Raw genomic sequence first — 57,671 nt, forward strand, 5'->3', positions numbered from 1 at the left:
TGCCGCCATTCGGAATATATCCGCATCCAGGGGTGGAAGTTATCTTTGCAAATTTTGCAAAAACGCTTCGACCTCCGCTTGGCATGCCCATTTATATGATGGGTGTCCGGCTCGTATATATGCTAACACGCCGGTTAAAAATATTCAATTCCCTTTGTAAGAGTAACTTCCGGTTTGACCAATGTTTGTAAAACTTACTTCCGGCCTTGCGGGGAGGACCGTGTTTTTACGGAATTTAGTCTTGCAAGAACTTTGGAGAACTGGAAGTAAGTCATGCAAACTGGAAGTTACTTTTGCAATTTACCCCAAAAACACTCCATCTCGTTGGTTTCGGCATTATTATATCACATGCAACACGAATTTTCAAGAATATCTCACGAGATCGTGAATATTACTTTTGAAGAAATGAGAATACCGCCCGCAGGATTTCTCCCACGGGCGGCGAGCGGTCAGCTATCCAAATGCTTGTATTCGGTTACGGTTCTCAGATAGGTCTCGGGATTGCCATTGAGTATCAGCTCGGCGTATGCCACCGGGTCATTGTAGATCAGATAGTCCAGTTCTGACCGCTGATACATATTGTCGGTCACTTCATTCTCCACGGCGATTGTATCAATCGCTATCATGCTACCGTCATCGAATTTCAGCTCAACGCAGGCGGTATCCATGTTGAACGCACAGGATAGGATTCTCATTGTTCTTGCCGCCTTAATCTTTCGGTGTTTTTCTTTGCCAGTTCGCTGGCAGCTTTGCGGCGGCTTTCGTCATAGGGGGCTGTCAGCTTGAAACCGAATCGCCCTTTACTGACCTCAAAGGTTAGACAGCCGTTTCCGTCATCGTCGATCAACCGACACTCAGAGGGATATTTCCCGGCGTACTCGGCGAGCCTGTTTTTGAGTGCGGTATTGTAGGTACAGACCTCAATTATACTGTCTGCTTCGTTAAAATAGATGTTGGTTGATTTCTGTTTCTTGGAAAGACCTGTTCTCATAAAACCTCCTGTTTTTCACGAATTTTTCTCAGCTCATCACCTGTAAAAGTGAGCTGACTTTTGGATAGGGAGCGCCCAAACGACGTGCGGTACGATTTGAACGCTCCCATTTGATAATTTGCGATTTTTCCAGCTCTACACGGGAATCAACGGACATCGTCCCTTGTGGGCGTTTTCTCTCTGTGTCGGGAGAAGTAAGGCCACAGATTGTTGTGTGAAATCACTTCCTCATAGGTGCGAAGTCTGCTGCGGAGCCGGTCATTTTCCTGCTCCAGATCCGCTGTGCGGAGCTTACCACGGATGGGCTTGTATTGAGCCAGCTCTGCCTTGACCGCAGAGAGTTCCGTTACCAGCGATTCGATTTTTGCCTTCAGATCGGCAATGGTTTTCTTCGCATCATTTAGGAGCTTTTTCAGCTTGCCTTCATGTTTTTCCTGTGCGTAGTATTTCTTTGCAGCGGCAGCCAGCGTTTCATACTCGGTTTTTTCAAGTGATACTCTCGACGGGGAGAGCATGACAGGCCTGGCTTCGATTTTATCAATACTCTCAATGTCAACTTTCCTCTGTCTGGTCTTTTCAATTTTCTTATCCAAAGCCGCAGCTTCTGCTTCTTTCTGCTGTGTCTGCTCAGTGAGGTCTGCAAGGCGTTCCTGCTCACGCTCCACTTTGAATTGTGTAACTGTCAGATGTTCCTCGGAGCTGCCACGCTCACCACGTTCGATGTCAGTATATCCAGCAGTTCTCATGTGAATAAAGAAATCGTCTTGCAACACAGAATAGGATTTTTTCAGAACGGGCTTGCCGGACTTCGTGCGAAGCTCCTGCCCATCCTCGTCAAGTGCCGGCTTGGAATCCCACTTTTTGCTCATACTGACCTGCATGATACGCTCCTTGACGGTGCCACGGAGTGATTCGTCCTTGCATCGTTTCGACCAGCGGATTTCTTTCTCCACAACGGGGATATAGACCACGTGAAGATGGTAGTGGTACACATCCTCTCCTAACGCTTCAGACATTGCCCGATTGCGTTCATCGGCGTGCATCACAGCCGAGAGGATATATTGCTCGCCGCCCACAATTTCGATTGCGCTTTTGTAGGCTTCGGCGTAGAATTGTTTTGCAAAGTCATAGCCGCCGTGATTGTAAAAGTATGCGGAGTTTACATCGAAGATCAGCTCACCGAATTTCTCTGCATCGGCCTTTAGACCACGGGTGGAGATTGTCCCGTCTGCCACCATCTGATCGAACATTGCGATGTAGTCGGCGGTGGGTGTTTTGAAATGGACATTCATGCTTTGTCGTTCCGGCACAATGTCCTGGTTGACATAGCTTTCTTTTTCACGCTCATTATGACCTTGAGCGTTGGAAACTTTATCCGTTGTCATTCTCATATTTCTTGCGCTGGTACGGTGAATACCGTCGCCTCTTGCCATAGGCATTTCCTCCTGTAATTTTGGTTGGTGGTACGGGATAGCGTTTTTGGGAAACACTTCTGCGGAAGTGTAATAACCCACTATGATACTTTCATCCTGCGGCTGCAAAGTATCGTGGGCTCTCCGAGGGGGTATGCGGCATCTGAGGATGCCTTGCCGCCTTTTTCGGCTTGTGAGTAGTACCCACATCCTCAAACGCAGTGTGACCGTCAGCCTTTCCGCAACTGAATTTGCTCCAATGCCGCCGCCCACAAGCAGAGCAGATTATGAAAATCTACTCTGCCATCCATCTCAAAATCTGCGGATTTTTCGATGGGGACGGGGGATGCGCCAGGGCTGTGTCAGCCAATGTTTTGCCTTGTCTGCCGAGCACAGGAGCGTGGCACGCTCCTGTCATAGCTCCCAAGGAGGAGTTGTCCAGCGGTAGCTCTGCGGCACTCCACGGCGGTCAAGATATTCCTGCCTTGCCTGTTCACGCTGTTCCTCGGTGGGGGCTGTCTTATATTGCGAATAGAGCTGGCGGTTGAGCATGGCATCCAACTTTTGCTCCAACCCTCGCCGGATGTCCTCGTCAAAATCGTCCTCGCCGTTCAGGTGGTAAAGTACCAGATCGACGAACAGCTCATAGGGTATCTGTACAGATTTCATTCAGTTCGTTTCCTTTCTGGCAAGTTCCCAATTTGGGAACTTGCCACATTGTCCGCAACGATAGCGACGATAGCGACGGTGGTTTTTGTGGTATCATTATCATCGTTGCAACCGTCGCAACCGTCGCACTTCGGTTTACCGAGATGATTCTAAGGGCAACAAGATCAGCGTAACCCTGCGCCCCGAGTGTCTGGCTTTGTTCTCATAACTGATGCTGTATTCGTCTTTGAGCCTGCCACATTTGACATTCAGATACTTGGTCAGAGCATTTGCCGCCATGCCCGTATTGACCGCTTCTGCAAGTTCTGAGGGAGAACCCGTCCATTCCCTCTGCTCTGTCGAAACGAGCCTTGCAACGGCTTCCAACACCTTGTCAGGCGGCTCCCGGTGCAGTTCTGTTTCCGTCCGTTCCAGGTTCCATATCTGTGTGTTTGGGTCTTTGCTCAGATAGAGAATCTGGTCTTGCTGGTCACGCCCCACCACATCAACGGTCGCTTCCAGTGCAGTGCGCTTTTTCTTCTGCATCAGCAGAGCCCCATCGGCACAGCCCAGCAATCCTGTTGTGCCGGAAATCATCTCAAAGCTATCTCCGGCGGGTTGCTTTCTTGTGTGATGGACGATCAGAACGCAGATACCGTACTTGTCGGCAAACTGTTTGAGTTTGCCGATGATTTCATAATCACTGGCGTAGCTGTAGGCTTCGCCGCCAATCTCACGAATTTTCTGCATGGTGTCGATAATGATGAGCTTGGTGTCGGGATGCTCTCTCACGAAAAATTCAAGCTGTTCATCCAGCCCGTTTCCAATCTTATTTGCTGCCGTAGCAAAGTGAAGCTTGTCGCTGTCCTCGACTCCGTACATCATAAACATACGCCTTTGAATACGCTGGTAATCATCCTCCAAGGCGAGGTAAAGCACCGTTCCTTGATGGACTTCAAACTCCCACAGCTTTTCTCCTGTGCTGACATGATAGGCGATCTGAGCCACCAGAAAGGACTTGCCGATCTTCGGCGCACCGGCGAGAATATATGCCCCGCCGTAGAGCAAACCGTCGATGATCGGCGGTCTGCTCTTGTAGGTGGTCTGATACAGCTCGGTCATGGAAACCGTATGCAGATAGTACGGACTTGCCATGCGCTGCATCTGACGATAAAGTTCTTCCAGATTTTCCGAAGAGTTTTCGTCAGGGTAATTGATTTCTGTGTTGGAAATGGGTATACTACTATCAGACTTTGTTTGAAATGACTGCCCTTCCTCTGCGCCAACAGAGGGAACCGGGGCAGTCTTTTCTTTCTTGTCAATTCCCATAGGCACTGTCCTCCTTCATTCCGTCCATAATGTCTGCAATCAGATTGATGGCGTCCAGCAGCTCGTCATTCACGCCATCGCCGGCCTCAATGCGCCGAAGCTCATCCAGAACAGCACCAAGTTGATCTCTAAGCGCCTTGAATACTCTCGGATTTCCCTGTACCACCACATCTTTGCAGAGAAGTCTGCGGGTGATATAGTCCTGTTTGGTAAGCCCTGTGAGCTTTACAGCGAGGTCGATCTGTGCGTTTTCCTCGTCCGATACTCGGAACGCCACCGTCCTGTTTCTCCATCGGTTGTGATTGTCCATGTTCTTTGCTGACATAATCATGCTCTCCTTTCCATATTCAATTTGTCTGCCATCTCCGTCTGCTTGGACGGGAACAGATGAGCATAGTTGTAAGTGATGTCGATACTCTCATGCCCCACACGGTCAGCAATAGCCGTAGCGGAGAATCCCATATCAATCAAGTGTGAAACATGGCTGTGACGGATATCGTGGATTCTGATACGCTTTACCCCAGCTTCCTTTGCGCCCCTGTCCATTTCCCTGTGCAGACCGCTCTTGGTCACAAGGAACATTCGATCGTTTTCACCAATGTCATAGAGCTGCTTCAAGTAATCATGAATTTCCTCAATGAGAAACTGCGGCATGGTAATGACACGGTTGCTCTTTTCTGTTTTGGGAGTGGTGATAACATCCTGCCCGTTCAAACGCTGATAGGACTTGTTGATGCTCACCATTCCTTTCTTGAGATCGAAATCTGCCGGGGTGAGTGCCAACAGCTCACCCTCACGGATACCGCACCAGTAGAGCATTTCAAATGCGTAGTAGAACTGGGGCTTGTCCATCATCACTTCTGCGAATTTCAGATATTCCTCTTTCGTCCAGAACAACATTTCACGGTTTTTCTTCTTGCCCATGCTGCCAGCTTTCTTACAGGGATTTTCCCGGAGGTTATAGAACTTTACCGCATGGTTGAAGATGGCGCTGAGCTGATTGTGGACGGTTTTGAGATATACCGGGGAGTAAGACTTGCCTTTTTCATCCTTGTAGTTCAGAAGATCGTTCTGCCATGTGATGATCTGCTGGGCAGTGATATTACACATCTTGAGCTTTCCAAAGTACGGCAGCAGTTTGGAGCGGATGATATGCTCCTTGGTTGCCCAGGTGTTTTCCTTGATACGGGTCTGCATATCTGCCGTGTACTGCTCCACGAAACTCTTGAAGGTCATATCCAGATCGGAGGTTGCCTTGCGGAGTTGTTCACGCTCCCAAGCCTGTGCTTCTCGTTTGGTTTGAAATCCTCGCTTCTGCGTCTGCTTCTTTTCGCCTGTCCAATCGGTATAGCGGTAGATCACTCGCCAAGTACCGGTCTTTTCTTCCTTATAAACAGCCATAGGATTACTTCCTTTCTGTTCCGCTGTAGCAGAACTTTTCCATAAAGTATTTGCGGTTGACCCTCCCCGCAATGGTCATATAACCTTTTTCTTTCAGCTCCCTGTTGAGCTGCTGCATGATCTTGTAGGCATGGGAGACGGATATACCCAGTTCCTGTGCCACATCATTGACTTTCATAAAGCTGTTCTCGTTCAATAGACGTACCTCCTGTGTTTTACTGTCCTGCCGCTGCTATTCGGTTGTGTTCATTCTGCTTTGTGCATCGCCTCCTTGTGATTTTTGATTCCTGACATAATAATTCTTATTTCGTGTCGGATACTTTCTTGTCGCCTCCGATTTGCCCGAGCGAGTATTATCATGCCATATTCAGTTGACTAAGCAAAATAGCTTAGCTTTGCTATCATTATACTAAGCATTTCTGTTAATGTTAAGTGGTTTGCAGGGAGAATATTAAACAAAATTATTTAGATTCATATTGACTGTCCTAAACATTTCTGCTATACTGTGCATATCATAAGATACATACAGGAGATGGCTGTTATGGCGATTGGTGAAAGAATTCACTTTTTCCGCAATATGCGTGGTATGACACAGAAATACCTTGGACAATTGTTGGGCTTTCCGGAGAAGTCCGCTGATGTTCGTCTGGCACAGTATGAAACAGGGGCAAGAACCCCGAAAGCAGACTTGACCGCATCTCTGGCCAATGCCTTGGATGTCTCTCCGCAGGCGTTGGCCGTGCCGGATATAGACTCCTATATTGGACTGATGCACACGCTGTTTACGCTGGAGGACAGATACGGCCTCAAGATCGACGAGGCAGATGGGGAAGTCTGCTTGAAGGTCGACATTCGCAAAAACAAGGATGCTGCCCGTCTGCACGAAATGCTGTGCGCCTGGCGTCAGACTGCTGCCATGCTGAAAGTGGGCGAGATCACGCAGGAGGAATATGACCGTTGGCGGTACCGCTATCCCGAGTTCGATACCACACAGCGTTGGGTGAAAGTTCCTTCACAGGAACTTAGCGATCTGCTCGTTGAAGCCTTGAAAAGGCCTGACAATTAAATAAATAGCAAATCAAAAAGAGCTAACTGACTTAATCAAAATCAGTTAGCTCTTTCTCTTTGAATAATGAAATTATGTTGCCATTTCGTTGCCACGAAAGGCTCTAATCCTCGAAAAGTCCAGTGTTCACTGGGCTTTTTCGACCTCTGAGATTATTCCCACTCAATGGTGGCCGGGGGCTTGCTGGTGATATCGTACACAATGCGGTTGATGCCGCTCACCTCGTTGATGATGCGATTTGAAACCTTCGCCAGAACATCGTAGGGGATTCTGGCCCAGTCCGCCGTCATAAAGTCAGTGGTGGTCACACCGCGCAGCGCGACGGTAAAGTCGTAGGTACGGCCGTCGCCCATCACGCCAACACTCTGCATACCGGTGAGCACCGCAAAGTACTGGTTGATCTGTCTGTCAAGACCAGCTGTGGCAATCTCCTCACGGAAAATTGCGTCGGCCTCTCGCAGAAGGTCAAGTTTCGCCTCGGTAATATCGCCGAGTACGCGGATCGCAAGGCCCGGGCCTGGGAACGGCTGGCGGAAGACGAGGAACTCGGGAATGCCAAGCTCCAGGCCGACGCGGCGAACCTCGTCCTTGAACAGGTCACGCAGCGGCTCAACAAGGCCGGTAAAGCCGATGTCCTCCGGCAGACCGCCCACGTTGTGGTGGCTCTTAATGACCGCCGCTTCGCCCACGCCGCTTTCGACCACGTCCGGGTAAATCGTGCCCTGGCACAGATAATCCATATGGCCAAGCCTTTTGGCCTCTTCCTCAAAGACGCGGATGAACTCCTCGCCAATGATCTTGCGCTTCGCTTCCGGCTCAGATACCCCCGCCAAACGCGACAGAAAACGCTCCTGCGCGTTCACGCGGATCAGGTTCATGTCAAACTGCCTGCGGAACACCTGCTCCACCTGATCGCCCTCGTCCTTGCGCAGAAGGCCGTGGTCGACGAAGATGCAGGTCAGGTTCTTGCCGATGGCCTTGTGCACCAGCACCGCGGCCACGGAGGAATCCACGCCGCCGGAGAGCGCGCAAAGCACCTTCTTGTCGCCGACGCGCTCCTTGATCTGGCGGACGGTTTCCGCCGCGAAGGCATCCATCCGCCAGTCGCCGGAGCAGCCGCAGACACGGTACAAAAAGTTTTTCAGGTATTCGTTGCCCTGCACGGTATGCTCCACCTCGGGGTGAAACTGCACGCCGTACAGGCGCTTCTCCGCATTTTCCATTGCCGCCACAGGGCAGGCGCGGCTGTGAGCGCGCGCCGTGAATCCCTCGGGCAGCGCGACGATTTTATCGGTATGGCTCATCCAGCACACGCTGGTTTGCTCCACCCCGTGAAACAGCCCGGAGGAAAGATCAAACTCCACCGGGGTCTTTCCGTACTCCTTCACGGTAGAGGGCTCCACCCTGCCGCCCAGCTTATAGGCCATCAGCTGCGCGCCGTAGCAAATTCCCAGAATCGGAACCCCGAGCTCGAAAATTTCTTTATCGCAGCCGGGTGCTCCGGGAGCATAGGCGCTGTTGGGGCCGCCGGTAAAAATAATCCCTTTATAGCCCGCCTTCTGAATCTCCTCAACCGACGTTTTGTACGATTTGATTTCGCAGTACACATTCAGGTCACGCACACGGCGCGCGATCAGCTGGCTGTACTGTCCGCCGAAATCCAAAATTAAAACAGCCTCGTTATGAATCGTCATAAAATTCCCCTATTCCTCAGTTATTCCACAGTCACGGATTTTGCCAGATTGCGCGGCTTATCAATATCGCAGCCCTTCATGGACGCCACGTAGTACGCAAACAGCTGCAGCGGTATCACCGCGAGGGACGGCCGCATGATTTCGCAGGCCGTCGGCACTGAGAACAGGAAATCCATGTCCTTTCCGATCTCCTGCGCGTTGTCTTCGGTGGTCAGGCCCAGCACCAGCGCGCCGCGGCTTCTCACCTCAATCACGTTGCTCATCATTTTCTCGAGCAGCTGCTGGTGCGTGGCGACCGCCACAACCAGCGTTCCCTCCTCCATCAGAGAGATCGTTCCGTGCTTCAGCTCGCCAGCGGCGTAGGCTTCGGAATGAATGTACGAAATTTCCTTCAGCTTCAAAGAGCCTTCCAGAGAAATGGCGTAGTCCAGATTGCGGCCGATGAAGAAAATATCCTTCGCGCTGAAATGCTTCGACGCAAAATACTGAATATTCTCTTTGTTTTCTAACGTCTTTTCCACCTTATCCGGCAGCTCCTGCAGCTCCTTGACGTAATCCGCGTATTCTTCGGGGGTCAGGCGGCCGAGCAGATCCGCCATATAAATGGCCAGCAGATACACAACCGCCAGCTGTGTGCTGTACGCCTTTGTCGTGGCCACCGCGATTTCGGGGCCCGCCCAGGTATACAGAACATCATCGGAATCGTTAGCGATGGAACTGCCCACCACGTTCACGATCGAAATGATGCGCGCGCCAAGGCGCTTGGCTTCGCGAAGAGCCGCCAGCGTATCTGCCGTTTCGCCGGACTGGCTGATGACAATCACCAGAGAGTTTTTATCGAGAATCGGCTGGCGGTAACGGAATTCGGAGGCAACATCCACTTCCACCGGGATGCGGGTCAGCTTTTCGATCACGTATTTTGCCACCACGCCCACATGGTACGCGGAGCCGCAGGCCACGATGCTGATGCGGTTGAACTTGTGGAGCTGCTCCGCCGTGAGGGTCACGTTGTCAAGCGTGATGCGGCCGTCTTTCACACGGGGAGAGATCGTGTCGCGCAGCGCTTTGGGCTGCTCCATGATCTCCTTGAACATAAAGTGCTCGTAGCCGCCCTTTTCCGCAGCGGAAAGATCCCAGTCGATGTGAACCAGCTCTTTTTCGATGGGCTCCTTCTCCATATTGAAGATCCGCACGCTGTCGCGGGTCAGCTCAACGATCTCGTTGTCCTTCAGGCGGTAAAAATTGCGGGTGCGGTTCAGGATGGAGGGAATGTCGGAAGCAACATAGTTTTCGTGCTCGCCAAGGCCGACCACCAGCGGGCTGTCTTTGCGCACCGCGTACAGCTTATCGGGATCATCCACGCACAGGATGCCGAGCGCATAAGAGCCCTGCAGGCGCGAAATCACGCGAATGAACGCATCAAGAATATCGCCGTCGTAATAGTATTCCAGCAGCTGGGCCACAACCTCAGTATCTGTTTCCGATACGAAGCTGACGCCCTTCTTGATCAGCTTTTCTTTGAGCTCCTGATAATTTTCGATGATGCCGTTATGCACCACCGCGAATTTTCCGGAATTGCTCACCTGCGGATGGGAGTTGACGTCGGAGGGCTTGCCATGGGTCGCCCAGCGGGTATGGCCGATGCCGACCGTACCCTGCAGCGACTTTCCGCCGTCCACCAGGTCGCTGAGCACCTGCAAGCGCCCCTTGCTTTTCACAACGCGCAGCGCATCCCCCGTATATACTGCCATACCTGCGGAATCATACCCGCGGTATTCCAGCTTTTCCAAACCGTTTAACAAAATGGGTGCCGCCTGATCACCGCCGATGTAACCAACGATTCCACACATGATAAATGCCACCTTTCTTTCCCTGTGATAGTATGAATACAATTTCAAAAGGCTGTCGATTTCTTCCCTGCCTTTGGCGGAGGAAGGACCTGCTGTTTTCACGCAAAATCACTTCTTCGGTGAATGCGCCGTAAAGGAATTAAAAATAGGAAGAAGCGCCAACCGTTTTTTCAAGTTGACGCTTTTGTTTACGAAATTTGCCATGCGGAATTTGTGGTATTCCGCCTTAAAAAATCCCTGCTTTCTCTCCCTGCACACTGCGGGGAGAGAAAGCGCTGTTCTGCAATCGAACGACACACCGTTACCGATAGATAATATCGCTGCGGGACGGCCCGTTCGACACGATTTTTACCGGAACACCGATCTGCTCCTCCGCAAACTCAATGTAGCGGCGCGCGTTTTCGGGAAGATCCTCGTAGCGGGTGATGCCGCGCAGATCGCAGCACCAGCCGGGCATCGTCTTCAGCACCGGCTTGCACCGGCGCAGCTGAGAGGCTGGCGGGAAATAATCGATCTGCTTGCCGTCGAGCTCATACGCCACGCAAACGGGAATCTCCTTGAGGTAGCCGAGCACGTCGATCACGGTGAGCGCCACGCTGGTAGCGCCCTGCACCGCGCAGCCGTAGCGCGAGGCCACGAGATCGAGCCAGCCCATTCTGCGGGGGCGGCCCGTTGTGGCGCCGTACTCGCCTCCGTCGCCGCCGCGGCGGCGCAGCTCGTCGGCCTCTTCACCGAAGATTTCGCTGACAAACTCGCCCGCGCCCACGGCGCTGGAATATGCCTTTACCACGGCGATGATCTCCTTGATCTCATACGGCGGCACACCGGCGCCGACAGCGCCGTAGCCGGCCAGAGTGGAGGAAGAGGTCACCATGGGGTAAATGCCAAAATCCGGGTCTTTGAGTGCGCCGAGCTGGCCTTCGAGCAAAATGGTTTTGCCCTCCTTGACCGCCCGATGCAGGAACGTGAAGGTGTCGGCCACATAGGGCTCGATCATCTGACGGTATTCCATCAGTTTTTCATAAACGGCGTCCACCGTCAGCGGCTCTTTGTGGTACAGGTGCTGGTACAGCGAATTTTTCACGTCCAGAACCCGCTGAATCTTCTCTTTCAGCTGCGCCTCGTCGTCGTACAGCTCGCTGACCTGAAAGCCGATTTTCGCATATTTATCCGAATAAAACGGCGCGATGCCGGATTTGGTGGAGCCAAAGGACTTGGAGGACAAACGCGCTTCCTCCATCGCATCCATTTCAACATGGTAAGGCATTACAATCTGCACGCGGTCAGAAACCATCAGCTTCGGCTCCGGAACTCCGCGCTGACGCAGGGAATCCATCTCCTTGATGAGGTTTTCCACACTCAGCGCAACGCCATTGCCGATGATGTTGGTCGTGTGATTGTAAAATACGCCCGAGGGGAGCTGGTGCAGCGCGAACTTGCCATATTCGTTGATAATGGTATGGCCCGCATTGCTGCCGCCCTGGTACCGGATCACGATGTCGGACTGCGCCGCCATGACGTCGGTAATTTTCCCTTTTCCTTCATCGCCCCAATTGGCGCCTACTATCGCTTTTACCATTAGTACTGCTCACTCTCCGCCGGTGCCGCACCAGCCAATATTTTCCGCCGCCCACGGCTTTTCATTCGGCAGCGGATCAATTTGTAATCTTATACCGCCGACGCAGAGCGCCGAGGGCATCTTTTGAATCAGGGTGTCCCGACCGCTTATCGCTTAGATGGGTCGATTGGCAATCTCCCACCGTTTCGGCCATACTGCCGCGGGCACAACGTGCCGCTGCGGTGTTTTTTTAAAATTGCGCTTTAAAACGCCCGTGATTATCATACCACAAAACACCCCAAAAGCCTACGGTTTTCTTTGGATTGTCCGCGGATTTTACGTTTTGTTTACAAATGAATTTCCACTTTTTTTATCTCTATGGAATCATATTCCTTCAAGACGGGATTTACCACTCCGCTCACAAATTCCTGCGTTTGTTCCGCGGCACAGCCCGTATACTGCGACGGATCCACCAGGCCGGAAAGCTCCTCGCGCGTAACGCCGAACACCGGGTCCGCTGCGATGCGGTCCAGCAGGTCGTTTTCGCCACCCTGCTCTTTGACGACCCTGGCCGCCTCCATGGAATGCACGCGGATCTGCTCGTGAAGCTGCTGGCGATCCGCCCCGCGCTTGACCGCGTCCATCATGATATTCTCGGTGGCCATAAAGGGCAGCTCGCGCAGCAGGTGCTGCTCGATTACCTTGGGGTACACCACAAGGCCGTCGGCCACGTTGCTGTACAGATCCAGAATGCCGTCCACCGCCAGAAACGCCTCGGGAACGCTCAGGCGCTTGTTCGCGGAATCGTCGAGCGTGCGCTCAAACCACTGGGTGGCGGCTGTGATGGCGGGATTCAGGCTGTCCACGATCACATAACGCGCCAGAGAGGCGATGCGCTCACTGCGCATCGGGTTGCGCTTGTACGCCATGGCGGAGGAACCGATCTGCCCTTTCTCAAAGGGCTCCTCGATCTCCTTCATGTGCTGCAGAAGGCGGATGTCGTTCGAGAACTTGGTAGCGCTCTGCGCGATTCCGCTCAGAATGGAAAGAATCTGGCTGTCGAGCTTTCTCGAATACGTCTGGCCGGAAACGGCAAAGCAGGAGGAATACCCCATCTTCTCCGCAATCTTGCGGTCGAGCGCCTTTACCTTCTCATAATCGCCGTCAAACAACTCCAAAAAGCTGGCCTGTGTGCCGGTAGTACCCTTCGAGCCGAGGAGCTTTGCCTTGCCGAGCTGGTATTCGACGTCCTCCAAATCCATCAGAAGATCCTGAATCCAGAGCGTGGCGCGCTTGCCCACGGTGGTGGGCTGCGCGGGCTGATAATGCGTAAACGCCAAAGTCGGCAGGTCTTTGTACTCCACCGCGAAACGCGACAGAATGCGGATGACGCCGACGAGCTTGTCGCGCAGCAGGCGCAAAGCCTCCGTCATGACGATCATATCGGTGTTGTCCCCCACATAGCAGGAGGTGGCTCCCAGATGAATGATCGGGCGCGCCTTCGGGCACTGCTCGCCGTAGGCATACACATGGGCCATTACGTCGTGGCGCACGATCTTCTCGCGCTCCTCGGCAACCTCGTAATTGATGTCGTCGGCAAAGCGGCGCATTTCATCGATCTGCTCCTGCGTAATGGGCAGGCCCAGCTCCATTTCCGACTCCGCCAGGGCGATCCAAAGGCGGCGCCAGGTACGGAACTTTTTGTCCGGCGAAAATAAAAACTTCATTTCGGCGCTGGCGTACCGCGCCGAAAGAGGGGATTCGTACGTGTTTTTCAATACTGCAACCTCCAAGCGTATTTTGGGGCATGTTTCAAATCTTTTCGCTTTCAAAGGGCGCCGGCTTCCTGCCCGCCCGCGGCAAAACAGGAGTGCGGCTTTGCGCAAAGCCGCTTTGAAAAGCAAAGGGAGCCTGTTACAGCCGCTGAATCGGCATACAGTAGTTCTGCGGCCTGTGCTCGATCATCTCCTGCGGAATCTCGGTGGGGTAATTCCCGGAGAAGCACGCGTCGCAGTAGCCGGAACACTTGCCTCGGAGCATGCCGGGCAGGCTGTCCAGCGACAGGAACGCCAGTGAATCCGCAAAATTCATCCTGGCGATTTCCTCCACGCTGTGCTGAACGGCAATCAGCTCATCCCTGGTGGGAATGTCCGTACCGTAGTAGCAGGGCCACAAAAACGGCGGCGAGCTGATGCGCAGGTGAACCTCTTTGGCGCCGGCGTCCTTCAGCATCGACACAATGCGCCCGCTGGTCGTGCCGCGCACGATGGAATCGTCGAGCAGAACCACGCGCTTGCCGCGCACCTCGCTCTCCAGCGCGTTGAGCTTAATGCGCACACTGCGCTCGCGCTCGGACTGCGTGGGCTTAATAAAGGTGCGGCCAATGTAGGAATTCTTGACGATGCCCTTCTGGTATGGGATGCCGGATTCCTCGCTGTACCCGATGGCGGCGTCGATGCCGGATTCCGGCACACCGATGACCACGTCGGCCTCCACGGGGCTTTGGCGCGCCAGCAGACGGCCCGCTTCTTTGCGGGACTCGTACACGCCGAGCCCGTCGATTTTGCTGTCGGTACGGGCAAAGTAAATATACTCGAACACACACAGCGAGCGCCGGGCCGGAACCTTGTTGTACAGGTATTTCAGCCCGCTGGGGCCTGCGGCGATCAGCTCGCCCGGCTCCACGTCGCGCACAAATTCCGCGCCCGCCGCGTCGAGCGCGCAGCTTTCGGACGCAAAGACGATATCCTCGCCGATCTTGCCCATGCAAAGCGGGCGGAACCCGTTGGGGTCACGCACCGCGATCAGCTTCTGAGGGCTCATAACCAGAAGAGAGAACGAGCCCTCGATCTTCTGCATGGCGCGGAACACGGCCTCCTCAATGGAGGCTGCGCCGATCCGCTCCCGGGCGATCATATACGCGATCACCTCGGAATCGATTGTGGTTTGAAAAATACAGCCGTTTTTCTCAAGCTCGCGGCGCAGCTCGTGGGCGTTGGTCAGGTTGCCGTTGTGGGCGATCGCCAGCGTGCCCTTGATATAGCGCATCACAAGCGGCTGGGCGTTTTCACGCACACTGTCGCCCGAGGTCGAGTACCGCACGTGAGAAAGGGCGATTTGCCCGTTCAAACGATTCAGAATCGAGTCGCTGAACACCTCGGACACCAAGCCCATGTCTTTGAAATAAGAAATCACCCCACGGTCGTTCACCGCGATGCCGCAGCTCTCCTGCCCGCGGTGCTGCAGCGCCAGAAGGCCGTTATAGCACGCGAAAGCAGGCGGAATCTCTTTTCCGGCTTTGCTGTAAATCCCAAATACCCCGCATTCCTCGCGGGGCTTCCAGGAGGACTCTTCAAAATCCGTCAACAAATTCAACTCCTCATCAGTCTTGGCACAGGCATATCATCATGCCCTTTCAAAAAGGCTGTCGATCTCTTGCTCCGCCTTCGGCAGGGCAAGAGATCGCTGTTTTCCTGTAACGCTATTTTCAAAGGGAAACGGCTGCCAAATTCATTACAGGCCAATGCGCTTCATCACTTCGGCATAAGCCTCCTCCACGCCGCCAAGGTCGCGGCGGAAACGGTCTTTGTCGAGCTTTTCATGGGTGTTGATGTCCCAGAAGCGGCAGGTATCGGGGGAAATCTCGTCAGCCAGAATGATCTTGCCGCCGCAGCGGCCGAACTCGAGCTTGAAATCGATCAGCTCAATGTTGACCGAGCGGAAGAATTCGCACATCAGCTCATTGATGCGCAGCGCCATCTTGCTGATGATATCGATCTCTTCCTTTGTGGCGAAGCCGGCGGCAAGAATGTGGTACTCGTTCACCATCGGGTCGCCGAGATCGTCGTTTTTATAACAGAATTCCAGCACCGGGGTGCGCATGGGGGTGCCTTCCTCCAGGCCAAGTCGTTTGGCAAGGCTGCCGGCCGCCTTATTGCGGACAATCACCTCAAGCGGAACAATCTCTACCTTTTTCACCAGCGTTTCGCGGTCGCTCAGCTCTTTGACAAAGTGAGTGGGGATGCCGTCTTTTTCCAGCATTTGGAACATGAAATTGGACATGCGGTTATTCACGACGCCCTTGCCGACAATGGTTCCCTTTTTCAGGCCATTGAACGCGGTGGCGTCGTCCTTATAATCCACAATGTAGCAAGCGGGATCCTCAGTAGCGTAAACTTTCTTTGCTTTTCCCTCGTACAGTAAATTTCCTTTTTGCATGATTCTTTCCCCCTGTTTTTGTTTCCATCGGCGGGCCTTAAAAGAAGGCCCGCGCTGCTTCGATGCGGCAGATCCGCCGGCAGGCTGCCCGCGGGCGATTTATGAAAGAACCTCATGCCGTTACCGGCGGCAACGCCGCCGACGGCTGAGAGAGCTTTGAAGAACAAACGCTTTTTGTTATAAGAATACCAGAAAGGACGAAACCTTTGTGATATCCACTACGGAAAGGTTCGTGTCCTCCACGTGCTGCACGCAGCGCAGGAACGCGTTTGCGGTGTCGAGCGAGGTCAGGCATGGAATGCCGGCCTCCACCGTGTTGCGGCGGATCAAAAATCCGTCGCGGCGGTGCTCCGCGCCCTTCGACGGCGTGTTGATGACAAGGTCGATGGTGCCGGAGAGGATCACGTCCAGAATGTCGGGCGCGTCGCCGCCCACCTTGTTCAGGCGGACATTCGGTATGCCGTTCTCTTTGAGATAGTTCGAGGTTCCCTCGGTGGAATAAATCGTCCAGCCGAGGTCGCACAGCCCTTTGGCGATGGGCAGAACCTCTTCCTTATCCTGATCCTTTACGGTGATGATCACATTGCCGTTGGTCAGAAGGTGCATGCCCGCGCCCTGGAACGCCTTGATCATGGCTTCCTCAAAGCTTCTGGCGATGCCGAGCACCTCGCCGGTGGATTTCATCTCCGGCCCGAGGTTGACGTCCGCCCCGTACAGCTTTTCAAACGAGAACACCGGCATCTTGATGGCAATGAGCGACTTGCTCGGCTGCAGGCCGTACTGGTAGCCCATTTCCGGCAGCGTTTCACCGAAGAAGGTGCGCACCGCAAGGTGAACGATCGGGATGTCCGTAATCTTGCTGATATACGGCACCGTTCGGGAGGAACGGGGATTCGCCTCAATGATATACACCTGCTCATCCTTGACGATGAACTGAATATTCAAAAGGCCCCTCACTCTGAGTGCCAGCGCCAGCTTTCTGGTGTAGTCCACAATCGTGTCCTCTACCTGCTTTGAAAGGCTCTGCGCCGGGTAGACCGAGATGCTGTCGCCGGAGTGAACGCCCGCGCGCTCCACGTGTTGCATGATGCCGGGGATTACGGTGTCGACGCCGTCGCAGACCGCGTCCACCTCCACCTCGGTACCCATCAGGTACTTATCCACCAGAATGGGGTGCTCCTGCGCGATGGTGTTGATAATACCGATCTGCTCGCGGATATCGTCGTCGCTGTAAGCAATGTCCATGCCCTGGCCGCCCAAAACATAAGACGGACGCACCAGCACGGGGTAGCCCAGCTCGTGAGCCGCCTGCAAGGCCTCTTCGCAGGTAAACACCATGCGGCCCGCGGCATGCGGAATGCCGCACTGTGCCAGAATTGCGTCGAACCGCTCACGATCCTCCGCCTCGTCAATGCTGTCAAAGCTGGTACCGAGCAGCGGAATCCCCATTTTCTCAATGGCGCCCGCCAGCTTGATGGCGGTTTGGCCGCCAAACTGAACCACAGCGCCGTCGGGTTTTTCTAGTTCTACAATATGCCAAACGTCCTCCGGAGTCAAGGGTTCAAAGTAGAGTTTATCGGCAATATCAAAATCCGTGCTGACGGTTTCGGGGTTATTGTTCACAATAATGGTCTCAAAGCCCAGCTTTTTCAGCGCCCACACACTGTGAACGGAGCAGAAGTCGAACTCGATGCCCTGACCGATGCGGATGGGGCCGGAGCCGATGACCATGATCTTTTTGCGGCTGCGTTCGGGGCGCGATTCATTCTCGTCGCCATAGCTCGAATAATAGTAAGGCGTTTCCGCCTCAAACTCCGCGGCGCAGGTATCGACCATTTTATATACGGGGCGAATGGCCCATTTCTCTTTCAGCCCGCGGATCTCCTCAATGCTGATGCCGGAGAATTTCGCGACGGTTTCGTCCAGAAAGCCGAACGATTTGGCTTTCTGGAGCAGCTCTTTGCTCATCGGCTCGTTGGCAAGGCGCTTTTCCACCGCGATGATGGACTGCAGCTTTTGCAAAAACCAGCGGTCGATCTTTGTGACGCTATGGATTTTCTCCATCGCGAAGCCGCGGCGCAGCGCTTCCGCCACCGCGAACAGGCGGCGGTCGTCCACTGCGTGAATGCGCTCGGAAACGTCAAGATCCGAAAGGCCGTCGAGCTCCGCGTCGGTCAGATCAAACATGTTCTGCTCCAGGCAGCGGATGGCCTTCATCAGGGCAGCCTCAAAGGTGGGAGCAATGCCCATCACCTCGCCGGTGGCCTTCATCTGCGTGCCGAGGCTGCGGCGGGCGTGGACAAATTTATCAAACGGCCACTTCGGGATTTTCACGACGCAGTAGTCGAGCGTCGGCTCAAAGCAGGCGTAGGTTTTTTTGGTGATCTCGTTCTCAATCTCGTCGAGCGTATAGCCCAGCGCGATTTTGGAGGCGACCTTCGCAATCGGGTAGCCTGTCGCCTTGGAGGCCAACGCGGAGGAACGGCTGACGCGGGGGTTTACCTCGATGACGCAGTACTCAAAGCTTTCGGGGTTCAGCGCAAACTGCACATTGCAGCCGCCCTCCACTTTCAGCTCGTTGATGATCGCGATCGACGCGCTGCGCAGCATCTGGATTTCCTTATCCGCCAGCGTCTGGCAGGGTGCCACGACGATGGAATCGCCAGTGTGAACGCCCACGGGGTCGAAGTTTTCCATATTGCAGACGGTGATGCAGTTGCCGTTGCCGTCGCGGATCACCTCGTACTCGATTTCCTTCCAGCCGGAGATGCAGCGCTCGATGAGCACCTGATTCACACGGCTGCGGTGCAGGCCCATGGAGGCGATGGCATGGAGCTGTTCCTCCGTGTAGGCGATGCCGCCGCCGCTGCCGCCGAGCGTGTACGCGGGGCGCACCACCACGGGGTAGCCGATGCGCTTTGCGATGAGCAGGCTGTCCTCCACCGTTTCGGCGATCTCGCTTTCGGCGCAGGGCTGGGAAATGCGGGCCATTGCCTCCTTGAACAGCTCGCGGTCCTCCGCCATGCGGATGGTATCGGCGTTCGTGCCGATCATGCGGACGTTATGCTCCGCCAGAAAGCCGGATTCCTCCAGCTCCACCGCGAGGTTTAAGGCGTTCTGGCCGCCGAGGGTGGGCAGGACGCTGTCGGGCCGCTCCTTCAGGATCACCTTTTTCAGCGTGTCGATCGTCAGCGGTTCAATATACACCTTGTCGGCGATCTCGCCGTCCGTCATGATCGTCGCGGGGTTGGAGTTGACGAGGATGACCTCCACGCCCTCCTCGCGCAGCGCGCGGCAGGCCTGCGTGCCCGCGTAGTCAAACTCGGCGGCCTGGCCGATCACGATCGGGCCGGAGCCGATGATTAATACCTTCTGAATGCTGCTGATTTTGCTCATACGCGGCCCCCTCCCATCAAGTCCATAAATCTGTCGAACAAAAAGCCCGTGTCGAGCGGGCCGGAGCAGGCCTCCGGATGGAACTGTACGGAGAACACACGGCCGTTTTTATAATCGAGGCCCTCTACGCTCCGGTCGTTCATGCTGATATAGCTGACCTCTGCAACAGAAGAGTCGATGGTGCCCGCATCCACCACATAGCCGTGGTTCTGCGAGGTAATGTACACGCGGTTGCTTTTCAGCTCTTTCACCGGGTGATTGATTCCGCGGTGGCCGTACTTGAGCTTGTACGTGTTCGCGCCCTGCGAGAGCGCCATAAGCTGGTGCCCCATACAGATGGCGAAGGTGGGGATGCCGCTCTCGTAAACGCGTTTGAGCTCCGCGATCTCTTTCACGCAGGCCTGCGGATCCCCGGGGCCGTTCGAGAGCATCACGCCGTCCGGGTTCCATGCCTTGATCTCCTCAAACGGCGTGTCGTTCGGGAAGCGACGCACCGTGCAGCCGCGGCGGGTAAGCGAGCGAATGATGTTCTCTTTGGTGCCGTAATCGAGCAGCGCCACCTTGACCGAACCGTTGCCGTAATCGCGCGGCTTGCGGATGCTGACCTGCGAAACGCCGTTCGGCACAACGTGCGCGGCGATTTTGCGCTTCATTTCGTCGCGGTCGACCTGATCGCCGAAGCAGAGCATGCCGCGCATTGTGCCGCTCTCCCGCAGGCAGCGGGTGAGCGCACGGGTGTCGATCCCGCTGATTCCGGGGATCCGGTTGCTTTTCAGGTATCCGTCCAGGTCGATATCACAGCGAAAATTGCTGGCGATCCCGGAAACGGAGTGAACGATAAACGCTTCCACCCAGGGGTGACCGGCTTCCGCGTCCTCATAACAGATTCCGTAGTTTCCGATCATGGGGTAAGTCATCACAACGCCCTGGCCCGCATAGCTGGGGTCTGTAAGCAGCTCGGTGTACCCGCACATGGCGCTGTTGAACACTACCTCGCACAGCACGTCGCGGGGCTCGCCAAAGCCCTGACCCTCAAAGGCCATTCCGTTTTCCAACAGTAATAATGCTTTCACGCTAAAACCACCATTTCTTCGCGCCGCTGATTTACGGTCACTGCGGCAGCGCGCGACATGCCGCAGCACGGGGAATGGTCCCGGCTTGTTGTCGGCGGCCAAACCCCGCCGGTAAGCCCTGCTGCCGGAGCCTGCTCTTCGGCTGCCTGGCAGACGCAAGATCGGGCGGGTCCGGCGGCAGGGCCGCTGTTTCGTTAATTGGAAAATTCAGGCTGCATCAGGCTTTGAAAGACTCGATGATTCTTGCCACAGCCTTTTCCGTATTCTCTTTGGTATTAAACGAGGTCAGGCGGAAATACCCCTCCCCGGCAAGGCCGAAGCCGGAGCCCGGAGTGCCGACCACGCCGGTTTTTTGCAGCAGCAGGTCGAAGAATTCCCAAGCGGTGAGCCCGCCCGGCGTCTTGAGCCAGATGTACGGGGAATCCACCCCGCCGTATACCTCAAAGCCGGCGGCAGCCAAGCCATTGCGGATGATCTTCGCGTTGTTTTGGTAATAGGCGATATTCTCGCGGATCTGCTTTGCGCCCTCTTCGGAATACACCGCCTCCGCCGCGCGCTGAATCACATAGGGAACGCCGTTCATCTTGGTGGACTGGCGGCGGCTCCACAGGCGGTTGAGGGATACGCCGTCAAACTCGAGCTGCTTCGGCACCACGGTAAACGCGCAGCGGGTGCCGGTAAAGCCCGCGGTCTTGGAGAAGCTGCGGAATTCGATCGCGCAGGTCTTTGCGCCCTCGATCTCATAAATGCTGTGCGGCATACCGGGGGTGGTAATGAACGCCTCATACGCGGCGTCGAAGAGGATGAGCGACTTGTTTTCGTTGGCGTAATCCACCCACTTTTTCAGCTCATCCTTGCTGATGCCTACGCCAGACGGGTTATTCGGGAAGCACAGGTAGATCAAATCCACCGGTTCCTTGGGCAGGTCGGGCAGAAAATTCTTCTCCTTTACGCAGGGCATGTACACGATGCGGCTCCAGCCCTTGCCCTCCACGTATTCCCCGGCGCGGCCGGCCATCACGTTGGTATCCACATACACCGGGTACACGGGGTCGCACACGGCCACAACGTTGTCCTGGCCGAAAATGTCGCCGATGTTGCCGGTGTCGCACTTCGCGCCGTCGCTGACGAAAATCTCGTCGATGCCGATATCGACGCCGCGCTTTTTGAAGTCGTTGTCGGCAATGGCCTGGCGCAGAAATTCATAGCCGCACTCCGGGCCATAGCCGCGGAAGGTTTCCATCTTGCCCATCTCGTCGGCGGCCTTCTTCATGGCGTTCACCACCGCCTGCGGCAGCGGCAGCGTCACATCGCCGATACCAAGGCGGATGATCGGGCGGTCGGGATTGTTCTTCACAAACTCATTTACTCTCTTCGCAATATCCACAAAAAGATAACTGGGGGGAAGCTTGACAAAATTTGAATTGACCTTCAGCATAATACAATCTCCTTATTTTCTCTATCTACAATCAGGGGCAGTCTCAATCGATCTGCCCGTCGAATACAAATTCCGCGGGGCCCTGCATAAAGACCTCGTCGGTCTCCTCGTCCCAGCGGATGAAGAGGTCGCCGCCCTTGAGGTGCACAAGCACCTGCCGGCCGGTTTTGCCGCCCAGCGCGCAGGCAACCGCCACGGCGCAGGCGCCGGTGCCGCAGGCCCAGGTTTCGCCGGAGCCGCGCTCCCAAACGCGCATTTTTACCTCGTTCTCACCGATCATCTGCACAAACTCCGTGTTGACGCGCTGCGGGAACATGTGGTGAAACTCGAACGAAGGGCCGATGGAAGAGAGCGGAAGGGCGTCCACGTCCTCCACAAAAACAACGCAGTGGGGGTTGCCCATCGAAACGCAGGTAACGTGGTATTCCTTACCCGCGATCTCCACCGGATGATCGATCACCCGCTCGGTTTCAAACAGCGTGGGGATTTTCGGTGCGGAAAGCTCCGGCCTGCCCATGTTGACCGTAACGCTGGTTACGCGGTCGTTTTCGTCCACCGTTAAAAACAGCGTCTTTATCCCGCTCTGCGTATCCACCGTAAGGGTCTTTTTCTTCGCGATGCCCCGCTCGTAGGCATACTTGCCCACACAGCGGATGCCGTTGCCGCACATCATGGCGCGGGAACCGTCCGCGTTGTAAATATCCATGGAGCAGTCCGCTTTCTCGCTGGGGCCGATCAGAATGATCCCGTCGGAGCCCACTCCAAAATGCCTGTCGCTGAGCCGAACCGACAGCGCGGCCGGGTCTGTTACAGGCTCTTCAAAACAATTAAAATACAAATAGTCGTTGCCGATGCCGTGCATCTTTGTAAACTTCAATCTTTACTCCCCCTTCAGGAACGATGAACTCATAGCATTTTTCCGCTGGCTGGCAGAACAATTTGTTCCGCCGGCTTGTCGGAAATTTATATTTTATTTTACCAAATTCTAACATAAGGTATGCACTAAAACAGTTCCAGTACAATGGCCGCGATTTCGATCAGGCGTTTGCCCGTATCCATGCTTTTCTTTTGCAGAAAACGGTGCGCCTGTGCCTCCGTAAAATAGTTGCGCTCCATCAAAAGCTGCTTGGCGCGCTGAAGAAGCTCCTTTTGCTCCTCCTCAAAATTTCTGCGGGCCGGAATCCCCGGTTCCGCCAGGTTGAGGAGCATGTTGACCGACGAGGTCAAATCCGGCTTGTTCAGCGGCGTCATCAGGCAGGCCGAATTCAGGTTCGCAGCCATTTCCGCCTGATGGGGCTTTACGATAAACAAAAAATCATAATTGGGGGCCATCTGCGGAAGATCCCACGCCGTAACGTCCTGTAAGTCCAGAGTACACACCACAACACCGCCGCGGTAGTGGTAGCTGGTCATTTCCAGCAGCTGCGCGCCGGTGGTGCACAGGCCGTACACCAGCACGCCGCCGGTTTTCAGCACCGTGCCGATCCGCCGGGCAGAATCCTTATTTGAATTTGCAACGATCACACTGCCCATCCATGGTCACACCCCCGTCGCAGAATCAGAGCCCTTTGCCGATCCTCAGAATTTTTCGAGATACTCCTCCAGCTCCCATTGCGTTACGGTGCTGTTAAAGCGGTTCCATTCCTGTTCCTTGGCCTCGATGTATTTCTGATACACATGGCTGCCCAGAACCTCACGCAAAAACGGATCCTGTTTCAGCTCCTGCACAGCTTCCATCAGGTTGGAGGGAAGGCTGTCGATTTCACGCTCCTGCCGCTCGTCGGGCGACATGGCATAAATATTGGAGCCAACCGGTGCGGGCGGCATCAGCTCCTCGCGGATTCCCTCCAACCCCGCGGCCAGCAGCACCGCCATTTGCAGGTACGGGTTCGCCGCAAGATCGGGGTTTCTCAGCTCTACGCGGGTACCAACGCCCCGGGCGCTCGGCACGCGCACCAGCGCGCTGCGGTTGCCGGTCGTCCACGCGATGTAGCGGGGCGCCTCGTAGCCGGTCACCAGGCGTTTATACGAGTTCACCAGCGGATTGGTAAACGGGCAGATTCCCTTGATATGGCGGATCACACCGGCGATAAAGTGGTACGCAAGCCGACTCAGCCCGGTTTCGCTCTCCGGGTCGTAAAACACGTTTTCCCCGCCCCGGAACAGTGAGATGTTCGTGTGCAGGCCTGAGCCCGCCTGCCCGGAAAGGGGCTTCGGCATAAACGACGCGCACAGGCCGTGGGCGTTCGCCACATTTTTGACGACCATCTTAAACGTCATCATCTGGTCGGCGGAGCGCAGCGCCTCCTGGTATTTAAAGTCGATCTCATGCTGCGCCGTGGCGAGCTCATGGTGAGAGGCCTCTACCCCGCAGCCCAGCTCCTCCATCGTCATGCAGATGTCGCGGCGGGCGCTTTCGCCCAAATCCGCGGGGCCAAGGTCAAAATACCCGGCGGTGTCGTGCGTTACGGTGGTAGGGTGACCAAATTCATCTGTGTTGAACAGGAAGAACTCGCACTCGAACCCCACATTCAGGACAAAGCCCATCCCGGCGGCATCCTTCAGCGCCCGTTTCAGAATATAGCGGGGATCCCCTTCAAACGGGGTGCCGTCCGGCTTGTAAACGTCGCAGATCAGCCGGGCGGTTTTTCCGCCGATCTGCCGGCTCCAGGGCAGAATCAGGAAGGTATCCAGATCCGGGTGGAGATACATGTCGGACTCCTCGATGCGGACAAACCCCTCGATAGAGGAACCATCGAACATACACTGGTTATCCAGAGCTTCTTCAATTTTCCCGCTGGTGATGACCACGTTTTTGATCGCGCCGAACATATCGGTAAACTGCAAACGGATAAAGCGGACGTTATTCTGCTGAATCAGTTCCAGAATATCCGCTTTGGTATACCTGCTCAAACACCTCTACCTCCTTAAAAATAAAAACAGCAAGGCCGCTCCTTGTCAGAACCTCCTTGCTGTCGTAGAATTTATGAATAATATCGTATATATTGTAACTATTTATACGTTGCTTGTCAATCATTTTCCGACTACTTCTCTGAATTTATGGTAATGCACAAATTTCCCCCGGAACCGGATTCATTTCCTGACTTTCTCACAGGGCGCAGCGAAAACGGTGCCCTGTGCCAAACTGCCCTATAGATAGGAAGAATGAACAGACGGCGGAGAATTTCTGCACAAATTGCCGGGTGCAAAGGGTGTTTATTGATTATTATGCAGGAAATCAGTGAAAAAAATGCAAACCCGGGCGGTCACCCGCAGCAGCCGCCCCAAGGGCGCAAAGCGCGGCCACGGGACGCGGCCCAAAGCGCCTTTGCCGGCAGGGCTGCCGCCCGCCGCTTTCCCGGCGGATACCGCCCGTTACCCGCGCGATGGAACAAAAACGGTGAAAAAGCTCCTTTTTGCGGGATTTTCCGTCGCTTTTCAATCGCTTTCGGGGGATTTTCCGGAATAAATTTCCGCCGGGACTCCCTGCGAAACCAGCCAAAATCCAATGAATAATTATTCAGCAAAACAACTCCGGATTCGGTATAAAAAGCTGACAAACGCCACGAGACCCCTCAAAAAAGGCGGTGAAAAAGATGCCGAACGACATCTTCTTCACCGCTTTGGCGGCTCCGCCGGGTCAGCGGCAGAGGAATGATTTACTTGCAGTCGTAGCAGCCCTTGCCGGGATAGCGGGCGGATTTGCCCAAATCCTCTTCAATGCGGAGCAGCTGGTTGTATTTTGCCACACGTTCGCTGCGGCTGGGGGCGCCGGTTTTGATCTGGCCGGCATTCATCGCAACTGCCAGATCGGCGATGGTGGTATCCTCCGTCTCGCCGGAGCGGTGGGACACAACGGCGGTATAGCCCGCGCTGTGAGCCATCTTAATGGCGTTCAGGGTTTCGGTCAGCGAACCGATCTGGTTGAGCTTGATCAGGATGGAGTTGCCGCAGCTGTTCTCAATGCCCTTCTGCAGGCGCTCGGTGTTCGTTACGAACAGATCGTCGCCAACCAGCTGAACCTTGTCGCCCAGGCGGGCGGTCAGCTTCTTCCAGCCCTCCCAATCCTCTTCGTCGAGTCCGTCCTCGATGGAGCCGATGGGATACTTGGAAACGAGATTCTCCCAGAAAGCAATCAGTTCGTCGGTGGTGTAATGCTTCTGGCTCTTCGGCAGCAGGTAGGTGCCCTTTTCGCTCTTCCACTCGCTGGAAGCGGCGTCGATCGCCAGCATAAAATCGTCATAGGGCTTGTAGCCGGCCGCCTCGATGGCGCGCAGCAGGTACTGAACCGCCTCTTCGTCGCTCCCAAGATTCGGGGCATAGCCGCCCTCGTCGCCGACAGCGGTGGAAAGGCCCTCTTTCTTGAGAATGGCAGCCAGAGCGTGGAACACCTCGGTGCACATGCGCAGGCCCTCGCGGAAGCTGGGAGCGCCCACGGGCATGATCATGAATTCCTGAACGTCTACATTGTTGGCCGCGTGTGCGCCGCCGTTGAGAATGTTCATCATGGGAACCGGCAGCGTATCGGAGGCGGCGCCGCCCAAAAAGCGGTACAGCGGAACGCCCTGAGCCTTGGCCGCCGTCTGAGCGGCCGCAAGAGAAACGGCAAGAATCGCATTCGCGCCCAGGTTGGACTTATCCTTTGTTCCGTCAAGCTCGAGCATAGCGGCATCGATTGCAGCGACATCGGAAACATCCATGCCGATCAGGCGGTCGCGGATGACGGTGTTGATGTTCTCAACAGCCTTCTGAACGCCTTTTCCGCCAAAGCGGGCCGGGTCCTTATCTCTCAGCTCCAACGCCTCAAACTGGCCGGTAGATGCACCGCTGGGTACAGCCGCGCGGGCCGTTACACCGTTTTCCAGAAGAATCTCCGCTTCTACCGTGGGGTTTGCGCGGGAATCCAGAATTTCCCTGCCTTTTACATCCTTAATTTGATAAGCCATAAAACCGCTCCTTTATATTTGATTGACGGCATCCTTGATGCGCCGGTACAGCAACTATATCCGGGCAGAGACTCCCTTACCGATTGCTCTGCCATCTATTACCACACCCATAATATATCATATGTTTTTATTTTGTCAAGCGAATTATAATCGGCCGAACGACAATCCACCCGCCGAAAAACGGCCGCTTCCTCCCCGCCGCAAGCGGGAAACGTAATCGAGATTGGAAAACCGCATGACTGTAAATACTTTACCCCAAAGCAACGTCCAATATCATCATGAGGACAAATCCGGCCATCACGCCGAGTGTTCCCATATTGGAATGCTCACCGCGGCTGGCCTCCGGAATCAGCTCCTCCACCACCACATAGATCATTGCGCCGGCGGCAAACGAAAGCAGCCACGGCATGAGCGAAAGCACACGGCTTGCCAGCAGGATGGTGACGACGGCAAACACCGGCTCCACCGCGCCCGACAGCGTACCGCCCAAAAAGGCCCTGCTTACACTGAGGCCCTCGTTGCGCAAGGGCAGAGAAATGGCCGCGCCCTCCGGGAAATTCTGTATTCCCATGCCGATCGCCAGCACCACGGCCGCTGTCAGCGAGCCCTGCTCCCCGTTTTGCAGCGCAAGCGCAAAAGAAAGCCCCACGGCCATGCCCTCCGGAATATTATGTAGGGTAACGGCCAAAAACAGGAGCGTCGTTCTCTTCCACGAGGAAGAGACGCCCTCCGGCCGGCTTTCGCCCAAATGCAGGTGCGGCAGCACGTTATCGAGCGCCAGAAGAAACAGGCCGCCGAAAATAAAGCCGCCCGCCGCGGGAATCCAGCCCACCTGCCCGCGCTCCTCCGCCTGCTCAATGGCGGGCATCAAAAGCGACCAGATGGAGGCCGCGATCATCACACCGCTGGCAAAGCCCAGCAGCACTCTCTGTACATTGTCATGGATGACTCCGCGAAAGAAAAACACAAGCGCCGCGCCCAGCGTCGTCATTGCGAACGGAAATGCCAGCCCAAACGCCAGCCAAGCAACAGAATCCATATTATCTCCTATATTCTATCCAATTTCTCAAAAATACGGCCCGTCCCGCCTTCTGGTGGAATTTTCCTGCCATAAACCAGAGCCGGACCACACATAGTAAAACAGGGTGATACTTGGTGAAAGCAGAAAATCTTCAGGATCTGATCCGCAGAAGCAGCAGTACCAGACAATATTTCATGTCGCTGCCGGTTCCGGATCAAATGGAACTGCACCGGTACAACGAGCATGTGAAAACGGCAGACCAGCTGCACCGATACGCGGAATATCTGCAAAGCAACGGGCGCTTATAGGACCCGCCCGCCGTTCGCGGCAGCAAGCTGCCGACGGCTGAGAGAGCCTTAAAGCTCGAGACGGACGATGCCCGCCGCTGTGGGTACAGAGCGCCCTGCGCGCTCGTTATAACAAAACCGGTGAAAAGAAAAAGGGTTTGTCCTGTTGGGCAAACCCTTTTTCGATCGGTTCCGGGCGGTACAGGCTCCGCACGCCGAAAGGCTTCAGCCGCAGGCTGCTTTTCCACCCGGTGTGCAGAGCTCCCCGGCCGGCTTACAGAACCAGACTGGGCGCCGCGTATACTCTGCCTGCCAGCTCCTGATCCAACAGGTACAAGCCCTTGGAATCGGAACCGAACAGCTCTATCTTCTTAATAAGATTCTCCGCATTGGTCTCCTCTTCGCCCTGCTCCTTAACGAACCAGTCGAGGAACTGCATGGTGCGAAAATCCTTTACGCTGTATGCCTCATCATAAATCGTGTGGATCGAATTCGTTACATACTGCTCGTGGGCCAGCGCCGCCTTTGCGGGGCCGATCAAATCGCTGAACTTTGTGCCGGGCTTTGCAATGGCCTCCAGCACGATTTTCTCGTTGTTGTTCTGCAGGTATTGCAGGAACAGCATCGCGTGGTCGCGTTCCTCCTGCGCCTGAATCTGGTACCAGTTGGAAAAGCCGTCCAGCCCTTCCTCCTTATAGTAATTCGCAATATCCAAATACAGATAAGCAGAGAAGAACTCTTTGTTGATTTGCGTATTGAGCAGCGTTACAACCTTTTCATTTAACACAAATATCACTCCTTTGGCATTTGATTTTTCCGCCTGCCGGTTCCGCTCCCGCGGCTGACCGTAACGCCGGCCCGCCCGACCAAAGCTTGCCGCCCGGCAGTAAAAACCGGTAACAATTTTTCTTATTACCATTATACCATGACCGGGTGGTAAAGCAAGCCTGCAGAACGGAAAAAATCGTGACAGTTCAGGTGGAATTCTTGTTATAAATAACAAGAATCATTATCGATTTTAGATTCCACCATTTCCATCCCTGCAGGGATAAAGGACGGATCACTTGCTCTTGATCACTTTCAGGTCTTCCTCGAAAAACACGGTTCCCAAAACGGCGTCGATATCCCTCACGATCGATCCGTCAATCAGATTCTGCTTTGCCATGGTATCGAGAATCCCCACGGCGTCCTCATGAGAAAGCGCCATGCGGTAAGGGCGATCCTCCGTCAGAGCCTGGTAAATATCCACGCAGGCCAGCATGCGGGAATTGAAATCCAGCCGGTCGGCGGTAAAGCCGTAGGGGTATCCCTTGCCGTTGAGCTTTTCGTGATGATTGGCCGCCCATTCGGTAATATCCTCAAAGCCCTGCACCATCTCCAGCGCCTTGCGGGTATAGTAGGTGTGCGACTGAACCACGTCGATCTCTTCCCGGGTCAGGCTTCCCGGTTTATCCAGAATCTCGTTCGGCACCATGATCTTCCCCAAATCATGCAGATCCGCCGCGATCCGCATTTTCCAATATTCCTCTTCGCCGCAGCCGTAATAGCGGCACAAAATACCGGTCTTTTTGCTGATGCCGCGGGAATGTCCGCCCGTAAACGGGGATTTCGCATCGATGATCTTACTGTACAGCCGGGAGATTCGGCGGATATTCTGAAAGCTGAACTCCCGTGTTTGCTGCGGGAGCAAACGCTCCAGCTCGGGCTCGATAAACATTGGCTGCATATTCAGCCAAAACTCCCCGTGCTGCGAAACATGGAAAAACAGCCGCAGCAGCTCGGGGTCAAACAGGCGTGCGTCCCTTTTCAGCAGGGCCAGTATGTCGCGCGGGGTGTTTCCCTGCGCGTAATCCACCGCAATGCGGTTGGCAAGGGCGATCAGACGGGCGTAAAACGGGATCTCCTCGCCGCGCTTTCCGAAAAACCCGCTGCCGTCATAGCACTCGTGATGATATAAAATCACACCGGGAACCGGGCGGTTGAACGGGAAGTAGGCGACGTTCTCCTCCCCCGCCTCGCAGTGCATGATGTTCTTCTCAAGCCCGGCCATATCCACCGGATTTCTGTCCAGCAGAGAACGCGTGATCCCGTTATCGTGCAAAAGAGCATACGAGACCAAATCGAAGAACTCCCGCTCGGGCAGGTTTGTCAATTTCGCAATTCTTGCACAAATATAAGCAACATGTCTGGTATGATTGGTAACATCCTTGAGCAAATCCCTCTCCACAAAATCCAGCGTAAAGGAAAAAGAAAGCAGCATTTGATTCACGTTTAGCTTCATGATTCCGCCTCATATCTTCCGTGCATCACAATTCTGGAAACGCTTCCAAAAAATAAAAACGTCTATGTAATTAATTTATCGGACGATCGTCTTTAAAAATGAAGTCATCAGGCGGAAAAATTTGATCTCATAAACGGTTTTTGGATTTCCAAACGATTAGCTGCCGCAGTATTTCCTCCCGGGACTCTCCCTTTTTCTGCGACATGTCCTCCAGCAGACGATTAAAGCTTGGAAACCCGGTTCCAAAAGGATCCTTTACCTGCTGAATTCTGCGGTCCATTTTCTTAATCTCTTCCTGCGTCACAATAATCCCTCCATTAATGAATCGTGATTGATCATACATGTTGTGTTTTTGTACGCACCGCATCATTTTTTGAAAGTCACTGGTTTTTACCTGCAATTTAAAAATTCAGATATTTATTTACAAAAATTTCCTGCCAAATTGTCATTATTATAGCATAACGGGCCATATTAAGCAAACTTCATTTTGACGAAAAGCGACACACGATAACAATTTTTGCATTGCTGAATCAGGGCCGGGGCGCAAGCGCGGCTCCTGTGTCTGCTGGCCGCAGCTTCCCAACTTTTATTTTGTTTCCCGCAAAATCAACAAAAAGGGAAAGGCCGCTTTCGGGCGGCACTTTCCCAACTGGATACCGTTTTTTCGGCTCGGCCGCACAGCAGAGGAGTCCTGCGGCTATTTCTCTGAGAGCCGTTCCCCCGCTTGGCCCGGCATTGACCCCGGCTCCCGGTAAAGGCCTTTCAGCAGGAGAATCTCCTGCGCGTAGCCCGGCAGGTCGTTGGGGGTTTCCAGGTAAAAGGGCAGCTCCCGCAGGGCCGGGTGATTGATGATGCGTTCTATTGCAGAGATTCCCAGGCTGCCCTGCCCGATTTTCTGGTGGCGGTCCTTGTGGCTGCAAAAGGGATACATGCTGTCGTTGAGGTGGACGGCCCGCAGCCGTGAAAGGCCGATCTCCCGATCGAATTGAGCCAGCACGCCGTCCAGGTCATTGACCAGATCGTACCCGGCATCGTACACATGGCAGGTGTCGAGGCAGACCCCCATTTTCTCTGTGAGAACAACCTGATCCAGTATTCTGCGCAGCTGCGAAAAGCTCCCGCCCACCTCGGTTCCCTTCCCGGCCATGGTTTCCAGCAGCACGGTGGTCGTCTGCTCCGCACGCAGGATTCCGTTGAGCAGCTGTGCAATCTGCAAAATTCCCGCGTCCTCCCCCTGCCCGGTATGGCTGCCGGGGTGAAAATTATAGCAGCTGCCGGGCAGGTATTCCATGCGCCGCAGATCATCCTGCATAATAAGAAAGGCAAATTCCCGCACCTTCGGGTCTGCGGAGCAGGCATTGAGCGTATAGGGCGCGTGCGCCAGTATATGGCTGATCCCCTCGCGCCGCGCAAGCTCCCGCAGCGCGGCGGCATCTGCGGGGTCGATCTCTTTTGCTTTGCTGCCGCGCGGATTGCGGGTGAAAAACTGAAAGGTGTTGGCCCCAATGGAAACCGCATCCTTTCCCATCGCCAGAAAGCCCTTTGCAGCAGACAGATGACATCCGATTTTCAGCACTGTGTTTCTCCTTTCCCAATACAATTGTCGTCGCTTCCTACTGCAAGTATACCCGCTTTTTGTGCGCCTGTCTTGTTTTTCTTCTCTGCTATACCATATAAGTGCAATAAGTGCGGCAGAAAAAGCGCCCCCTGTTTATGCCCGCCAAAAGCGAGGGAGATTCACCCGCCATTGACAAACCACCGGAAAAGTGTACTATAATTAACCATGCAGCACCGGAAACCCGTTCGTGGCCATCCGGCCGAAGAGAGGAGTCTTCATGAAATTTTATAATATGAGAAAAATTTTTGTCAATGATTGGCACAGGATTCTGCATAATCCCGTCGCCCTGATTATAACCGTCGGCATCTGTGTTCTTCCGGCTCTTTATGCCTGGGTGAATATCAAGGCCTGCTGGAATGTGTACGAAAATACAGGCAGCATTCCGGTGGCCATCGTCAACAACGACCAGACCGTGGAATTCAGAGAAAAAGAGATCAACATCGGCAAGGATGTTGTGGATCAGCTGAAAAGCAACAAAAAGATCGATTGGAAATTCGTCAGCCAGAGGCAGGCCGACCTCGGACTGGCCGACGGCACTTATTTTGCCGCAATCGAGCTGCCCGCGGATTTTTCCGAAAGCTTCACCACCCTGTTTTCGGAGACGCCCGTCAAGCCAAAGATTATTTATAAGGTAGACACCAAGATAAACCCCGTGGCGGAAAAGATCACAGAGAGCGCGAAAAACACGCTGGTGCAGGAGATCAAATCAAATTTTGTATCCACGGTAAACCAGTCCATTTTTTCCATGCTCAACCCCGTGGGCGAAGACGCCGATAAGAACCTGCAAAGCGTCATTCAGATGAAAGACGCGATTGTGAACCTGAATCAGAACATGGAAGTGATTTCCTTCGCGCTGGACAGCCTGCACACGAACTCGATCAACCTGAATCAATTTTTGAACAGCGTTAACACCGCGTGGCCGCTGGTGGAAAACGGACTCGAAACTGCCGGGAAAACCGCCGCCAACCGGCAGGCGCTCTCGCGCGACGCCCAAAAGCGCCTGAACAACTCGCTGACCTATCTGGACACCAACCTCTCTTATGTGCAAAACTCCAGCCAGCGCACACACGCCCTGCTGGCGGAACTCAACAGCGCCGCAAAAGAGGGCGGCACGGCCAAAATGGACACCGTCTTTTCCGACCTGGACGCGACCCTGTCCGCCATGTCCAGCTCTGTGGACGCAACCGCCTCCTACCTGAAAAAATACCGTGAGATCGACTGGGGCGAGGACGCGGAAAACGCGGAAAAAATGCTGGCCTCTCTGCGTTCCTCTTTGGTGAACCTGCGCGGCCAGCTGGGAAAGCTGCGGAAAGATCTGAAAAACCTTTCCGCCGGCTCGGACGCCTTTTACGGCTACCTTAACAAAACCACCGCCGAGCTGGAGCAGCAGGTGCAGAAGATCGACGAATCGCTCGACACTCTGATTCCCACGCTGGAGGCTTTGAATGAATCTCTGCATTCCACCGCGCTGCAGGCATCGATCGACGCGCTGAAGTCGCTGCGCAATTCCGGCGTTGGCGGCAAGCTGATCACCCGTCTGAAAGAGATTGAGGCCACCCGGGGGAATACCGCCGCCGCGATTGCTTCGGTTGATCAGGCTGCCGCAGCCGGAATTCAAATGATCGACGACGCGATCCCGAAGATCGACCAGACAACCAAATTTTTGAAAACGGTTCAAAGCAATCAGGAGGATAAAAAAACACGGCTGACCAAGATGGTTCGTTCCCTTGATTCGGTTGCCGCGGAGCTGGACAACATGCGCGGCAAGCTCTCAAGCATTCACAAGCAGTCCGACGACGCCGCACAGCTGACCGCCGGGAAAGCCGACACCATCAACAACGATCTGTACCAGATGGAAAGCCAGCTGACAAACCTTTTAAAGGAATACAACCAGAGCATCCGCGGCGATGTGAGCACCATCGGCCAGCGCCTGGTCACCTCGGCCGACAATGCCGCCCGGCTCTCTCAGTCCGCTCAAAGGCTGGGCTCCGAAATCGGCGCCATGCTGAAAACGGCACAGTCGGGCACAAAGCTTTCCTCCGATTTGACCGGCTCGCTCAGCAGCAAATTAAAGGAGTTCAAAGGCACCATACAAACGCTTGGCAGCAAGCTCGAGCTGGTCGACAACGACGACGTCGTGCAAATCATTTCAATTTTGCAGAGCAACCCCGAATTCATGGGTGATTTTATCGCCGAGCCGTTTGAACAAAACGTGGAATACATCAACGCCGTTCCCAATTACGGCTCCAGCATGACGCCGATTTACACCGCGCTGGCGCTGTGGGTGGGCTGCCTGATTTTGAACTCGATCCTGCGGTCGCGCCCCCCAGAGTTTGAGGAAAGCGAAGGAATGACGCTGCGCGAAAAACATTACGGCAAAATGATGACGTTCTGCTCTATGGCGCTGGTTCAGGGCACCGTGATTTCGCTGGGCGATATTTTTCTGCTCAAAGTTTACGCGGTGAACAGCCTGCTGTTCGTCCTTTTCGCCGTGTTTTCTTCTTTGGTGTTCTGCATCATCACCTATACGCTGTACTCCACCCTCGGGAACGCCGGCAAGGCGCTGGCGATTGTCTATATGATTTTCCAGATTCCCGGCAGCGGGGGAACCTACCCCATTCAGGTGAACCCGCCGATTTTCAGCATTTTGCAGCCGCTGTTCCCGTTCGCCTACACGGTCAGCGGGTTCCGTGAGGCAATTGCAGGCCCCCTGACGAGTCAGGTGCTTCTGGATTTTGCCGTGCTGGGTCTGTTTGCCCTGATCTTTCTAATTGCCGGTTACTTCCTCGTTCAGCGGATGGCGGAACCCGTGCACCGCTTTGAAGAGATGTTTGAAAGCTCCGGTTTGGGCGAATGAAAGGGGGAACAACATGAAACAAATGAGTAAGCTGGGGAGCCTCCCCGCAAAGATTAAATCCGGCCTGCATTTTGTTGTGCACGAGCGGATTCGCCCCGTGTTCCTGGTTTTTTTGCAGGACCTGAAAACCATACGCCACAACAAGGCGACGCTGGCTGTTGTGATCGGCCTGTGCATTCTGCCGTCTTTATACGCGTGGGTCAATATTTATGCCTGCTGGGATCCATACTCCAATACCGGCAATCTGCCCGTCGCCATCGTGAACAACGACGAGGGCGCCGTTGTGAACGGGGAAATCATCAACGTGGGCGACACCATTGTGGAGGAGCTCAAAGAAAACCAGTCGATCGGGTGGCAGTTCGTCAGCGACTGGCAGGGCAATTACGGCCTGAATCAGGGAACCTATTATGCCATGATCGAAATCCCGCACAATTTTTCACAGCGGCTGGCCAGTCTGGCTACCGCAACGCCGCAAAAGCCTGTTCTGACCTATCGGGTCAACGAAAAGCTGAACGCGATCGCCTCAAAAATCACCAATGTGGCCAAGGATCGCCTGATTGACAGCATTGAAAGCAGCTTTGTCAAAACAGTGAATAAAAAGGCAATGAAGATGATCGACGACGGTTCCAAAGAAGCCCAGATGAATCCCTCGCGCCTGAAGGAGCTGAAAAGCTCTTTGCAGCAGGCCGATCAGGACATCACCCGCGCCAAGGCGCAGATCGACCAGGCCAGCGGCAACTCCAAAAGCTTTCAGAAATACCTGGACGAAGCCGCGGCGCTTTCCCCCACGATTGCCGACCAGATCACCGGCCTGCAGCAGATTTCATCCTCCGCGGCGTCCCTTGCGGAAAAAACCCAGCACACCGTTCAGTCGATCGCGTCCAACCTGAGCGCCGACCTGAACCGCATGCAGGAGCTGAACCAGCAGAACCAGCAGCTGATCGCCGCGCTGCGGAATATCAACGGCAATACACTAGATGAAAACACCAGGCGCATCGCGCAGCAGAACATCACCGTCTGCAAGGCGCTGGATGTGCTCCTCGATACCGACGTGAAGGATCTTGCCGAGCTGAATAAAGCATATGATCTGAACGCGCTGACGCTTCTGGTGAACTCCCTGAAATACGCCGACCGTCTCGTGAAAACACAACAGGATCTGCTGATGAAGCTGGTTGACGCGCAGAGCAGCGCGCCGAAGGAATCGATGGATGAGCTGCTCGGCACCCTTTCGGAGCTGAGCGACGAGCAGGCCAAGCTGGCGCAGAACCTTTCTTCTACCTACGCCTCGCAGGGGGCGCCGCTGCTCAACAGCCTCGGCGACGGCATTGTACAGTCGCTGTACGATACCAGCGGCCTGATCGGCTCGACGATGTCGATCGTGCCGCAGCTGGACGCGCTCGCCGCCTTTACAAAAGCCTCCAGCGAGCTGACGGTTCAGCAGGGCGTACAGATGACCGACCTGCTAAATACCCTACAGAAGGACTTGAGCCGCATCTTATCCCGGCTGGACACCATCTCTACCGAAGACCTGGAAACGCTGGAGGACCTGATCGAGAACCGCCCCGACGCCGTTGCGGATTTCATCTCTTCGCCCCTCGATGTGGAGCAGGTGGAAATCTACAAGGGCGGCACCTTCGGTACCGGGCTGACCCCGTTCTACACGGTTCTTGCTATCTGGGTGGGCGCGCTGCTGTTGTGCGCGTTCCTGACGGTACACTGCAAAGACCCGCAGGGGTACCAACTGAACCTCAAGCAAAAGCACTTTGGCAAAATGAACCTGTTCTTGTTCCTGTCGCTGATCCAGTCCACCATCATCACGCTGGGAGATGTTTTCCTGCTGGGGGTTGAACCGGAAAACTTCTGGCTGATGCTGTTGTTCAGCGCCCTTTGCTCCGTCGTATTTGTGGTGATCATCTTTACGCTGGTTTCTCTGTTCGGCAACGTGGGCAAGGCCGTCGTCGTCGTCATCATGGTCTTTCAGATGGCGGGCGCCGGGGGCATTTACCCCATTCAGACCAATCCGCACATATTCGGCGTCCTGCATCCGCTCTGGCCCTTCACCTACGGAATCAACGGCTTCCGAGAGGCGATTGCCGGCCCGTCGTGGGACAGCGTGTTTACGAACATTTGGGCGCTGATTGGCTTTATTGCGGTATTCCTCCCCCTGGCCGCACTGAAAAAGCCGCTGCACAAGGCCAATACTCTTTTTGAAAAGATGTTCCACAAGGCCGCGATCTAACGCGCCGGCAAGCTGAAAAAGCCGGAAAAAGGATTGACAAACCCGCCGGGGTGTATTACTCTGAAAGCAGAACAATTTGTCGAAAAAAGGAAGCGGTGCATTGAACACTCTGGATTTTCCCATTACCGGCGCTGCCGGTGTTGCAGGCAATGTCGGCAGACAAAATCTCCCCGGGAAGGCCGCGCCCCAGACAGGCGCTTCATTTTCTGATATTTTCGGCTCCGTGCGGAAAAGCACCGACCTCGACGCGGCGTTTGAAAAGGCTGCGGAGGCCTATGGGGTGCCGGTGAATCTGCTCAGGGCGGTGGCCAAGGCGGAATCCGGTTTTGACCCGGACGCGGTCTCTTCCGCCGGAGCGCAGGGCGTAATGCAGCTGATGCCGGGCACGGCCCGCAGTCTTGGCGTTTCCGACCCGTTTGACGCGGAGCAGAACATTATGGGCGGCGCCAAATATCTGAGCCAGCTTCTGCGGCAGTTTAACGGCGATACCACCCTTGCGCTGGCGGCCTATAACGCAGGCCCGGGCAGCGTGACGAAATACGGCGGGGTTCCCCCCTATGCGGAAACGCAGAATTATGTGCAGAAGGTATTGGGCCTGACTCAGGCCGATTTGGCGGCGGGAACCGCTCAAAGCGGCGCCGATGCCTCGCAGGAGCTTCTTCCCGCTCTGTCCGGCGGCACGGGCGCGCCTTCTTCTCTGGGCGCTTCCACCTCGGAAAGCTATCTTCTGATGAAGCTGTACCAGCATCAGGCGTTGCAGGCTATATTTTCGGATTCGGAGGACTCTCAAAGCCCGCTGTCGGGCCTGCTTTCGGATTCTCTGCTTTCCTCGCAGGATCCCGTCGCCGGTCTGTTTTCTGGCTCCAACACAACAGAGGATGCCTTGACCAGCCTTTTTTAAAACACAAATATTTTTATAATAAAGCAGCCGTACCCGGAGTAATGTTCGGGTACGGCCGTTTTTTGATTCAATCGTCGCGGTTGCGCTTCCCGCTGATCTTTTCCACGTGGATTTTGATAATACTCACGGCCGGCAGCTGCCGGCGGATCACTTCCTCCCTGCGCTCCAAAACGCCGGGAGCCAGAGTGTCGCAAAGCTGCAGCAGCCGTTTGGTTTTCTCCTCCGGGTCGGTAATGATTTCCGCGCGGCCCTCCACCATTACGCTGTCGTAATGGGTGACAAAGCGCTCAGGCATAATGGTTTCGCGGCCGATCACCACAAAAGAAACCCGGTTGTTTTCTTTGATCGTATCGATTTTCCGGCCCTTTACAAAGCAGTGAAAAAAGATCGCCTGCTCCTCCGGAAGATAATAATAGTTCAGCGGCACACCATACGGCTCTCCCTGCGAAGTGGCAATCGACAGCACACCATAGGTTCCCTCGCGCAGCAGCTGCACCGCGTCTTCCTGCGACATTCTTCTGCTTGGTCTCATGAAAGTCCTCCTGTTTTCTTTGCCGTCTGTATCTGGCGAAATTCATTGCTCTTTTCTCCAGTATACCAGCCAACGGGAGTCGAGGCAACCCGGTTCTTGCTGCCGCAAGCCCCAATTGCCATCCGCTTCGGTACAGCCTGCGGTGGTAACTTTTGCTTGCCGCCTCTGTGCAGATCGTGATATAATAACTCACACCGCTTGCCGGAAGCTTCGGGCAACTGACAGCGTATAGAATCATCGGCCTGATGATTCCGAAAATCAGAGTGGAGTTTTTGTAAGTCTATTTGACAATTTATCATATAGACAGACTATTATTGTTCTTTTCATTCTTCTCTATTTTCACGGGGTACACTCCAAATTCTGGAATATCAACCGCGGAAGGTCCGTAATAATACACCGCGTTTCCGCATGAGGTTTTCCTCGTTGATAAAGGCCCTTTCCAGTTTTTATCAAAAATATGGAGCTCTTTTATCACCTGATCAGCCTTTCCCGGGCTGAAGAGGTCGATAATAGCTCGGACATATTCCGGGTTCATTTCCTCCCTGTTTTTGCCTATTGCAAACAGATTGAGTCGTATACGACTCAATTTTCCTTTCGATTCTTCCGGATCAGACTCATCTGTATGCGACTCCGCTTTAAGATACCACCTGTCGTCATTGGAATAATACATATTGTAATCGTCCTTTAAAAGCTCCAGGGCCGGGTACCCTTTCTCTTTCATTTTTTCGTTCAGCTGGTTGACAAACTCCCCGGGGGATACCTCAAACCATTGGATTTCCCGGTTTCCATTGGTCTGATATCCATTTACAACGACATCCTCTTTTCCCGTATGACAGGATGAAAGTACAACAAACGCAGCTAACAAAATCCACAGAAATCTTCTTTTCAGTTGACCCCCCCTCTCCGCTTGTTAAGTTACTTCAATCTTATCATAATGCAAATTGCTATTTCAAGTATGCACCTCTAAAAGGAATAGAGTACAGTGTGTTTTCAGAAAGCTCCAATGACGTATTGCGCGGAGCAACAGATACGCGGGCCGCCAAAGCCGAATATGCCTTTCTCATTTACAAATAAAGGAATAGTAAATCATAAGATCATTTCTAATCAGTTTTTAATAGGAGAAAATACATGGTACGAGTTTTATTCGTCTGCCTTGGGAACATCTGCCGCTCTCCCATGGCGGAATTTTTGCTGAAGCACCTCGCCGCGGAGCGCGGCTGTGAGGACGAGCTTGTCATTGCGTCCGCCGCCACCAGTGCGGAGGAGATCGGCAACCCGGTTCACCGCGGCACCGTGAAAAAGCTTGCGGAGCACGGAATTTCCTGCGCGGGCAAGCACGCCGTACAGCTGACGCGGCGCGATTACCAAGCTTACGATTACCTGCTGGGAATGGAGCGTTCCAACCTTCGGAGCATGGCCCGAATTTTGGGTACAGACGATCCGCAGAAAATCCGGCGGCTTCTGGATTTTTCCGCCCACCCGCGGGATATCGCCGACCCCTGGTTCACCGGGAATTTCGACAGCACCTACGATGATATTCTGGAGGGCTGCAACGCTTTTCTGGATGATCTGGAAGCAAACGGCCTGATTCACCCCAAAGGAAAGGGGGAATGAAAGATCCCATTTTCCGTAGGAAAGACAAAGTCTGAAGCAACTTACATAAAAGCCCCCGTTCTGAAAATCAGAGCGGGGGCTTTTATCGCAATGCGGCTATTCACCAACATAGGAGAATCGGGGAACGCTTACGCCGTCCCGCTCAACGATTTCACTCCACATGTCGGCCGGACGCACCCAGACGCCGCCGTCCCCATACAGCGCGCGGTACACCGCCATTTCTTCCAGCGTTTCGGAATGGCGCGCAACACACAGCAGCTCATACTCGTTCCCTTTGAAATGGCGGTAGCGCCCGGGCTTTAAAGTCTCTTTCATTGTGCTTGTTTCCTTCCTAAAAAAACGGTCAATCAGGGCTGTTAAAGTAGATCGATTCCTGCCGCTTGAGGCCATTTGGGGATTGATCATCACGGGCAGTCCGCTTTGTCAGCCATACAGATTCGGCCAATTTCACAGCGCCTGCTGCTCCCGGATGCAGGACTCGATATACGAGAGCGGCACGTCCATCCGGCGGGCGGTTTCCTCGCACGATAGACCGGAATGGAGAAAGCGAAAGACCACCTGCCGCATTTTTTCGCCAACCTCTATGATATGACCGTCGGGGTCATAAAAGCGAACCACGCGCTGGCCCCATCGATGCTCTTTGACCGGGTGAACATATTTCAAGGCCGGCCACACGGCGAGTTTTTGCAGAAAGGCATCCAAATCGGCTTCTTCAAAATACAGCTCCGCGGCACGATTTTCAAATGTTAACTGCTCCTCCGAAACCTCTATCAACTCCCGCCAGCTCCCGGCGGTTTGCAGGACAACGCCGCCGGACAGCGTAACGTTCGCGCCGAAATCAGCGGTGATCTTCATCCCCAGCAGCCCGCAGTAAAACTGCTTGGAGCGTTCCATATCCCGCACAGCGAGCAGCGTGCAAACGTACTCCATCACAGCTCTTCCGGAGCAGAGATCGTTTTGCCCACAAGATCGATCACCCTTGCAAAGCCGTCCCGGTCTTTGAGCTTGCTGCCCAGAGAGGTGGGAATACACACGATGCGTTCGCGGCCCACCTGATCGATAAAGGTGCGCACCGCCGGAGGAAAGGTGCCGGCCCAAACCGGGAACACAAGCGCCACCGTTCCCTCCGGCTCCGGGCTATGGTAAGTAGCCGGCAGGGATTTGCCCGAGGCGGAGAAATACCCGGCCTTCATATATCCCCCGGCGCCAGACCAGTCGACGCCGTCCTCAATTTGCTCCGCCTGTGTGTGAAAATGGCTGGCCAACTGTTCGGCGATTCCCTTGCTCCTGCCGGAACGGGTAAAATAATACACCTGCATCCCTGTCAATCCTCCTCATTTTTAATATAAATCAGATGCGGCATTTCTTTGCCGTTATGGTATTTAATATGCTCGCCGGCCACCGTCATCCCCAGCCGTTCGGCGACTCTGCGCGAAGCGCTGTTTTCCGGGCGAATGTCGGCGATCACCTGCTGTGCGCCCAGATTGTCGAACGCATACCGCAGCCACGCTGCCGCGCCCTCCATCGCATAGCCCTGTCCCCAAAACCGCCGTGCGACAATATAGCCTAGTCCAAAATAGGTTTCCCCGTCGATTTCCTCCGGCAGAATGCCCATCAAACCGATCAGCTCGCCGCTCTCCTTTTGAACGGCGGCGTGGTGGGAATACCCGCAGGTTTGGTAGCGCCGGTTCGCGCGCTCAATCCATTCGGCGATCTGCGTATCGGTAAAGCCGTATTCCCAGGCATACATGGTTTGTTCATCCCCAAGAATCGGCCGCAGGGCCGCAAGGTCCTCTGTCCTCAGGCGACGAAAGCCGAGCCGAGGTGTTTCAAGCACCCACAAAGGGCGGCTGAAATACACCATATCCGTCAGCAAAACACCGCACTCATAAATCGGGTGATCATAATGCTCCGTAAAAAAGTCTTTGACCCGATGTGATTCCGAGAAGCCGCAGCGCCGATAAAAAGGCACCGTAGCGGGGCTGTCGCCGGTGCCGACCATCATCACATGACAGCGGGCGCCCCATTGTGTGCACAGCTCGCTGATGAGCCGCCTGCCAAGGCCCCTCCCCTGACTGTGGGGAGCGACCGCAATATTTTTCAGCTCGCAGACTCCGTCACCCTCGTCGGTAACGACCGCAGCCGCCAGAAGTTCCCCGCCTTCATACAGAACGGTCATTTCTCCGCGCTCCAAATACCGGTCGACCATCGACTCCTGTTCGTCTCCAAGGAGCAAAAGGGGAAGATACTGCTTTTTATTTTCCGTTATTTTGCGGTACTCCATCCTCACTCACCCCCCCGTGCCGCTGTTTGGGCCTTGTCAGCTCATAGCTTTGGCGCACCATTTGCTGCAGCTCATCCCACGGCACCTCGCTGTCCAGCAGAACGGTGTTCCAATGCACTTTATTCATGTGGTAGGCCGGCACAACACCGGCAAAGGCCGAACGCAGAAAATCTGCGTACATCGGCTCGCATTTCAGGTTGACACATGGATGCCCGCCGCGCTCATAGACAAACGCAAAGGATTTTCGGCTCCCCCTGTGGCGCAACACCGCCCATTCCTCGTCGAACGGGTAATCCTCATAAGCGCCGGGGTAGGTCAGGCAGTACGCAATCATTTCCTGCTTTGTCAAGGCTCATCCCTCCCTGCGCACACGGAATACTGCTCCGTATAGGTCAGCACCCCATTGGGCCGCTCCGAGCGCATCAGGCTGACTGTGTCAGCGCTTGCATCAAACGTTGCGCCCAATATCGCGCCGCAATCGACCTCTTGACGCAGGCGAACCCGCCGCGCGATTGTAATGTGCGGCGAAAAACGGCGTTCCTCCAGATGAAAGCCCTCCGCGATAAGATTGCCGCACAGCTCCTGCCGCAGCCGGAGCAGCGCCGGGTTTTCGGCAAGGCCGACCCACCAGATATCGCCGCCGTCGCGGCGAAAGGAGCCGATTTGATCAAAGGTCAGGCTCAAAGGCACGGCTCCGGTACGATCCATCGCCCTGCGGGCGGCCGCGGCCCTCTGCGCCGAAACCTCACCGAGAAAAGCCAGCGTCAGGTGCAGGTTTTCGGGCCGGGAAAAATCCCCCTGCGCGGCCTCGCGCAGGCGCCGCTGCACCGCCAGAATACGTTGTTTTGTTGCATCGTCGAAATTGACGGCAAGAAACAGACGCATGGTCATTCCTCCCCCAGCAGTCGCGCCAGTTTTTCACAAAACGCCTGATCCTGCTCCGGCAGGCGCTTGCGCGGCCCCTTCAGGCGGCCGCCCGCGTTGCGGATCTTCTTTGCGGTATGGCGGGCGAGCAAAAGGGCGTCGATATTCTGCGCCGTGTACTCCATGCCGTCCTGATTCAGAATCCGCGCGCCGCGCGCCAGACACATCGCCGCAAGGCCGTAATCCTGCGTGACGACGATGTCGCCGGGGTGCAGCAGGTTGACCAGAGCAAAGTCGACGCTGTCCGCTCCTTTCGAGAACACCAGCGTGCGGGCTCCCGCCTTTTCAAAATGGTGCGACGTATCGCACAGAATCAGGCACTCCACTCCGAAACGCCCGCAAAGACGCACCGCCTCATCCACCACCGGGCAGCCGTCCGCGTCAATCAGAACTCTGGTCACTTTGTAGTTTCCCCCAGTATTTCTCTTTGCAGCTTCTTGGTCAGCTTCTGGAACACCAGCCGGTAAGAATCGTCGCACAGCTGCCGCAGCAGCTCCGGCGGCAGCTCGCCGCCCAAATCGACCGAATTCCAGCAGCGCTTATCAGAATAAAAGCCGGGCAGAATTTCGGCATGCTCCCGGCGCAGCAGCTCCACGAGCAAAGGGTCGCACTTCAGGTTCAGCAGATCCTTCCCCGCATACATGGGGTCATGTTCCGCCCCCGGGCACATTCTGGCCGCAAACAGCCGTCCGCCCACCTGATAGCGCAGCCATCCCCACTCCGGTTTAAAATCTTTTGTCACACCGGGCTTTGTGAGCAAATATTCGTCGAGCCATGAATGCCGTTCACCGTTCATCCATTCTTCCCCTTTTCTTCGGCTGCATTCAGGCAGCGCTGATGGCCGCCAGACCGTGTCTTAATAATGCAGCATAATTTTATAAATATTAACCGGCCTGCCCTTCGGGACAATTCTTTTTTGCCCAATGACCTCGGCCTTTCCGTATTTCACCAGATTGGCCAGAAAGCGGTTGGCCGTTCTGGTAGAAATCCCAAGGCGATTGATCAGATCGAGAGAAGAGATTTCATCGGAGCCCTCCTCTTTGAGGACATGGATGATCTTGGATACCGTTTCGGGCGAAAGCTTTACCTCCGACGCCACACGGTAAATATAATCGCTCTCCACATCCGAAATCACAAGATCCACTTCGCCGCCGGGGGTCATGCAGATCATCTTGTTGTCTTCATCGATCAAGAAGCTTCGGTGGTTTTCATCACCAAAGTTCTCCCCGTGGCGCACCGCGTCCATGGCGTTCATGCGGGCCTGGTAGAAGTTGCGCCCAATTCCGTAGCCGATCGACCCCGAAAAGTTCAGATTTTTTTGCAGGTACGTATAGAAAGGGCACTCCAGAAAATTGTTGGTCAGCTTTGCAAGGGTGTCGCAGTCCGTGTAAATCTCAAAGCCGTCGCGGCTGTCTTTTACCGTCAGGCTGCCGCTGTACGCGCTGACGAGCGTCAGGATTTCTTTTTTATAAGCCAAAAACCGCATCTCTGTATTGCTGTATTTTCGCGTCAGCAGTTCCGAGCAGGTGATCAGAACGTTGGCAGGGTAGCTTTTTCGGGCGCGCATCGCATCAATCTTCGAGATTACCTCTCTCACCGTATTCGTCAGCGCGTTCTGGCTCGGGTAAATATAGTAGCAGGAATAGCCCATCTCCCGCATCCGCTGTGCCGTGGTGTAGAGATAGGTCAGCGCAAAATCAATTTCTCCGTTCCGGAATTTTTTTTCGACATAATGCGAGAAGCGCTTCTCCTCCTCCTCAATGACGAGGTGGCCGTAGTGGCGGAAGGTGTTGTCGTACTCCCGCGCGATGGTCGCGAGCGCGTTTTTCTCAATCGCTTCCGGCAGGGTCATTTTGTCCGCCATAAAATCCACCGCAACGCGCGAAAAATCCTGCTGCCTGCGCCGGATGCTCTCCCGAAGCAGGATGCGGTAAGTATTTTCGATGTCGATGTCAAGATAGCTCAAACTCGGGGTGTCCCCCTGACGAAGCTCCTCCAGCACGTGGTTTGGAATGACGCCGCTGGTGATAATCCCCTGAAAATCCAAATGGATTTTTTTATAAATTTCGCAAAGCTGCTCGATGGTCTCGTAAACAAAATATGTGATTTCCACATTTTCGGGAAACTGCAATTTGTGTTCCTGAAGATATGTGACAAGATGCTGTTTCAATGGCATTGCTATCCGATAAATCACCCAGGCGCCTCCCCTTTGCATCATGGAATAAGAGTCACTTTTCAAAGCGGCTCCACGTAAAAATGGCGGCTTCTCCCTCTGCCCTCAGCGGAGAAAGAAATCAACAATTGATAAAAACAATTTTACTGATAGCTTTAGAATACGATGATTTTGGGGACTTGTCAATAAAAGGAATTTCGAGCCTGCCGCTTTCTCCCCCGCGCAAAGGGACGGGAAAACGCCGAAAAAGCGCCCGCCCCCGAATGCGGACTTCTCCCATTGAGCAAATCATTTTTCACAAGCATACAATAGCGCAGGAGGTGCTTCTGTGCTTGATTTAAATACGCTTCAAAACACCGCGAAAAGAATTCCGGATGCACAGGCCGTCATCAAAGGAAGCTCCGCATACCCGCAGCTGCGCGGAACCATGCGCCTGCATCAGATGGAGGGCGGCGTTCTCGTCACCGCTCTGGTACATGGGCTGCCGCAGGGAGAAGGCTCCTGCCCGGTGAATGTGTTCGGCTTCCACATTCACGAGGGGAAAGCCTGCACCGGAAACGACCAAGACCCCTTTGCAGACGCCGGCGTTCATTTTAACCCGGGGAACTGCCCGCACCCCGCCCATGCGGGAGACATGCCGCCCCTGTTCGGCAACCGGGGCACCGCATATTTATCCTTTTTTACGGATCGCTTCACAGTTTCACAGGTAATTGGGCATACGGTCATCATCCATTCTCACCCGGATGATTTCACCACTCAGCCATCCGGCAATTCCGGAGCAAAAATCGCCTGCGGGCTGATTGAACGAACCGGCTGGCAGCAGTGGCAGCAGCCCCGGTGGGGCTGTGTGATGCCAAACTGCTGAACGGAAAAACACCGGCAGGAATTTTGCCTGCCGGTGTTTTTTTATTCTGTAGGCCGCTCAGGCGCTTCCGCCTTGTCGGCAGTCTCGCCGTTCAAGGCATCCCCATGCGGCTCCGCCATGGGCGCTAGCCGCTCCGCCGGCGCCATTTCGGGCATCCGCTCCCTTGGCGCATCGTCCGGCTCATTCCAGCTTTGCAGGGCAAAAAACATTCCGGCCAGCGCCACAAAGGAGGCCGTCACGCCGCAGGCAATCGACCAGCTGCGAATATCCAGCGGGCCGAGGATCATCGCCCCCAAAGCCAGAAGCAGGCCGAACCCCAAAAAGAATTTTGCGATTTTTTCATCGGTATCCAGCACAAGAATCACTCCTTCTGCGAAGCCAGGCAGGCATACAGCCCGGCAAACTCCTGCATTGTCAGCTGCTCGGCGCGCACGCGGCGGTCAAGCCCCGCATCGTCAAGCGCTTTGCCCACCGCTTCTTTCGGCAGAGAGAGGCCCGCCGAAACGGAATTGAGCATCGTTTTTCTTCTTTGTCCGAACGCCGCGCGCACCAGAGAGAAAAACCCCGCTTCATCTTCCACCCGGACGGCGGGTTCTTTGCGCAGCGTCAGGCGGATGACGGAGGAATCGACATTCGGCGCGGGCAAAAAGCTGCCGCGCGACACCTCAAATAAAATCTCCGGCTCGGCGTAATAATGCACCGCCACCGTAACCGCCCCGCATTCCCGCGTACCGGGCTGCGCGCAGATGCGCCGCGCAGCCTCCTTTTGCACCATCACGGTCAGGGAGGTAATATCGAGCCGCTCCTCGAGCAGGCGCATAATCACGGGCGAGGTGATGTAATACGGCAGATTGGCGCACACCGACACCGGCATCCCGGCAAATTCGCGCTGGAGAAGCTCTTTCAGATCGAGCTTTAAGATATCGCCGTTGATTACCGTAACGTTATCGTAATCCGCCAGCGTCTCTTGCAGCACCGGCAAAAGGCGGCGGTCAAGCTCGACCGAAACCACCTTTTGCGCCCGTTCGGCCAGCTCGCGCGTGAGCACCCCGATGCCGGGACCAACCTCCAGCACGCCGGTTTCCGGCGCCGCGCCAGACTGCTCCGCCATACGCGGACAGACTGTGGGATTAATGAGAAAATTCTGGCCCAGCGCCTTGCTGAAATGAAAGCCGTGACGGCTTAAAATCTCTTTGATCGTTGTGATGTTGGATAGATTGTTCATGAAACCTCCGCTTGGTGTAATGCGGCCTTGGCCGGTGATCGGGCAGCCGGCTACTCCTGCGGCTTGTCCGGATGGAGAATAAATCGGTTGCGGTGAAAGCGGATGAGCTGCTCCCGCTGCATGCGCCCCAATTCTTTGGAGAGAGCGCTGCGGTTTACGCACAGAAAATCCGCCAGCTCCTCGCGCGAAAAGGGGATCACCGGCTCCATGGTTCCCTGCCGACGCGCCTGCTCGCCGAGGTAGGCAAGCACCTTCTCTCGCGTGCTCTTCTGTGAGAGGATTTCCATTTTGCGATTCAAATACACATTCTTTTCCGCGAGCAGCTGCATCATGTTGCGCAGAAGCGTGGCATGGTGCCCGCACATAGCAGGGCACGGCGACAGCAATTTTTCAGCGGAAAGACGCATCACGCGGCAGTCTGTGGAGGCGATAACCGTAACCGGGCTCTGGCGAATCTGCGCGCAGGCCAGCGATTCCCCGAAAATCTCTCCGGCGGAAAACTCCGCGACAATCGCCCTGCCGCCAAACAGGTCTTCCCTTACCACCTGCACCCGGCCCGACAGCACAACGCCGATCCACTCGACCGGTTCACCCGCCAGCAGCACGATCTGATTCTTGGAATACTCTCTGACACCGCTGTTCAGGCAGCGGATGATCGCTTCGCGATCCTGCTCCTCCACACCATGAAACAAGGCCGTGGACTGTAAAACAGCATAATCCTGCGTCACGGTTTTCCCCCTTTCCCCAGCTACCCCGCGCAAAGTGCCGGGATGGATTGTTCCTGTACGGTTTTACCGAAGAGATTGCCCCTCATGCCGGGGCAGGCACTTATCTTTTATCCTTGGCATCAAAGTGCAAGTTTTCAGCGGGCGCCCCCGCGTGGGATTCCGCTGAAAATCCACTTGTTACATTAAAATTTAAACACCTTCCCCAGTATAAAGAGCAAAGCGCTTCGCCTATGAATTTAAAACCATTTTACCACATCGCACCAGAAAACAAAAGGCGAAGTTTTCTGCGACAGCACCCCACAAAGAAAAAGGCTTCTGCATTTGGCAGAAGCCTTTTGATCTTTTATAGAAAGCTTTATCGAACTCCTGCCAACAGCAGCTGCTGAGTGAGCAGCGCCGCGGTGGCCGCGCCGAGCGCTACCACCAGAAGCCCCTTGCCGCGAAACGCGAGCACCATCGCCAGAAAAAGCCCGGCTGCCGAAGCCGCCGTGCCGCCCGCGGAATACAGGATCTGCGGGAAGGTCATGGCCGAAAGCACCGCGTACGGCACATACGCCAGAAAGGAGCGCACAAACCGATTTTCCAGCCGCCGCTGAAACACCGCCATCGGCAGCATGCGGATCACATATGTGACCCCGGCCATCAGCAGAGCGCAGGATACCACATAAGCTGTATTCATTCGGTCACCTCCGTTTCCGCACAGTTTACCGGGTAACGCCGCGCCGCGAACGTGCAGGCGATCAGCGTGCACAGAATCGTCGCCCAGCCGGAGGAAATGCCTTGAAACAGCGGCACATAGCGGAACACGCAGCTCAGCGCGGCGGAAAGCACCACCACCGTGGCCACGGGGCGCGACTGCCGCGCCGGCGGAATAATAATGGCGATAAACATGCCGTAAATCATAATCCCCAGCGCGGTGCGAAGAGCCTCGGGCAAAAAGCCCGTGGCCGCCGCGCCCAGAAAGGTGCCAAACGACCAGCCGACCAGCGGCGTGGTGATCAGCCCGGCCAGATAGCGCGCGCCGACCGTCCCCGGCTGCTGAATCGCGACGGCGAAGATTTCGTCGGTAATGCCGAACGAAAGCACAAGCCGCTGCAGCGTCGTCATTCCCCTCTCCACCTTCTGGGACAGGGAAAGCGACATCAGAAAATACCGCAGGTTGATCACGAGGGTGGTAATCGCGATTTCCAGATATTTCGCGCCGTGCAAGATCAGATCGAACCCCGCAAACTGCCCGGCGGACGTGACATTGGTGGCGGAAATAAAAAGCGCCGCCCAAATCGGCATCCCGCTTTGGGCCACCGTCATCCCGAACGCGAACGATACGGAAATGTATCCCAAACAGATCGGCAGACCGTCCTTCAGCCCCCGCTGAAAGCTGAGATCCGGCAAATCCGGATTCTCCTCCCCAAGACCCGCCGGATTCTCACAGCAGTCCGCAGACAAGCGTTCCCATCTCCTCGCAGCCTACGGTTTTCAGGCCCTCTTCTTTCAAATCGGGCGTGCGCGCCTTGCGCAGAGCGGCGTCCACCGCCGCTTCAACGGCTGTGGCGGCCTGCGGCTGATTCAGGGAGTACCTCAGCATCATCGCCACCGAAAGGATCGTCGCCAGGGGATTCGCGATTCCCTGCCCGGCAATGTCCGGCGCGGAACCGTGGATCGGCTCGTACATGCCCGGATTTTCCGCTCCCAGGCTGGCGGAGGCCAGCATCCCGATGGAGCCGCTGATCATGGAAGCTTCGTCCGACAGAATGTCGCCGAACAGGTTGGAGGTGACGATTACGTCGAACTGGCCGGGATTTCGCACCAGCTGCATTGCGCAGTTATCCACATACATGTGGCTGAGTGCGACATCGGGGTAATCCGTCTCCCCGATGCGGGTCACCGTTTTGCGCCACAGGCGGGAGGAATCGAGCACGTTGGCCTTGTCGACGCTGCACAGGCGGCCGTTTCTCTTGCGAGCCATATCGAAGCCGACGCGGGCAATGCGCTCGATTTCGGGTACGCTGTACATCTCCGTATCGTAGGCCGCCTCTGCCCCGTCCACCTGCTTTGTGCCGCGCTCGCCGAAATAGATGCCGCCGGTCAGCTCGCGCACGACCATCAGATCAAGCGAGGAGCCGATGATGTCGGGGCGGATGGGCGAAGCGCCGCGCAGCGGCTCAAAAATGACGGCGGGGCGCAGGTTCGCGAACAGCCCGAGCGCCTTGCGAATGCCCAAAAGCCCTGTTTCGGGCCGCTGGCTGCCGGGCAGCACATCCCACTTGGGGCCGCCCACCGCGCCGAGCAGGACTGCGTCCGACGCCTTGCAGGTATCTATGGTCTCCTGCGGCAGGGCGGTCCCCGCCGCGTCGATCGCGCAGCCGCCCAGCAGCGCGGGGGTATATTCCACGGCAAAGCCGAATTTTTCGGCGGCGCGGCTGAGCACCCGCTGTGCCTGCTCTACAATTTCCGGCCCGATTCCGTCCCCTTTGAGTACGGCGATCCGATATTTCTGCATCTGTGTTCCTCCTTAAAACAATCCGTGAGTTTCATGGCCTAAGCTATCCAAATACAAGTATAGCGATCGTTTTCTCCCGCCTGCGGCGGGAGAAAACGACGTGGGGAAGGATTGAAATCGTGATTTTAAAAGTTATTGCCCGCGGTTGAAAGCTGCGCACGGTTGATGGCGCACACAATTCCCTTGATGGACGCGAGGCTGATGTTATTGTCGAGCCCCACGCCAAACACGGTTTTGTAGTCCGGGGTGGTCAGCTGAATATACGACAAAGCCTTCGAATCCGCACCCTTCGATACCGCGTGCTCGTGGTACGACACAAAGCGGTAATCCTTGATTCCTACGCCGCCCAGCGCCTTGAAAAACGCATCAATCGGGCCGTTTCCGACTCCGCTGATCTGGTGATCCTCATGGTGGAAGCGCAGAACGCCGTCGAAGTGAACGGTGGTTTCGCCGTCATCCTCATTCTCCTCATGCAGCTTGTAGCTTTTTAGGTTGTAGGGGTAGCGAATCTGGAGATATTCCTTCTGGAACAGGTCGAAAATCTCCTGCGGCTGCAGCTCGCGGCCCAAATTGTCGCAGGCGGTCTGCACCACCATGCCGAACTCGGGGTACATCTCCTTCGGCAGGTTGTAGCCGAACATCTGCTGCATGATGAACGCCGCGCCGCCCTTGCCGGACTGGCTGTTGATGCGGATGATCGGCTCGTACTCGCGGCCGACGTCCGCCGGGTCGATGGGCAGATACGGAACCTGCCATACCGGCGAGCGGCTCTTCTGCATGTAATCCACGCCCTTTTTGATCGCATCCTGATGCGAACCGGAGAACGCGGTGAACACCAGCTCGCCCGCGTAGGGGTGCCGCTCGTGAACCTTCATCTTGGTGCAGGATTCATACACCTTGCGAATTTTATTCATCTCGGTGAAATTGAGCCCGGGGTCAACCCCCTGCGTGTACATGTTCATCGCGACGACCATCACGTCGGCGTTGCCGGTGCGCTCGCCGTTGCCGAAGATGGTGCCCTCCACGCGCTCCGCGCCGGCCAGAATGCCCAGCTCTGTGGCCGCCACGGCGCAGCCGCGGTCATTATGGGGATGAATGCTGATGATCGCTCGGTCACGGCCCCTGAGGTGCCGGCAGAAGTATTCGATCTGGTCGGCGTAGCAGTTGGGGGTGCTGCCCTCCACCGTGCTGGGCAGGTTCAGGATCACTTTTTTCTCCGGCGCGGCGCCCAGCTCGTCGAGCACATGCTCGCAGATGCGAACGGCGTTATCCATCTCGGTGCCGGAAAAGCTTTCGGGCGAATATTCGTAGCGGATGTTCGCGCCGCTCTTTTTCACCTCCTCCTCGGTCAGCTCGCGGATCAGCTTTGCACCCTTGACGGCGATGTCGATGATACCGTTCATGTCGGTGTTGAACACGACCTTGCGCTGCAGTGTGGAGGTGGAGTTATAGAAGTGGACGATGACGTTCTTCGCGCCGGAAATCGCCTCGAACGTTTTGCGGATCAGATGCGGGCGGGCCTGCACCAGCACCTGAACGGTCACGTCGTCGGGAATCAGGTTCTGATCGATCAGGGTGCGAAGCATCTCATATTCCGTTTCGGAGGCGGACGGGAAGCCCACCTCAATCTCTTTAAAGCCGATGTCCACCAGGGTTTGGAAGAACAAAAGCTTTTCATCCAGATTCATCGGGTTCACGAGCGCCTGATTTCCGTCGCGCAGGTCTACGCTGCACCAGACGGGCGCTTTGTCAATGGCCCGCTCGGGCCACTGGCGGTCGGGCAGCCGAACCGGCTGAAACGGAATGTACTTTTGATAGCCTGTTACCATAATCGATCTCTCCTTTATCACATGAATCGTGCCGCTTTGAAAAAACTGCCCTTTTCACAGGAAGCCACTTTTTCAGCGAACGGATGGAAAACAAAAAAAGCCCCTGACTCAGCGATAAGCTGAGTCAGGGGCGAATTTGTGTCAGACAAACCCGCGGTACCACCCTGATTTGGAAATCCGCCTTAGCGGAAAACCCTCAATAAGCCTCTAACAAGGCTCCGGCTGATAACGCTGCCTGCTGCGTTCGGTCTTACTGCAGTTCTTCAGACCGACGACTCCGGGATGAGCTATTCACACAAGGCTACGCACCGGCTCGCACCAACCGCCGGCTCTCTGTCTGCTTTGCCAAATGTCTTTTTCCCTTCGATGTCTTTGGGGAACCAAATGGTTTATGAAATTGTTTTTATTATATGAGGCGGTTTTCGTTTTGTCAACCCCTAATTTTCGGGGGAGTGCTCTTTTCCATAGGCGCGGTTTGCCGCCTCGCGTGCCAAGTCGACCACCGTGTGCTCGCGCGGAGCGCTCTGCTCGCCGTGCGGAATGGTCGCGATCACCTCCGCCACCATCGAGCGCATCCACAGCCCCGGGGTGACGCGCAGCGTGTACCCGCAGCCCGGCTCCGTCATCCATTCGTAGGCCGAGGCACGCGGCAAACCGTAGGAAGCAAGCAGGGCCATCATGACTCCGCCGTGCGTCACCACCGCCGCGCTGGTCATGCCGGAGCGCAGCAGCTCCTCCACAAGCTGCTCAAACGCGGAGCACACCCGGTACAAAAACGCGCGGCTGTCTTCCCCGTTCGGCGGCGCGGCCTGCTGGCCGCTCTCCATCCAGCGCAGGAATGCGGGGTCGCCCTCCAGCTCTTTGGCGGTTTTGCCCTCCCAGTCGCCGAAATCACACTCGCGCAGGCCGTCGAGCAGCACCGGCTTTGCGTGGGGGTACAAAATCTGCATCGTCTGCACACAGCGGATCAGGGGGCTGCTGTAATACGCCTGTGCCGCCGGGTATTCCTGATTCTGCTTGATTTGCAGTAATTGCTCGATCCCCTGCTCGCAAAGGGGGGAATCGGTGCGGCCGATGTACTGGCCGAGCATGTTCCCCTCGGCCACTCCGTGGCGGATCAAATGGATGAGATAGGATTTCATAAGATATTGCTCCTTTTTTACTTCGTCCTACGATATCTAGCGGTTTACAATCCGTTGTATTTGTTATATACTTTACAATACGTTAAAGTGCTACAAATTTCGACGGGGGTCTTCCGGCATGAACAGTAATTTTTCCAGAATTATGACATTACTGCGGAAAGAACAGGGATATAGTCAAAAAAAGGTGGCGGAAGAGCTGGGTGTGTCTCAGGCTCTGCTGTCGCACTACGAAAAGGGAATCCGCGAATGCGGGCTGGATTTTGTCGTGCGCGCCGCGGATTTTTACAATGTTTCCTGCGATTATCTGCTGGGGCGTACCCCCGACCGCAGCGGAGCGACCCTGACTGTGGAAGACATTCCAGAGCCGGACGCCGTCGGGAAAGAAAACGTGATGAAGGGCAGCCTGCTGCCCGTACTGAATAAAAAGCTGCTTGCGAACTCGCTGAACATCATTTTCAGCCTGCTGCAAAAATGCGGCAACAAAGCGCTCACCACCGAGATTTCCGCCTGCCTGACGCTTGCGGTTTATAAGGCGTTCCGCATTTTGTATTCGGCGAACCCGAAGAATCCGCAGGGCATGTTCGCCGCGCCGCCCGGCCTTGACAGGGGCCTTTCCGACGCCGCGTTCTCGATCGCCCAGGCCAACGCGCAATACGTGGCCGGCGGCGAGGACCTGGAGCAGGAAAAGGGCCTGAAAAAGGACCAGGCGCCCGCGCTTTCCCCAGAGCTGATTCAGGAGCAGTACCCGCTGTTCGCCGGCTCGCTGTTCCACCTGGTGCAAAGCGCGGAGTCGCGCATGGGCCTGAAAAAGCAGGAAAAATGATTCCGTCTGCCGGTTTTGCCCGTCGGGAACTTAGCTTGTGCGAAGCTTCTGGCTGCTCCAAAGCTCCAGCAGTGCGGAAAGCAGATTCCCGCCGATAATCAGATCAAAGCGGGGGCCGTTTTCATTGCGGTCAATCCGCAGCGCCTGCAGGGCTGCCACTCTGCGCCGGGACTCCGGCTGAAGCCTGAGCCGGTATTCCTCTGCTCCCACGTTCAGGCTGACCGTATAGCTTGCGGACTGCGGCTCCGAATAGGCGTTTTCGGCAAGAGCTTTGCAAAGCTGCTCATACTGAGCGGGTTTAAACTGTCGAATAATCATTGCGTCGCTTCCTTTCTGAATCATGGCAGAAGCCTTGAAAGAAAGAACGGCGTATGCTATACTATTTACGCTGTCATTTGCCTTCGGGCATCTGCCGGTTGTGGGGGAAGTGGCGTTACTTTGTGAGAGTGGGCGCCACTTCTCTTATTTTTTGAGGTCGTCATACACCTTATGGACACCACGTCTAACCACCTCGGCTCTGGATATCTTCATCTCTTCACTGCATTTTTTCATCTTTTCAAAAGAATCCTGATCGAATCTGATTTTCATTGTGATATCTTTCGGGTTATCAGTAGGACGGCCCATTTTTTTAGCGGCCATGATCTCCCCCTCCTTTTGCAGGTCGCTAATATTAATATAGATTATAGACCTGCAAAAGTCAAGCTTTATTTTTTATATAATTTTTCTGATATGTATACAGACGCGGTCTATCTGCTGACACGGGCTTGTCCCTCGGGCAGGGGCCGTTCTTTTTTATATTTTAAAAAAGAACGCCTTTTGTGCGGCTTCGCCGTATTTTCTAGCGCAAGCTGACTGCGGGTGCCCCCGCGTGGGGTTTCTGCTGGCGCAGGCTTGCCCCTCGTGCCGGGGCGGGCACTTACTTTCGTGAAAGGACGAAAGTAAGCAAAGGCCTTCCAAAGGACACCTTTGGAATCCGTTTGGGGAACGATTCCTGATTGTGCAAACAAAAGCTGGCCGTAAGGCGCTCCAATGAAAATGCCCACTCTCCGAGCTTCATCGGGAAATGAGCCTTGCTGTCCCGACTGTCGGCGGGCATTTTCAGAGCGCTCTCGTCAGCCCGGAAAATGCTTCCCGATACCTTTTGTCCGGTTGTTTTTAGAATGCTTTCGTTGGCTCTCAGAGTGCTTCCGATACCATTTGCGGACGGTAAAGCTCCTTTTACACACTCGCTTCATGCACAGGCAGTGCCTGTGCATGAACCAGCACCAGAGCGGGAGCTTCTCTCGGTTTCCAAAGGCAGCGCCTTTGGTCGTTGAGAGGGAGTTCCAAGGGGGAGAGAATCGAAACTCTCCCCCTTGGCGAATCTTTGCTTCCTTTCTATTCGTCAAGAAAGGAAGGGCCTGCCCCGGCCTGAGGGGCAAGCCTGCTCCAGCAGAATATTCGCGTGATGCAGCTCACAGAAAACATCCGCTTTATCAAAAACAAAAAACTTCATTATAACATTACAAACCGCCGTGGGGATCTTCCCACGGCGGTTTTATTATACATTTTGTATATTATCATGTCTATATCGACAAATAGTACGAAAAGTATATTCTTTTTCTGAAATTCCGGTGTTTTTCCGTGCTATAACCGAAAGCCATGCCTTGCAAATAATCCCCCGCAGTGCAGTCGCTTATGTCGGACTCCCCGGCCCTTCTGTCTTTTGGAACAGAAGATTCTTTCCTTTCAAAGAAATTTTCCCGACCGGAAAGCCATACTCTTTTGCTTCCGTTTATCATTCAAAAAGGAATGGTCAATCTCGAAGCCAAGAATCTGCTTGATTTCTTCAAAAGACAAGCGAAGCGGGCCGCGGCCATCCGTCTTTCAGATGCTTCCACAGAGGATCATATTGACTCATCTGTGCACGCTCTCTTTCCCTTCACGATGCGCACGGAGCGCCCCGCATTCCGCCAGCCGGAATATGAAGCCACAAACAGCCGATTCAAAAATACAAACAGGCAAGTTTTTAGTTAATAATACCCATTGTATACTTCCAGGCAAGAATCCGCAGTACACTATCGTCCAGCCGCTCCTGCGAAACGGAGCCGCTTTGAACGGCGGCATACAGGGCATTGAAATCCCCTGAAATATCGGAGGAAAGCATCAGGTCATTCCCCGCCAAAAACGCGGCGGGCGCGGCGGAGCTCTCCCCTGCCCGATCTCGCAGCCCCTGCATCGAGAGGTCGTCCGTCATAACGATGCCGGTAAAGCCGAGCTCATCGCGCAGAATGCGGTGTACCTCCGGCGACAAAGACGCCGGATTCTCCGCGTCCATCGCCGTTACGATGTTATGAGACACCAGCACGCACTGTGCGCCGGCCTCGATGCCTGCCTGAAACGGCAGAAAATCGCTGCTGCGAAAGCTTTCCATGCTGCGGTTGTCCGTCGCGACACCGGTGTGCGTATCCGAATTGCCACCGTATCCCGGAAAGTGCTTGAGCGTGCTGGAAAGGGTTTTACTGTTTGCAGCCTCCACCACTGTTTTCACAAACTCCGCCGTTCGCGTTCCGTTCCGGGCAAACGCGCGGGGGAACATATAGGCGCTCCGGTCAAAGGTTACGTCCGCCACGGGGGCGAGATTCACATTCAAGCCGTAGGAAAGCAGAAAATCGGCCTTATCGAGCGTGTCCTGACGGATGCCGTCCATGCCGCCGTTCGCGTAGACCACCTGCGGGGACGCAAACTTTTTCGGGGAAAGTGCGGGGAACTGGCTGATCCGCGTGACGGTGCCGCCCTCTTCATCCACGGCCAGGGCCATTTTGACCT

At 55.1% G+C, this 57,671-nt stretch carries 58 protein-coding genes, 1 pseudogene and 1 other annotated feature (1 of these 60 running past the window's edge); of the genes and pseudogenes, 10 read left to right on the top strand and 49 right to left on the bottom strand.

The annotated features are described in order from the left end of the window. Positions 1-449: 449 nt before the first annotated feature. The 8 genes and pseudogenes from G340_RS0111990 to G340_RS0112025 all read right to left on the bottom strand — a co-directional run. A complete protein-coding gene (locus G340_RS0111990) occupies positions 450-695 on the bottom strand; it encodes a DUF6061 family protein (protein WP_020073892.1) in 246 nt (81 codons plus the stop codon). Next, positions 692-991, bottom strand: coding sequence for a hypothetical protein (locus tag G340_RS0111995; protein WP_020073893.1), 300 nt, complete (start codon positions 989-991; stop codon positions 692-694). Before G340_RS0111995 ends, G340_RS0111990 begins: the two co-directional genes overlap by 4 nt. 146 nt (positions 992-1,137) lie before the next feature. Then, complete coding sequence (locus G340_RS0112000) at positions 1,138-2,424, bottom strand: plasmid recombination protein (RefSeq protein WP_020073894.1); 1,287 nt, start codon at positions 2,422-2,424, stop codon at positions 1,138-1,140. 393 nt (positions 2,425-2,817) lie between these two features. Continuing rightward, positions 2,818-3,072 carry a hypothetical protein gene (locus G340_RS0112005; RefSeq protein ID WP_020073895.1) on the bottom strand — a complete coding sequence of 85 codons (255 nt, stop codon included), beginning with the start codon at positions 3,070-3,072 and terminating at the stop codon, positions 2,818-2,820. 135 nt (positions 3,073-3,207) lie between these two features. Further along, complete coding sequence (locus tag G340_RS0112010; RefSeq protein ID WP_020073896.1) at positions 3,208-4,380, bottom strand: AAA family ATPase; 1,173 nt, start codon at positions 4,378-4,380, stop codon at positions 3,208-3,210. Continuing rightward, positions 4,370-4,705: a plasmid mobilization protein gene (locus G340_RS0112015; RefSeq protein ID WP_020073897.1), complete on the bottom strand. Its 336-nt coding sequence runs from the start codon at positions 4,703-4,705 to the stop codon at positions 4,370-4,372. The genes G340_RS0112010 and G340_RS0112015 overlap by 11 nt, the downstream gene beginning before the upstream one ends. A 2-nt stretch (positions 4,706-4,707) precedes the next feature. After that, a complete protein-coding gene (locus tag G340_RS0112020) occupies positions 4,708-5,781 on the bottom strand; it encodes a site-specific integrase (RefSeq protein ID WP_020073898.1) in 1,074 nt (357 codons plus the stop codon). Between the two features lie 4 nt (positions 5,782-5,785). Continuing rightward, a pseudogene (locus tag G340_RS0112025) lies at positions 5,786-5,980 on the bottom strand (helix-turn-helix domain-containing protein); the annotation flags it as partial. Positions 5,981-6,322: 342 nt separating this feature from the next. On the opposite strand from G340_RS0112025, the gene G340_RS0112030 reads away from it, so the two are divergent. Further along, positions 6,323-6,847 carry a helix-turn-helix domain-containing protein gene (locus G340_RS0112030; RefSeq protein ID WP_020073900.1) on the top strand — a complete coding sequence of 175 codons (525 nt, stop codon included), beginning with the start codon at positions 6,323-6,325 and terminating at the stop codon, positions 6,845-6,847. A 152-nt stretch (positions 6,848-6,999) separates the two neighbouring features. Here the strand turns inward: G340_RS0112030 and guaA are convergent, their stop codons facing one another. The 12 genes from guaA to glnA form a co-directional block, all read right to left on the bottom strand. Further along, complete coding sequence (gene guaA, locus G340_RS0112035; protein ID WP_027103986.1) at positions 7,000-8,535, bottom strand: glutamine-hydrolyzing GMP synthase; 1,536 nt, start codon at positions 8,533-8,535, stop codon at positions 7,000-7,002. Positions 8,536-8,561: 26 nt separating this feature from the next. Next, positions 8,562-10,391: a glutamine--fructose-6-phosphate transaminase (isomerizing) gene (gene glmS, locus G340_RS0112040; RefSeq protein ID WP_027103987.1), complete on the bottom strand. Its 1,830-nt coding sequence runs from the start codon at positions 10,389-10,391 to the stop codon at positions 8,562-8,564. A 301-nt stretch (positions 10,392-10,692) separates the two neighbouring features. Then, positions 10,693-11,970: an adenylosuccinate synthase gene (locus tag G340_RS0112045; RefSeq protein WP_020073903.1), complete on the bottom strand. Its 1,278-nt coding sequence runs from the start codon at positions 11,968-11,970 to the stop codon at positions 10,693-10,695. A gap of 326 nt (positions 11,971-12,296) precedes the next feature. Beyond that, positions 12,297-13,727: an adenylosuccinate lyase gene (purB, locus tag G340_RS0112050; protein ID WP_020073904.1), complete on the bottom strand. Its 1,431-nt coding sequence runs from the start codon at positions 13,725-13,727 to the stop codon at positions 12,297-12,299. Positions 13,728-13,863: 136 nt separating this feature from the next. Then, positions 13,864-15,315 (bottom strand): amidophosphoribosyltransferase, encoded by a 1,452-nt coding sequence (gene purF / locus G340_RS0112055; protein ID WP_020073905.1) that lies wholly within the window; start codon positions 15,313-15,315, stop codon positions 13,864-13,866. Positions 15,316-15,462: 147 nt separating this feature from the next. After that, entirely contained in the window at positions 15,463-16,167 is a 705-nt protein-coding gene (gene purC, locus G340_RS0112060; protein ID WP_020073906.1) for a phosphoribosylaminoimidazolesuccinocarboxamide synthase, read from the bottom strand. A gap of 177 nt (positions 16,168-16,344) precedes the next feature. Beyond that, complete coding sequence (carB, locus tag G340_RS0112070; RefSeq protein WP_020073907.1) at positions 16,345-19,563, bottom strand: carbamoyl-phosphate synthase large subunit; 3,219 nt, start codon at positions 19,561-19,563, stop codon at positions 16,345-16,347. Continuing rightward, a complete protein-coding gene (locus G340_RS0112075; protein ID WP_027103988.1) occupies positions 19,560-20,636 on the bottom strand; it encodes a carbamoyl phosphate synthase small subunit in 1,077 nt (358 codons plus the stop codon). The genes carB and G340_RS0112075 overlap by 4 nt, the downstream gene beginning before the upstream one ends. Before the next feature lie 217 nt (positions 20,637-20,853). After that, positions 20,854-22,074 carry an LL-diaminopimelate aminotransferase gene (locus G340_RS0112080; protein ID WP_020073909.1) on the bottom strand — a complete coding sequence of 407 codons (1,221 nt, stop codon included), beginning with the start codon at positions 22,072-22,074 and terminating at the stop codon, positions 20,854-20,856. 43 nt (positions 22,075-22,117) lie between these two features. After that, positions 22,118-22,951, bottom strand: coding sequence for a diaminopimelate epimerase (gene dapF, locus G340_RS0112085; RefSeq protein WP_020073910.1), 834 nt, complete (start codon positions 22,949-22,951; stop codon positions 22,118-22,120). A gap of 125 nt (positions 22,952-23,076) precedes the next feature. Next, positions 23,077-23,607, bottom strand: coding sequence for an ANTAR domain-containing response regulator (locus G340_RS0112090; RefSeq protein WP_020073911.1), 531 nt, complete (start codon positions 23,605-23,607; stop codon positions 23,077-23,079). Positions 23,608-23,652: 45 nt separating this feature from the next. Beyond that, the gene (gene glnA, locus G340_RS0112095; protein WP_020073912.1) at positions 23,653-24,987 is read right to left on the bottom strand and encodes a type I glutamate--ammonia ligase; all 1,335 of its coding nucleotides are present in this window, start codon (positions 24,985-24,987) and stop codon (positions 23,653-23,655) included. Between the two features lie 328 nt (positions 24,988-25,315). Here glnA and G340_RS0112100 point away from each other — a divergent pair, with 328 nt between their 5' ends. After that, positions 25,316-25,543 carry a hypothetical protein gene (locus G340_RS0112100; protein ID WP_020073913.1) on the top strand — a complete coding sequence of 76 codons (228 nt, stop codon included), beginning with the start codon at positions 25,316-25,318 and terminating at the stop codon, positions 25,541-25,543. Positions 25,544-25,733: 190 nt separating this feature from the next. Here the strand turns inward: G340_RS0112100 and eno are convergent, their stop codons facing one another. After that, positions 25,734-27,020 (bottom strand): phosphopyruvate hydratase, encoded by a 1,287-nt coding sequence (eno, locus tag G340_RS0112105; protein WP_020073914.1) that lies wholly within the window; start codon positions 27,018-27,020, stop codon positions 25,734-25,736. A 250-nt stretch (positions 27,021-27,270) separates the two neighbouring features. Continuing rightward, on the bottom strand, positions 27,271-28,059 hold the full coding sequence (locus G340_RS0112110; RefSeq protein ID WP_020073915.1) for a ZIP family metal transporter: 789 nt from the start codon (positions 28,057-28,059) through the stop codon (positions 27,271-27,273). Positions 28,060-28,175: 116 nt separating this feature from the next. On the opposite strand from G340_RS0112110, the gene G340_RS18245 reads away from it, so the two are divergent. Beyond that, on the top strand, positions 28,176-28,349 hold the full coding sequence (locus G340_RS18245) for a hypothetical protein (protein WP_020073916.1): 174 nt from the start codon (positions 28,176-28,178) through the stop codon (positions 28,347-28,349). 253 nt (positions 28,350-28,602) lie between these two features. Here the strand turns inward: G340_RS18245 and G340_RS0112120 are convergent, their stop codons facing one another. The 4 genes from G340_RS0112120 to G340_RS0112135 form a co-directional block, all read right to left on the bottom strand. Then, positions 28,603-29,115 (bottom strand): ferritin, encoded by a 513-nt coding sequence (locus G340_RS0112120; RefSeq protein ID WP_027103989.1) that lies wholly within the window; start codon positions 29,113-29,115, stop codon positions 28,603-28,605. 273 nt (positions 29,116-29,388) lie between these two features. After that, positions 29,389-30,609 carry an HD-GYP domain-containing protein gene (locus tag G340_RS0112125; protein ID WP_020073918.1) on the bottom strand — a complete coding sequence of 407 codons (1,221 nt, stop codon included), beginning with the start codon at positions 30,607-30,609 and terminating at the stop codon, positions 29,389-29,391. Positions 30,610-30,736: 127 nt separating this feature from the next. After that, positions 30,737-30,913 carry a hypothetical protein gene (locus tag G340_RS18250; protein ID WP_020073919.1) on the bottom strand — a complete coding sequence of 59 codons (177 nt, stop codon included), beginning with the start codon at positions 30,911-30,913 and terminating at the stop codon, positions 30,737-30,739. A gap of 393 nt (positions 30,914-31,306) precedes the next feature. Next, positions 31,307-32,185 carry a deoxyribonuclease IV gene (locus G340_RS0112135; RefSeq protein WP_020073920.1) on the bottom strand — a complete coding sequence of 293 codons (879 nt, stop codon included), beginning with the start codon at positions 32,183-32,185 and terminating at the stop codon, positions 31,307-31,309. Between the two features lie 274 nt (positions 32,186-32,459). On the opposite strand from G340_RS0112135, the gene G340_RS0112140 reads away from it, so the two are divergent. From G340_RS0112140 to G340_RS0112150, 3 genes are all read left to right on the top strand, one after another. Further along, a complete protein-coding gene (locus G340_RS0112140) occupies positions 32,460-35,084 on the top strand; it encodes a YhgE/Pip domain-containing protein (RefSeq protein WP_326522394.1) in 2,625 nt (874 codons plus the stop codon). 13 nt (positions 35,085-35,097) lie between these two features. Further along, positions 35,098-37,323: a YhgE/Pip domain-containing protein gene (locus tag G340_RS0112145; protein WP_020073922.1), complete on the top strand. Its 2,226-nt coding sequence runs from the start codon at positions 35,098-35,100 to the stop codon at positions 37,321-37,323. A gap of 100 nt (positions 37,324-37,423) precedes the next feature. After that, positions 37,424-38,224: a lytic transglycosylase domain-containing protein gene (locus G340_RS0112150; RefSeq protein WP_020073923.1), complete on the top strand. Its 801-nt coding sequence runs from the start codon at positions 37,424-37,426 to the stop codon at positions 38,222-38,224. 67 nt (positions 38,225-38,291) lie between these two features. Here G340_RS0112150 and G340_RS0112155 read toward each other — a convergent pair whose 3' ends face one another. The 3 genes from G340_RS0112155 to G340_RS0112160 are packed head-to-tail and all read right to left on the bottom strand — an operon-like array spanning position 38,292 to position 39,621. Beyond that, positions 38,292-38,756 (bottom strand): pyridoxamine 5'-phosphate oxidase family protein, encoded by a 465-nt coding sequence (locus G340_RS0112155; protein WP_027103991.1) that lies wholly within the window; start codon positions 38,754-38,756, stop codon positions 38,292-38,294. After that, complete coding sequence (locus G340_RS17985) at positions 38,753-39,055, bottom strand: hypothetical protein (protein WP_154653197.1); 303 nt, start codon at positions 39,053-39,055, stop codon at positions 38,753-38,755. Before G340_RS17985 ends, G340_RS0112155 begins: the two co-directional genes overlap by 4 nt. After that, complete coding sequence (locus G340_RS0112160) at positions 39,052-39,621, bottom strand: hypothetical protein (RefSeq protein WP_020073925.1); 570 nt, start codon at positions 39,619-39,621, stop codon at positions 39,052-39,054. Before G340_RS0112160 ends, G340_RS17985 begins: the two co-directional genes overlap by 4 nt. A 263-nt stretch (positions 39,622-39,884) precedes the next feature. On the opposite strand from G340_RS0112160, the gene G340_RS16745 reads away from it, so the two are divergent. Then, positions 39,885-40,370 (top strand): low molecular weight protein-tyrosine-phosphatase, encoded by a 486-nt coding sequence (locus G340_RS16745; RefSeq protein WP_020073927.1) that lies wholly within the window; start codon positions 39,885-39,887, stop codon positions 40,368-40,370. 96 nt (positions 40,371-40,466) lie between these two features. Here G340_RS16745 and G340_RS0112175 read toward each other — a convergent pair whose 3' ends face one another. The 9 genes from G340_RS0112175 to G340_RS0112215 all read right to left on the bottom strand — a co-directional run bounded on the left by G340_RS0112175 (position 40,467) and on the right by G340_RS0112215 (position 45,691). After that, positions 40,467-40,685 (bottom strand): DUF1653 domain-containing protein, encoded by a 219-nt coding sequence (locus G340_RS0112175; RefSeq protein ID WP_020073928.1) that lies wholly within the window; start codon positions 40,683-40,685, stop codon positions 40,467-40,469. A 132-nt stretch (positions 40,686-40,817) separates the two neighbouring features. Continuing rightward, entirely contained in the window at positions 40,818-41,300 is a 483-nt protein-coding gene (locus G340_RS0112180) for a VOC family protein (RefSeq protein WP_020073929.1), read from the bottom strand. Then, positions 41,300-41,689: a hypothetical protein gene (locus G340_RS0112185; protein ID WP_020073930.1), complete on the bottom strand. Its 390-nt coding sequence runs from the start codon at positions 41,687-41,689 to the stop codon at positions 41,300-41,302. The genes G340_RS0112180 and G340_RS0112185 overlap by 1 nt, the downstream gene beginning before the upstream one ends. Before the next feature lie 5 nt (positions 41,690-41,694). Beyond that, a complete protein-coding gene (locus G340_RS0112190) occupies positions 41,695-42,654 on the bottom strand; it encodes a GNAT family N-acetyltransferase (protein ID WP_020073931.1) in 960 nt (319 codons plus the stop codon). Beyond that, positions 42,626-43,003 carry an MmcQ/YjbR family DNA-binding protein gene (locus G340_RS0112195; protein WP_020073932.1) on the bottom strand — a complete coding sequence of 126 codons (378 nt, stop codon included), beginning with the start codon at positions 43,001-43,003 and terminating at the stop codon, positions 42,626-42,628. Before G340_RS0112195 ends, G340_RS0112190 begins: the two co-directional genes overlap by 29 nt. Beyond that, positions 43,000-43,539: an RNA 2',3'-cyclic phosphodiesterase gene (gene thpR, locus G340_RS0112200; RefSeq protein ID WP_020073933.1), complete on the bottom strand. Its 540-nt coding sequence runs from the start codon at positions 43,537-43,539 to the stop codon at positions 43,000-43,002. Before thpR ends, G340_RS0112195 begins: the two co-directional genes overlap by 4 nt. Before the next feature lie 2 nt (positions 43,540-43,541). Then, a complete protein-coding gene (locus G340_RS0112205; protein ID WP_020073934.1) occupies positions 43,542-43,979 on the bottom strand; it encodes a YaiI/YqxD family protein in 438 nt (145 codons plus the stop codon). After that, positions 43,976-44,374 carry an MmcQ/YjbR family DNA-binding protein gene (locus tag G340_RS0112210; protein ID WP_020073935.1) on the bottom strand — a complete coding sequence of 133 codons (399 nt, stop codon included), beginning with the start codon at positions 44,372-44,374 and terminating at the stop codon, positions 43,976-43,978. Before G340_RS0112210 ends, G340_RS0112205 begins: the two co-directional genes overlap by 4 nt. 60 nt (positions 44,375-44,434) lie before the next feature. Next, positions 44,435-45,691 (bottom strand): hypothetical protein, encoded by a 1,257-nt coding sequence (locus tag G340_RS0112215; protein WP_326522395.1) that lies wholly within the window; start codon positions 45,689-45,691, stop codon positions 44,435-44,437. Between the two features lie 388 nt (positions 45,692-46,079). Between G340_RS0112215 and G340_RS0112220 the strand changes: the two genes are divergently transcribed. Then, entirely contained in the window at positions 46,080-46,616 is a 537-nt protein-coding gene (locus G340_RS0112220) for a superoxide dismutase family protein (protein ID WP_020073937.1), read from the top strand. A 41-nt stretch (positions 46,617-46,657) separates the two neighbouring features. Here G340_RS0112220 and G340_RS0112225 read toward each other — a convergent pair whose 3' ends face one another. The 8 genes from G340_RS0112225 to G340_RS0112260 form a co-directional block, all read right to left on the bottom strand. Then, positions 46,658-46,972, bottom strand: a complete 315-nt coding sequence (locus G340_RS0112225; protein WP_020073938.1) for a hypothetical protein — start codon at positions 46,970-46,972, stop codon at positions 46,658-46,660. A 5-nt stretch (positions 46,973-46,977) separates the two neighbouring features. Next, positions 46,978-47,841 carry a 16S rRNA (adenine(1518)-N(6)/adenine(1519)-N(6))-dimethyltransferase RsmA gene (rsmA, locus tag G340_RS0112230; RefSeq protein WP_020073939.1) on the bottom strand — a complete coding sequence of 288 codons (864 nt, stop codon included), beginning with the start codon at positions 47,839-47,841 and terminating at the stop codon, positions 46,978-46,980. Between the two features lie 50 nt (positions 47,842-47,891). Then, entirely contained in the window at positions 47,892-48,569 is a 678-nt protein-coding gene (locus G340_RS0112235) for a Crp/Fnr family transcriptional regulator (RefSeq protein WP_020073940.1), read from the bottom strand. 355 nt (positions 48,570-48,924) lie between these two features. Then, positions 48,925-49,248, bottom strand: coding sequence for an AzlD domain-containing protein (locus tag G340_RS0112240; RefSeq protein WP_020073941.1), 324 nt, complete (start codon positions 49,246-49,248; stop codon positions 48,925-48,927). Then, on the bottom strand, positions 49,245-50,015 hold the full coding sequence (locus tag G340_RS0112245) for an AzlC family ABC transporter permease (RefSeq protein ID WP_020073942.1): 771 nt from the start codon (positions 50,013-50,015) through the stop codon (positions 49,245-49,247). The genes G340_RS0112240 and G340_RS0112245 overlap by 4 nt, the downstream gene beginning before the upstream one ends. Next, a complete protein-coding gene (gene leuB / locus G340_RS0112250; RefSeq protein ID WP_020073943.1) occupies positions 49,996-51,069 on the bottom strand; it encodes a 3-isopropylmalate dehydrogenase in 1,074 nt (357 codons plus the stop codon). Before leuB ends, G340_RS0112245 begins: the two co-directional genes overlap by 20 nt. A gap of 125 nt (positions 51,070-51,194) precedes the next feature. After that, a complete protein-coding gene (gene leuA / locus G340_RS0112255; protein WP_020073944.1) occupies positions 51,195-52,898 on the bottom strand; it encodes a 2-isopropylmalate synthase in 1,704 nt (567 codons plus the stop codon). A gap of 123 nt (positions 52,899-53,021) precedes the next feature. Then, positions 53,022-53,274, bottom strand: a binding site (T-box leader). Positions 53,275-53,335: 61 nt separating this feature from the next. Beyond that, positions 53,336-54,040, bottom strand: coding sequence for a histidine phosphatase family protein (locus G340_RS0112260; protein ID WP_020073945.1), 705 nt, complete (start codon positions 54,038-54,040; stop codon positions 53,336-53,338). Positions 54,041-54,158: 118 nt separating this feature from the next. Here G340_RS0112260 and G340_RS0112265 point away from each other — a divergent pair, with 118 nt between their 5' ends. Then, complete coding sequence (locus G340_RS0112265; RefSeq protein ID WP_020073946.1) at positions 54,159-54,863, top strand: helix-turn-helix domain-containing protein; 705 nt, start codon at positions 54,159-54,161, stop codon at positions 54,861-54,863. 30 nt (positions 54,864-54,893) lie between these two features. On the opposite strand, the gene G340_RS0112270 is transcribed toward G340_RS0112265, so the two are convergent. Beyond that, positions 54,894-55,181, bottom strand: coding sequence for a hypothetical protein (locus tag G340_RS0112270; protein ID WP_020073947.1), 288 nt, complete (start codon positions 55,179-55,181; stop codon positions 54,894-54,896). Between the two features lie 144 nt (positions 55,182-55,325). Further along, positions 55,326-55,502, bottom strand: a complete 177-nt coding sequence (locus G340_RS0112275; RefSeq protein ID WP_020073948.1) for a hypothetical protein — start codon at positions 55,500-55,502, stop codon at positions 55,326-55,328. A 1,026-nt stretch (positions 55,503-56,528) separates the two neighbouring features. Here G340_RS0112275 and G340_RS0112285 point away from each other — a divergent pair. Beyond that, positions 56,529-56,879, top strand: a complete 351-nt coding sequence (locus tag G340_RS0112285; protein WP_154653198.1) for a hypothetical protein — start codon at positions 56,529-56,531, stop codon at positions 56,877-56,879. Here G340_RS0112285 and G340_RS0112290 read toward each other — a convergent pair. After that, positions 56,872-57,671: the 3' portion of a glycoside hydrolase family 3 N-terminal domain-containing protein gene (locus tag G340_RS0112290; protein ID WP_326522396.1), read on the bottom strand. Its footprint extends 481 nt past the window's final position; 800 of the gene's 1,281 nt are visible here — the last part of the coding sequence; its start codon lies off the right edge, out of view; its stop codon occupies positions 56,872-56,874. The genes G340_RS0112285 and G340_RS0112290 overlap by 8 nt on opposite strands.

Origin of the sequence: Faecalispora sporosphaeroides DSM 1294 (genome assembly GCA_000383295.1) — a bacterium.
In the GTDB taxonomy this organism is placed as follows: domain Bacteria; phylum Bacillota; class Clostridia; order Oscillospirales; family Acutalibacteraceae; genus Faecalispora; species Faecalispora sporosphaeroides.

Coding starts and splice junctions, on each gene's coding strand:
- G340_RS0111990 (WP_020073892.1), bottom strand. CDS start 695: ATGAGAATCCTATCCTGTGCGTTCAACATGGATACCGCCTGCGTTGAG.
- G340_RS0111995 (WP_020073893.1), bottom strand. CDS start 991: ATGAGAACAGGTCTTTCCAAGAAACAGAAATCAACCAACATCTATTTT.
- G340_RS0112000 (WP_020073894.1), bottom strand. CDS start 2,424: ATGGCAAGAGGCGACGGTATTCACCGTACCAGCGCAAGAAATATGAGA.
- G340_RS0112005 (WP_020073895.1), bottom strand. CDS start 3,072: ATGAAATCTGTACAGATACCCTATGAGCTGTTCGTCGATCTGGTACTT.
- G340_RS0112010 (WP_020073896.1), bottom strand. CDS start 4,380: ATGGGAATTGACAAGAAAGAAAAGACTGCCCCGGTTCCCTCTGTTGGC.
- G340_RS0112015 (WP_020073897.1), bottom strand. CDS start 4,705: ATGTCAGCAAAGAACATGGACAATCACAACCGATGGAGAAACAGGACG.
- G340_RS0112020 (WP_020073898.1), bottom strand. CDS start 5,781: ATGGCTGTTTATAAGGAAGAAAAGACCGGTACTTGGCGAGTGATCTAC.
- G340_RS0112030 (WP_020073900.1), top strand. CDS start 6,323: ATGGCGATTGGTGAAAGAATTCACTTTTTCCGCAATATGCGTGGTATG.
- glmS (WP_027103987.1), bottom strand. CDS start 10,391: ATGTGTGGAATCGTTGGTTACATCGGCGGTGATCAGGCGGCACCCATT.
- G340_RS0112045 (WP_020073903.1), bottom strand. CDS start 11,970: ATGGTAAAAGCGATAGTAGGCGCCAATTGGGGCGATGAAGGAAAAGGG.
- purC (WP_020073906.1), bottom strand. CDS start 16,167: ATGCAAAAAGGAAATTTACTGTACGAGGGAAAAGCAAAGAAAGTTTAC.
- carB (WP_020073907.1), bottom strand. CDS start 19,563: ATGAGCAAAATCAGCAGCATTCAGAAGGTATTAATCATCGGCTCCGGC.
- G340_RS0112080 (WP_020073909.1), bottom strand. CDS start 22,074: ATGCTGAAGGTCAATTCAAATTTTGTCAAGCTTCCCCCCAGTTATCTT.
- G340_RS0112090 (WP_020073911.1), bottom strand. CDS start 23,607: ATGGGCAGTGTGATCGTTGCAAATTCAAATAAGGATTCTGCCCGGCGG.
- eno (WP_020073914.1), bottom strand. CDS start 27,020: ATGGCTTATCAAATTAAGGATGTAAAAGGCAGGGAAATTCTGGATTCC.
- G340_RS0112110 (WP_020073915.1), bottom strand. CDS start 28,059: ATGGATTCTGTTGCTTGGCTGGCGTTTGGGCTGGCATTTCCGTTCGCA.
- G340_RS0112125 (WP_020073918.1), bottom strand. CDS start 30,609: ATGAAGCTAAACGTGAATCAAATGCTGCTTTCTTTTTCCTTTACGCTG.
- G340_RS0112140 (WP_326522394.1), top strand. CDS start 32,460: ATGAGAAAAATTTTTGTCAATGATTGGCACAGGATTCTGCATAATCCC.
- G340_RS0112145 (WP_020073922.1), top strand. CDS start 35,098: ATGAAACAAATGAGTAAGCTGGGGAGCCTCCCCGCAAAGATTAAATCC.
- G340_RS0112155 (WP_027103991.1), bottom strand. CDS start 38,756: ATGAGACCAAGCAGAAGAATGTCGCAGGAAGACGCGGTGCAGCTGCTG.
- G340_RS17985 (WP_154653197.1), bottom strand. CDS start 39,055: ATGATAAATTGTCAAATAGACTTACAAAAACTCCACTCTGATTTTCGG.
- G340_RS16745 (WP_020073927.1), top strand. CDS start 39,885: ATGGTACGAGTTTTATTCGTCTGCCTTGGGAACATCTGCCGCTCTCCC.
- G340_RS0112175 (WP_020073928.1), bottom strand. CDS start 40,685: ATGAAAGAGACTTTAAAGCCCGGGCGCTACCGCCATTTCAAAGGGAAC.
- G340_RS0112180 (WP_020073929.1), bottom strand. CDS start 41,300: ATGGAGTACGTTTGCACGCTGCTCGCTGTGCGGGATATGGAACGCTCC.
- G340_RS0112185 (WP_020073930.1), bottom strand. CDS start 41,689: ATGCAGGTGTATTATTTTACCCGTTCCGGCAGGAGCAAGGGAATCGCC.
- G340_RS0112190 (WP_020073931.1), bottom strand. CDS start 42,654: ATGGAGTACCGCAAAATAACGGAAAATAAAAAGCAGTATCTTCCCCTT.
- thpR (WP_020073933.1), bottom strand. CDS start 43,539: ATGCGTCTGTTTCTTGCCGTCAATTTCGACGATGCAACAAAACAACGT.
- G340_RS0112210 (WP_020073935.1), bottom strand. CDS start 44,374: ATGAACGGTGAACGGCATTCATGGCTCGACGAATATTTGCTCACAAAG.
- rsmA (WP_020073939.1), bottom strand. CDS start 47,841: ATGAACAATCTATCCAACATCACAACGATCAAAGAGATTTTAAGCCGT.
- G340_RS0112240 (WP_020073941.1), bottom strand. CDS start 49,248: ATGAATACAGCTTATGTGGTATCCTGCGCTCTGCTGATGGCCGGGGTC.
- leuB (WP_020073943.1), bottom strand. CDS start 51,069: ATGCAGAAATATCGGATCGCCGTACTCAAAGGGGACGGAATCGGGCCG.
- leuA (WP_020073944.1), bottom strand. CDS start 52,898: ATGGTAACAGGCTATCAAAAGTACATTCCGTTTCAGCCGGTTCGGCTG.
- G340_RS0112260 (WP_020073945.1), bottom strand. CDS start 54,040: ATGAAATCCTATCTCATCCATTTGATCCGCCACGGAGTGGCCGAGGGG.
- G340_RS0112265 (WP_020073946.1), top strand. CDS start 54,159: ATGAACAGTAATTTTTCCAGAATTATGACATTACTGCGGAAAGAACAG.
- G340_RS0112270 (WP_020073947.1), bottom strand. CDS start 55,181: ATGATTATTCGACAGTTTAAACCCGCTCAGTATGAGCAGCTTTGCAAA.
- G340_RS0112275 (WP_020073948.1), bottom strand. CDS start 55,502: ATGGCCGCTAAAAAAATGGGCCGTCCTACTGATAACCCGAAAGATATC.